Origin of the sequence: Acinetobacter sp. F9 (assembly GCF_019195275.1) — a bacterium.
Taxonomy (GTDB): Bacteria; Pseudomonadota; Gammaproteobacteria; order Pseudomonadales; family Moraxellaceae; genus Acinetobacter; species Acinetobacter pseudolwoffii.
In genome coordinates, this window is the sequence record NZ_CP078068.1 from 1,916,015 (window position 1) to 1,973,685 (window position 57,671).

47 protein-coding genes and 1 pseudogene (1 of these 48 cut by a window edge) are annotated in these 57,671 nt (G+C 42.8%); 34 read left to right on the forward strand and 14 right to left on the reverse strand.

Annotation, left to right across the window (positions count from 1 at the left end):
- Positions 1–84 (reverse strand): annotated as a pseudogene (locus KT990_RS13665) (electron transfer flavoprotein-ubiquinone oxidoreductase); the annotation flags it as partial.
- Between the two features lie 220 nt (positions 85–304).
- Entirely contained in the window at positions 305–1,141 is an 837-nt protein-coding gene (locus KT990_RS09120) for an IclR family transcriptional regulator (RefSeq protein WP_005170895.1), read from the reverse strand.
- A 480-nt stretch (positions 1,142–1,621) separates the two neighbouring features.
- On the opposite strand from KT990_RS09120, the gene KT990_RS09125 reads away from it, so the two are divergent.
- The 5 genes from KT990_RS09125 to KT990_RS09145 all read left to right on the forward strand — a co-directional run bounded on the left by KT990_RS09125 (position 1,622) and on the right by KT990_RS09145 (position 6,905).
- Positions 1,622–2,776, forward strand: coding sequence for an acyl-CoA dehydrogenase family protein (locus KT990_RS09125; protein WP_074383164.1), 1,155 nt, complete (start codon positions 1,622–1,624; stop codon positions 2,774–2,776).
- 32 nt (positions 2,777–2,808) lie between these two features.
- Positions 2,809–4,008: an acyl-CoA dehydrogenase gene (locus KT990_RS09130; protein WP_100354827.1), complete on the forward strand. Its 1,200-nt coding sequence runs from the start codon at positions 2,809–2,811 to the stop codon at positions 4,006–4,008.
- 250 nt (positions 4,009–4,258) lie between these two features.
- Positions 4,259–5,539, forward strand: coding sequence for an MFS transporter (locus KT990_RS09135; protein WP_005170902.1), 1,281 nt, complete (start codon positions 4,259–4,261; stop codon positions 5,537–5,539).
- A 41-nt stretch (positions 5,540–5,580) separates the two neighbouring features.
- Positions 5,581–6,252, forward strand: a complete 672-nt coding sequence (locus KT990_RS09140) for a 3-oxoacid CoA-transferase subunit A (RefSeq protein ID WP_005170906.1) — start codon at positions 5,581–5,583, stop codon at positions 6,250–6,252.
- Positions 6,252–6,905: a 3-oxoacid CoA-transferase subunit B gene (locus KT990_RS09145; RefSeq protein ID WP_005170908.1), complete on the forward strand. Its 654-nt coding sequence runs from the start codon at positions 6,252–6,254 to the stop codon at positions 6,903–6,905. Before KT990_RS09140 ends, KT990_RS09145 begins: the two co-directional genes overlap by 1 nt.
- A 181-nt stretch (positions 6,906–7,086) precedes the next feature.
- Here the strand turns inward: KT990_RS09145 and KT990_RS09150 are convergent.
- Positions 7,087–7,834 (reverse strand): IS5 family transposase gene (locus KT990_RS09150; protein WP_374952360.1). Its coding sequence is split into 2 segments (ribosomal slippage): positions 7,087–7,504 and positions 7,503–7,834, totalling 750 coding nucleotides; the frame shifts between segments, so codons are not numbered across the junction.
- Between the two features lie 112 nt (positions 7,835–7,946).
- On the opposite strand from KT990_RS09150, the gene KT990_RS09155 reads away from it, so the two are divergent.
- Positions 7,947–10,532 carry an EAL domain-containing protein gene (locus KT990_RS09155; RefSeq protein WP_218208680.1) on the forward strand — a complete coding sequence of 862 codons (2,586 nt, stop codon included), beginning with the start codon at positions 7,947–7,949 and terminating at the stop codon, positions 10,530–10,532.
- 24 nt (positions 10,533–10,556) lie between these two features.
- Here the strand turns inward: KT990_RS09155 and KT990_RS09160 are convergent, their stop codons facing one another.
- From KT990_RS09160 to KT990_RS09170, 3 genes are all read right to left on the reverse strand, one after another.
- Positions 10,557–11,756, reverse strand: coding sequence for an MFS transporter (locus tag KT990_RS09160; RefSeq protein ID WP_005170915.1), 1,200 nt, complete (start codon positions 11,754–11,756; stop codon positions 10,557–10,559).
- Between the two features lie 17 nt (positions 11,757–11,773).
- Positions 11,774–13,039 (reverse strand): DcaP family trimeric outer membrane transporter, encoded by a 1,266-nt coding sequence (locus KT990_RS09165; RefSeq protein ID WP_218208681.1) that lies wholly within the window; start codon positions 13,037–13,039, stop codon positions 11,774–11,776.
- A 227-nt stretch (positions 13,040–13,266) separates the two neighbouring features.
- Positions 13,267–14,565 (reverse strand): MFS transporter, encoded by a 1,299-nt coding sequence (locus KT990_RS09170; RefSeq protein ID WP_005170921.1) that lies wholly within the window; start codon positions 14,563–14,565, stop codon positions 13,267–13,269.
- A gap of 447 nt (positions 14,566–15,012) precedes the next feature.
- Between KT990_RS09170 and KT990_RS09175 the strand changes: the two genes are divergently transcribed.
- The 3 genes from KT990_RS09175 to KT990_RS09185 are packed head-to-tail and all read left to right on the forward strand — an operon-like array spanning position 15,013 to position 18,546.
- Complete coding sequence (locus KT990_RS09175) at positions 15,013–15,786, forward strand: enoyl-CoA hydratase (RefSeq protein WP_005170924.1); 774 nt, start codon at positions 15,013–15,015, stop codon at positions 15,784–15,786.
- Between the two features lie 2 nt (positions 15,787–15,788).
- Complete coding sequence (locus tag KT990_RS09180) at positions 15,789–17,309, forward strand: 3-hydroxyacyl-CoA dehydrogenase (protein WP_218208682.1); 1,521 nt, start codon at positions 15,789–15,791, stop codon at positions 17,307–17,309.
- Between the two features lie 25 nt (positions 17,310–17,334).
- Positions 17,335–18,546 (forward strand): 3-oxoadipyl-CoA thiolase, encoded by a 1,212-nt coding sequence (locus KT990_RS09185; RefSeq protein WP_005170929.1) that lies wholly within the window; start codon positions 17,335–17,337, stop codon positions 18,544–18,546.
- 126 nt (positions 18,547–18,672) lie between these two features.
- Here the strand turns inward: KT990_RS09185 and KT990_RS09190 are convergent, their stop codons facing one another.
- Positions 18,673–19,110: a PaaI family thioesterase gene (locus KT990_RS09190; protein WP_005170934.1), complete on the reverse strand. Its 438-nt coding sequence runs from the start codon at positions 19,108–19,110 to the stop codon at positions 18,673–18,675.
- Between the two features lie 110 nt (positions 19,111–19,220).
- On the opposite strand from KT990_RS09190, the gene KT990_RS09195 reads away from it, so the two are divergent.
- The 8 genes from KT990_RS09195 to KT990_RS09230 all read left to right on the forward strand — a co-directional run bounded on the left by KT990_RS09195 (position 19,221) and on the right by KT990_RS09230 (position 28,972).
- Positions 19,221–19,976, forward strand: a complete 756-nt coding sequence (locus tag KT990_RS09195; RefSeq protein ID WP_100328625.1) for a class II aldolase/adducin family protein — start codon at positions 19,221–19,223, stop codon at positions 19,974–19,976.
- On the forward strand, positions 19,973–20,896 hold the full coding sequence (locus KT990_RS09200) for a 2-hydroxyacid dehydrogenase (RefSeq protein WP_100328626.1): 924 nt from the start codon (positions 19,973–19,975) through the stop codon (positions 20,894–20,896). The genes KT990_RS09195 and KT990_RS09200 overlap by 4 nt, the downstream gene beginning before the upstream one ends.
- A gap of 35 nt (positions 20,897–20,931) precedes the next feature.
- On the forward strand, positions 20,932–21,720 hold the full coding sequence (locus KT990_RS09205; protein ID WP_180000070.1) for an enoyl-CoA hydratase-related protein: 789 nt from the start codon (positions 20,932–20,934) through the stop codon (positions 21,718–21,720).
- An 11-nt stretch (positions 21,721–21,731) separates the two neighbouring features.
- Entirely contained in the window at positions 21,732–22,712 is a 981-nt protein-coding gene (locus KT990_RS09210; protein WP_100535106.1) for an NAD(P)H-dependent flavin oxidoreductase, read from the forward strand.
- A gap of 211 nt (positions 22,713–22,923) precedes the next feature.
- Positions 22,924–24,726, forward strand: a complete 1,803-nt coding sequence (locus tag KT990_RS09215) for an acyl-CoA dehydrogenase C-terminal domain-containing protein (RefSeq protein WP_218208683.1) — start codon at positions 22,924–22,926, stop codon at positions 24,724–24,726.
- 135 nt (positions 24,727–24,861) lie between these two features.
- A complete protein-coding gene (locus tag KT990_RS09220; protein WP_005170949.1) occupies positions 24,862–25,701 on the forward strand; it encodes an alpha/beta fold hydrolase in 840 nt (279 codons plus the stop codon).
- A gap of 15 nt (positions 25,702–25,716) precedes the next feature.
- On the forward strand, positions 25,717–27,213 hold the full coding sequence (locus tag KT990_RS09225; protein WP_218208684.1) for a flavin-containing monooxygenase: 1,497 nt from the start codon (positions 25,717–25,719) through the stop codon (positions 27,211–27,213).
- Positions 27,214–27,289: 76 nt separating this feature from the next.
- Positions 27,290–28,972, forward strand: coding sequence for an AMP-binding protein (locus KT990_RS09230; protein ID WP_100357182.1), 1,683 nt, complete (start codon positions 27,290–27,292; stop codon positions 28,970–28,972).
- A 78-nt stretch (positions 28,973–29,050) separates the two neighbouring features.
- On the opposite strand, the gene KT990_RS09235 is transcribed toward KT990_RS09230, so the two are convergent.
- Positions 29,051–30,274 carry a CaiB/BaiF CoA transferase family protein gene (locus tag KT990_RS09235; protein ID WP_005096893.1) on the reverse strand — a complete coding sequence of 408 codons (1,224 nt, stop codon included), beginning with the start codon at positions 30,272–30,274 and terminating at the stop codon, positions 29,051–29,053.
- Between the two features lie 332 nt (positions 30,275–30,606).
- Here KT990_RS09235 and KT990_RS09240 point away from each other — a divergent pair, with 332 nt between their 5' ends.
- Positions 30,607–31,878: an MFS transporter gene (locus tag KT990_RS09240; protein ID WP_005096892.1), complete on the forward strand. Its 1,272-nt coding sequence runs from the start codon at positions 30,607–30,609 to the stop codon at positions 31,876–31,878.
- A gap of 82 nt (positions 31,879–31,960) precedes the next feature.
- On the opposite strand, the gene KT990_RS09245 is transcribed toward KT990_RS09240, so the two are convergent.
- A complete protein-coding gene (locus KT990_RS09245; protein WP_005170960.1) occupies positions 31,961–32,452 on the reverse strand; it encodes a MarR family winged helix-turn-helix transcriptional regulator in 492 nt (163 codons plus the stop codon).
- Between the two features lie 447 nt (positions 32,453–32,899).
- Between KT990_RS09245 and KT990_RS09250 the strand changes: the two genes are divergently transcribed.
- The 4 genes from KT990_RS09250 (at position 32,900) to aliA (ending at position 37,390) form a co-directional block, all read left to right on the forward strand.
- Positions 32,900–33,667 (forward strand): glucose 1-dehydrogenase, encoded by a 768-nt coding sequence (locus tag KT990_RS09250; RefSeq protein WP_100357180.1) that lies wholly within the window; start codon positions 32,900–32,902, stop codon positions 33,665–33,667.
- A 62-nt stretch (positions 33,668–33,729) separates the two neighbouring features.
- Entirely contained in the window at positions 33,730–34,512 is a 783-nt protein-coding gene (badI, locus tag KT990_RS09255) for a 2-ketocyclohexanecarboxyl-CoA hydrolase (RefSeq protein WP_005170964.1), read from the forward strand.
- Positions 34,513–34,524: 12 nt separating this feature from the next.
- A complete protein-coding gene (gene aliB, locus KT990_RS09260; protein ID WP_100357179.1) occupies positions 34,525–35,682 on the forward strand; it encodes a cyclohexanecarboxyl-CoA dehydrogenase in 1,158 nt (385 codons plus the stop codon).
- A gap of 52 nt (positions 35,683–35,734) precedes the next feature.
- Entirely contained in the window at positions 35,735–37,390 is a 1,656-nt protein-coding gene (gene aliA, locus KT990_RS09265) for a cyclohexanecarboxylate-CoA ligase (protein ID WP_100357178.1), read from the forward strand.
- An 86-nt stretch (positions 37,391–37,476) separates the two neighbouring features.
- On the opposite strand, the gene KT990_RS09270 is transcribed toward aliA, so the two are convergent.
- Together KT990_RS09270 and KT990_RS09275 are read right to left on the reverse strand one after the other, a co-directional pair.
- Positions 37,477–38,154 carry a type 1 glutamine amidotransferase domain-containing protein gene (locus KT990_RS09270; protein ID WP_218208685.1) on the reverse strand — a complete coding sequence of 226 codons (678 nt, stop codon included), beginning with the start codon at positions 38,152–38,154 and terminating at the stop codon, positions 37,477–37,479.
- A 168-nt stretch (positions 38,155–38,322) separates the two neighbouring features.
- On the reverse strand, positions 38,323–39,207 hold the full coding sequence (locus KT990_RS09275; RefSeq protein ID WP_005096883.1) for a LysR family transcriptional regulator: 885 nt from the start codon (positions 39,205–39,207) through the stop codon (positions 38,323–38,325).
- 177 nt (positions 39,208–39,384) lie between these two features.
- Between KT990_RS09275 and KT990_RS09280 the strand changes: the two genes are divergently transcribed.
- The 6 genes from KT990_RS09280 (at position 39,385) to KT990_RS09305 (ending at position 46,614) form a co-directional block, all read left to right on the forward strand.
- A complete protein-coding gene (locus KT990_RS09280) occupies positions 39,385–40,914 on the forward strand; it encodes a CoA-acylating methylmalonate-semialdehyde dehydrogenase (protein ID WP_218208686.1) in 1,530 nt (509 codons plus the stop codon).
- An 11-nt stretch (positions 40,915–40,925) separates the two neighbouring features.
- On the forward strand, positions 40,926–41,816 hold the full coding sequence (mmsB, locus tag KT990_RS09285; RefSeq protein ID WP_218208687.1) for a 3-hydroxyisobutyrate dehydrogenase: 891 nt from the start codon (positions 40,926–40,928) through the stop codon (positions 41,814–41,816).
- An 86-nt stretch (positions 41,817–41,902) separates the two neighbouring features.
- Positions 41,903–43,552 carry an AMP-binding protein gene (locus KT990_RS09290; protein WP_100535097.1) on the forward strand — a complete coding sequence of 550 codons (1,650 nt, stop codon included), beginning with the start codon at positions 41,903–41,905 and terminating at the stop codon, positions 43,550–43,552.
- 59 nt (positions 43,553–43,611) lie between these two features.
- Entirely contained in the window at positions 43,612–44,739 is a 1,128-nt protein-coding gene (locus KT990_RS09295; RefSeq protein ID WP_218208688.1) for an acyl-CoA dehydrogenase family protein, read from the forward strand.
- A 19-nt stretch (positions 44,740–44,758) separates the two neighbouring features.
- The gene (locus KT990_RS09300; RefSeq protein ID WP_005096874.1) at positions 44,759–45,532 is read left to right on the forward strand and encodes an enoyl-CoA hydratase; all 774 of its coding nucleotides are present in this window, start codon (positions 44,759–44,761) and stop codon (positions 45,530–45,532) included.
- Between the two features lie 20 nt (positions 45,533–45,552).
- Complete coding sequence (locus tag KT990_RS09305; RefSeq protein ID WP_218208689.1) at positions 45,553–46,614, forward strand: enoyl-CoA hydratase/isomerase family protein; 1,062 nt, start codon at positions 45,553–45,555, stop codon at positions 46,612–46,614.
- An 89-nt stretch (positions 46,615–46,703) separates the two neighbouring features.
- Here the strand turns inward: KT990_RS09305 and KT990_RS09310 are convergent, their stop codons facing one another.
- Together KT990_RS09310 and KT990_RS09315 are read right to left on the reverse strand one after the other, a co-directional pair.
- Positions 46,704–46,874 (reverse strand): hypothetical protein, encoded by a 171-nt coding sequence (locus tag KT990_RS09310; protein WP_005096870.1) that lies wholly within the window; start codon positions 46,872–46,874, stop codon positions 46,704–46,706.
- 184 nt (positions 46,875–47,058) lie between these two features.
- The gene (locus KT990_RS09315) at positions 47,059–47,928 is read right to left on the reverse strand and encodes an SDR family oxidoreductase (protein ID WP_074382801.1); all 870 of its coding nucleotides are present in this window, start codon (positions 47,926–47,928) and stop codon (positions 47,059–47,061) included.
- An 871-nt stretch (positions 47,929–48,799) separates the two neighbouring features.
- On the opposite strand from KT990_RS09315, the gene KT990_RS09320 reads away from it, so the two are divergent.
- The 3 genes from KT990_RS09320 to KT990_RS09330 all read left to right on the forward strand — a co-directional run bounded on the left by KT990_RS09320 (position 48,800) and on the right by KT990_RS09330 (position 54,598).
- Positions 48,800–50,026 carry a hypothetical protein gene (locus tag KT990_RS09320; protein WP_218208690.1) on the forward strand — a complete coding sequence of 409 codons (1,227 nt, stop codon included), beginning with the start codon at positions 48,800–48,802 and terminating at the stop codon, positions 50,024–50,026.
- A gap of 68 nt (positions 50,027–50,094) precedes the next feature.
- Positions 50,095–53,475 carry a translation initiation factor IF-2 associated domain-containing protein gene (locus KT990_RS09325; RefSeq protein ID WP_218208691.1) on the forward strand — a complete coding sequence of 1,127 codons (3,381 nt, stop codon included), beginning with the start codon at positions 50,095–50,097 and terminating at the stop codon, positions 53,473–53,475.
- 556 nt (positions 53,476–54,031) lie between these two features.
- A complete protein-coding gene (locus KT990_RS09330) occupies positions 54,032–54,598 on the forward strand; it encodes a recombinase family protein (protein ID WP_104470814.1) in 567 nt (188 codons plus the stop codon).
- A gap of 215 nt (positions 54,599–54,813) precedes the next feature.
- On the opposite strand, the gene KT990_RS09335 is transcribed toward KT990_RS09330, so the two are convergent.
- Positions 54,814–56,094: a cation transporter gene (locus KT990_RS09335; protein ID WP_104500112.1), complete on the reverse strand. Its 1,281-nt coding sequence runs from the start codon at positions 56,092–56,094 to the stop codon at positions 54,814–54,816.
- Positions 56,095–56,184: 90 nt separating this feature from the next.
- Between KT990_RS09335 and cadR the strand changes: the two genes are divergently transcribed.
- The 3 genes from cadR to KT990_RS09350 form a co-directional block, all read left to right on the forward strand.
- The gene (gene cadR, locus KT990_RS09340) at positions 56,185–56,577 is read left to right on the forward strand and encodes a Cd(II)/Pb(II)-responsive transcriptional regulator (RefSeq protein ID WP_004281856.1); all 393 of its coding nucleotides are present in this window, start codon (positions 56,185–56,187) and stop codon (positions 56,575–56,577) included.
- 142 nt (positions 56,578–56,719) lie between these two features.
- On the forward strand, positions 56,720–57,130 hold the full coding sequence (locus tag KT990_RS09345) for a hypothetical protein (protein ID WP_025465702.1): 411 nt from the start codon (positions 56,720–56,722) through the stop codon (positions 57,128–57,130).
- 48 nt (positions 57,131–57,178) lie between these two features.
- Positions 57,179–57,671 carry the 5' end (the start) of a TolC family protein gene (locus KT990_RS09350; RefSeq protein WP_004677225.1) on the forward strand. It continues 875 nt past the right edge of the window, so 493 of the gene's 1,368 nt are visible here — the first part of the coding sequence; it begins with the start codon at positions 57,179–57,181; its stop codon lies beyond the right edge, outside the window.

Genomic DNA, 57,671 nt, shown 5'->3' on the forward strand with positions numbered 1-57,671 from the left:
CTTGATCGCAGCAGATAGACCTGCAGGGCCTGCGCCGACGATGACGACGTCAAACTCCATCGATTCTCTTGTTATATCTTCCATAATATAAAATCCAGTTTCGCTATACGATATTTATAGCATTATCCAGATGGCTTATGAAGTCTAATTTTTGTTTTTTATAGGGATAGATTTTGAGAGTCTTGGATTGCTGTAGAATGAATAGAATTGAAAAGATCCGGTTCAATATTAGAAAACGGTTTAATTGTTATTGGCTGCAACAAATAAAAAGAGCGACCTAAGCCGCCCGAATGAGAGGTTTTACTTACATATTATTCAGGTTCATGGCAATACTATTCACCATGTGAATCAGACGCGGGCCAATTTCATTTTCCAGTTTTTCCTGATTTAGCAAATAACTTGGTGCACCACAGTTAAAAGTTAAAATACCATGTTTGGGATGAATCAAAGGAACGGCCACAGAGTTCACATCTTTGGCCCAGTCTCCGAGAGATAAACAATAACCATAATCCTGATAATCGCGAATGGCGCGTTCTAGATTTCGTTTAATTGTTGTCCATTGATCTTCATTTCTTTTTTTAATGGCATCAAATAAATATTCACGTTCTTTCACGTCCATCGCCGCCAGACATGCACGCCCCATGGCACTCGAATGAATTGGTAAAGTTGAACCCACTGAACGGCGCATGGTTAAAGTCGTATCTGTATGTACCACTTCCAGATAGATCATATTGAGACGGTCACGTGTTGCCATTGCCACTGGCGCCTGGGCATAACGTGACATTTCTTCCATAAATGGATAGGCCTGGGTTCGCGCAGAAATATTGCTTAAGGCAGAATAGCCCAGAGCCAGTACACCGACATCGAGTAAATATTTAGTCGTATTTGGAAGTTGTTTCAGATAGCCTAAAGATACCAGCGTACTGGTAATACGCGCCACGGTTGGCTTTGGTAAATTGGTCATTTGTGCAATTTCTTGATTGCCCAACAACTGATTGGTCGCAGAAAAGCATCTTAGAATCTCAAGGCCACGCGCAATAGACGCAATAAATTGGGGATTGTTTTCGCGATGAATATGCGAGATTGGATCTAAGCGAATTTCATCAAAATTAGGTATTTCACCTGTTTTATTTTTAGTCATGGTCTACATAAATAGAGAAGTAAATTAATGAATATCATAGCAACTTAGTTTCACGATACAAAATAAAACATTTAAATTGTAGATGAATTATATGAGTAACGACTAAATATTATTCTATCTCATGTCTAAATGCTGCTATACATAATAAATAACTGCAAAAAATAGTGGAGCTATTTTTAAAATAAAGCCTTTAAATAAACAATAAACTTTATCACTTTTTAAGCTTTCATCTCTGGTCAGCTCCTTATAGAAAGCAGCGTTAGTAAAGCGAAATTTAAAAAGCAATAATTTCGTATTGTGAAATATTATTCTATATTAAATCCATTTTAAAGCCAGATAAATTTCGTTTTTTTATAAAAAATAAATTTTTTGACGAATTTGCTTGCTGAATTTTTATTTTTATGGTTATTTATTTCGTAATACGAAACTAAAAATAAAACGGTAAAGGAATTTACCCAGACCATATACATGGAGATTCATATGATTCGCGATCCGGAAATGCTCGATCAACTTCTGTCTACGATTCGAGATTTTGTAAAAAATGAACTGGTTCCTCTCGAACATGAAGTAGAAGAGAACAATGCCATTCCTGAACATATTGTGGAACAGATGAAAGAGCTGGGTTTGTTTGGTCTGACGATTCCAGAAGAATACGGCGGTTTAGGCATTACCATGGAAGAGGAAATTCTGGTTGCGATGGAATTGGGCCGGACATCGGCTGCATTCCGTTCTCTAATCGGGACCAACAACGGTATTGGTTCAAGTGGCATCGTCATTGATGGTACAGAAGAGCAAAAACAGAAATATTTACCGCGTTATGCAACCGGCGAAATCATTGGTTCTTTCTGTTTGACTGAGCCAGATTCCGGTTCAGATGCTGCATCTTTAAAAACCAATGCGGTAAAAGATGGCGATTATTATGTTTTAAATGGCACCAAACGTTTTATTACCAATGCGCCACGTGCAACGACATTTACAGTCATGGCACGCACCAATCCAGAAATCAAAGGCGCCAGTGGCATTTCAGCATTTCTGGTAGAAGCGGGCACACCAGGCTTGAGCCTAGGCAAAATTGATAAAAAAATGGGTCAACATGGTTCTTATACCTGCGATGTTATTTTCGATAATTGCCGGGTGCATAAAGACCAGCTGATTGGTGGTGTTGAAGGCGTTGGTTTCAAGACGGCCATGCGCGTTCTGGACAAAGGCCGTTTACATATTGCCGGCTATAGCGTGGGTATGGCAGAGCGTATGCTGGAAGATGCCTTAAACTATGCGGTAGAACGCAAGCAGTTTGGTCAGGCTATTGCAAATTTTCAGCTGATTCAGGGCATGTTGGCTGACTCTAAAGCTGAAATTTATGCAGCCAAATGTATGGTACTGGATGCAGCCCGACTGCGTGATGCCGGTCAGAATGTGACGACGGAAGCCTCTTGCGCCAAAATGTTTGCCACTGAAATGTGTGGTCGTGTCGCTGACCGCTGTTTACAGATTCATGGTGGAGCAGGCTATATCAGTGAATATTCAATTGAACGTTTTTACCGTGATGTGCGTTTGTTCCGTTTATATGAAGGAACGACACAAATCCAGCAAATTATTATTGCACGTGAAATGATTAAACAGGCCACAGCCTAAACATATATTTTTTAAAATAGGGAAATATAAAAATGACGACTAAAACTAGATTTGATTGGCAAGACCCGTTCCTGATTGAACAGCAGCTCAGTTCAGAGGAACGTATGATCCGTGATGCGGCAGCAGCATATTGTCAGGACAAGCTGATGCCACGCGTATTAGAACAGTTCCGCCATGAAAAAACCGATCCGGCCATTTTTCGTGAGATGGGCGAGCTTGGTTTACTGGGTCCCACCATTCCAGAACAGTACGGTGGTGCCGGTTTAAATTATGTCAGCTATGGTCTGATTGCACGCGAAGTTGAGCGTGTTGATTCAGGTTATCGTTCAATGGCCAGCGTACAAAGCTCCTTGGTAATGGTACCGATTAACGAATTTGGTTCTGAAGAGCAAAAACAAAAGTATTTACCAAAATTAGCCACCGGTGAATATATTGGCTGTTTCGGTCTGACTGAGCCAGATCATGGTTCTGATCCAGGCAGCATGATTAGCCGTGCCAAAAAAGTCGATGGTGGTTACCGTTTAACTGGCGCAAAAATGTGGATTACCAATAGTCCAATAGCCGATGTATTTGTGGTCTGGGCTAAAGAAGTCTCTGCTGAGGGTAATGTCGGTGACATTCGCGGATTTATTCTGGAAAAAGGCTGGGAAGGGCTGTCTGCACCTGCGATCCATGGCAAAGTCGGTTTACGTGCCTCGATCACCGGTGAAATTGTGATGGATAACGTCTTTGTACCGGAAGAAAATGCATTTCCAGAAGTGCGTGGCTTGAAAGGTCCATTTACCTGCCTGAACAGTGCCCGTTACGGGATTGCCTGGGGTGCCATGGGCGCAGCAGAATTTTGCTGGCATACCGCACATCAATACACCATGGACCGTAAACAGTTTGGCCGTCCATTGGCAGCAAACCAGCTGATTCAGAAAAAACTGGCCGATATGCAAACTGAAATTGCCCTTGGTTTACAGGTAGCATTACGTTTTGGTCGCATGAAAGATGAAGGTATCGCGTCAGTTGAAGGGACTTCACTGATCAAGCGCAATAACTGTGGTAAGGCCCTGGATATTGCACGTCTAGCACGTGACATGATGGGCGGTAACGGGATTTCTGATGAATTTGGTGTAGCCCGTCATCTGGTTAATCTGGAAGTCGTGAATACCTATGAAGGTACTCATGATGTACATGCCCTGATTTTAGGACGTGCACAAACCGGCATCGCTGCATTTTGTAACTAAGTCTAGCTATAACATCTAGCCAGCACATGCTGGCTAGAGCGCCGACTATTTGTTGCCGTTTGTTTACAAATACCAGGTTTTCAATAAGATACCCAATTAAAAATCAAGTGGAAACATGCACATAAATTAAATACCCGATAGGCAGATGATAGGATTATCACCCTGTTTCACTATATCTTTCATATAAATAATTACGTGAAAGATAAAAGTTATAAAAGCACCGGAATGCTCAAAATATTTTAAGGACGCCATGAATACGATCAGTGCGCAACACCCTCATTTGGAAAATGATAACCAACCCAAGAAAAAAGTCTGGATTCTGGCCTTTGTGTTCTCATTTTTGGCATTACTGGTCGATGGAGCAGATATTGCGTTATTGGCCTACAGTCTGACCAGTCTGAAACAGGAATTTTCATTAAGCAGTATGCAGGCAGGGGCGCTGGGCAGCTGGACATTGGCAGGTATGGCGATTGGTGGATTTTTTGGTGGCTGGGCCTGTGACCGGTTCGGGCGGGTTCGAGTCATCGTGATCGCCATTGCACTGTTTTCTTCATTGACTTTCTGGCTAGGATTTGCCGAAAGCTATGATCAGTTTAAGTGGCTGCGTTTTACGTCTGCGATTGGTCTAGGCGCCTTGTATATTGCCTGTAATACCCTGATGGCGGAATATGTGCCAACCAAGTATCGCTCGACAGTATTGGCCACACTGATGACCGGTTGGACCCTGGGCTCGGTCGTCGCCACTGTTTTGGCAGGCTGGTTATTGCCCGAATTTGGCTGGCGATATCTGTATTATATTGCGATTATTCCTATTGTACTTTCTGTCGCAATGTACTTTTTAGTGCCTGAACCCAAAGCCTGGTTAGATGCACGTCAAGCGCGCCTCGATGCCAAAGCCAGCGGGATTGTTCAGGAAAAACCTAAAAACACTTTTAAAATGGTTTTTGAAGATGCACTTAGCCGTCGCATGTTCATTCTCTGGTCATTCAGTACCGCATTTTTACAGTTTGGATATTACGGCGTCAGTAACTGGTTACCTGCCTATCTAGAGTCGGATCTGGGCATCAAGTTTAAAGAAATGACCATGTATATGATTGGTACTTTCCTGATCATGATGTGTACCAAAGTCATTGCCGGTTTTATTGCCGACCGTATTGGCCGTCGTGCAGTGTTCGCATTTGGCACCATGGGCACCGCAATTTTTATTCCGGTGATTGTGTTTGGTAATACCCCGGACAATATTCTCTGGCTGATGCTGTTTTTCGGATTTCTTTACGGTATTCCCTATGGCATTAATGCCACCTACATGACGGAAAGTTTCTCGACCAAAGTACGTGGAACTGCGGTTGGTGGTGCATATAACGTGGGCCGTTTAGGTGCTGTTTTTGCCCCACTGACGATTGGTTATTTTGCTCAGGGTGGATCTATTGGAACCGGTTTATTGATCATGGGAATTGCCTATTTTCTTTGTGGCTTGATTCCGGCTTTCTTTATTAAAGACCGCTTATTTGATCCGCAAAAAGCCGATTGATCTACCAATCAAAATATATAGAAAAGATGCTAGGAAGCAATATGATGAATAAAATCACGCAGGATATCGAAACAGTTCTCAAACAGATTCCTGATGGTGCACACATTATGACCAGTGGTTTCGGTCTGGCAGGCCAACCGGTGGAACTGATCGAAGCACTGATTGATCTGGGCCCGAAAGATTTAACCATTATCAATAATAATGCAGCCTCTGGAGATCGTGGACTTACCAATTTACTGTTATCGGGACTGGTCAAAAAAATGATCTGTTCCTTTCCACGCGCCAATAACTCTACTGTATTTGAAGACCTGTACAAGGCTGGGAAAATTGAACTGGAACTGGTTCCGCAGGGCAATCTGGCCTGCCGTATTCAGGCAGCAGGTGCCGGCTTAGGGGCAGTTTTCACGCCGACTGGCTTCGGCACCAAAATTGCAGAAGGCAAAGAAACGCGCCACATTAATGGCAAGGATTATGTGCTGGAATATCCGATTCATGCCGATTATGCCTTGATCTATGCCAATCAGGCAGACCGCTGGGGCAATTTGACCTACCGCAAGGCAGCGCGTAATTTTGGTCCGATCATGGCCAAAGCGGCGACAACCACTATCGCTCAGGTACATCAGATTGTGGAGCTGGGAGATCTTGATCCAGAGATTATCGTAACGCCGGGCATTTTTGTACAGCATGTGGTTCAGGTCGGAGATATCAAATAATGACTATTCAAAAACGTACTCGTGAACAGATTGTGGCAAAAGTCGCGCAAGATATTCCAAGCGGTTCTTTTGTCAATCTGGGCATCGGTTTACCGACCCGTGTGGCAGGTCATTTAAAACCGGAACAGAACGTGATCCTGCACTCTGAAAATGGTGTTTTGGGTTTTGCGGCCTTGAATGATCCTGAACAGGCAGATGATGACCTGATTAATGCCGGCAAGGAACTGGTGAGCATGCTGGAAGGCGGCAGTTTTATGAACTCTGCAGATTCCTTCGATATCATGCGCGGTGGGCATCTGGATATTTGCGTCATGGGGGCCTTTCAAGTGGCGATTAATGGTGATCTGGCCAACTGGCATACCGGTAATGCCGCTGCTGTACCTGCCGTAGGCGGCGCCATGGATCTGGCCGTCGGTGCCCGTTGTGTTTATGTCTGTATGGAACATGTCACCAAAAACGGTGCAGCCAAAATTGTTGAAGAGCTGACTTATCCGATTACCGGCAAGCACTGTGTAAACCGTATTTATACCGATTTGTGTGTGATTGAGCTCAAAGACCAGCAGGCCCGGGTCATTGAGATGGTGGAGGGGTTAAGCTTTGAGGAACTGCAACAGCAGACCGGATGTAAATTGCTGGATCATCGGCAGCAGTAGACAGCGCAGAGCTTCACCTTGTATAAATTACAGTATGCCTGTAACTTGTAAATCGTAGCTTAGGCTGCGATTTACGCATGTTTAAATGCTGAGTATTACATATAGATTTTGAATATCTGGAATAAGGCCGATCTTTACGCAATTTGAAGATATAAATACAAATTTTTGCTAGGGCGTGTCATCAATTAAGCCAAATGATTGTTGAAGCCAGGTAGATCGCTGATAAGAAGTTTTGAGCCAATTTATCATAGCGTGTGGCAATAGCACGATACTGCTTGAGCTTGGCAAAAAAGTTCTCGATCAGATGTCTTGCCTTGTAGAGATTTCGATCATAATCACGCTGATCAATAGAATTACTTTTCGCTGGCATCACAACTTGACCCTTCGCCTCTAAAATTGGATCAATGACTCGATCCCTGGAGTTGTAGGCTTTATCCATAAGCCAGGTCTGGCTCAACGATAAGTCCAGCAACACATCTGAACCGTTTAAGTCATGGACCTGCCCATCAGTGAGATAAAATCCTGTTGGGTTGCCTAAAGCATCAGTACGGGCATGAATTTTGGTGCTTAAGCCCCCTTTACTGCGTCCAATCGCCTGATTTTTTCCCCCCAGCGCTGTGTTGATGAGCACGTACAATGGTGGAGTCTAACATGGCATATTCATTATCACTGTCATGTGACAGTACTTCAAAGACTCTCTGCCACACACCTGTTTTAGCCCAACGACTAAAACGAGTATGCACGACTCTAAAATCACCAAAGCGTTGGGGTAAGTCTCGCCACGGGATACCTGAACGATACCGATACAATACCGCTTCAACAAATAGTCGGTTATCTTTGGCCGTTACTCCAACAGTACCCATTCGTCCAGGTAACAGATCTTTAATCTGTTCCCACTGCTCATCTTTTAATGCATAGCGTTTAGTCATAAAAGTATAATGGGGACAAGGCGGTTTTCCTCAAGCTAATTGATGACACGCCCTAATGATTGTTTTAAAATAAGTCTAGAATATTAGCAAGCTAAGGAAGGTGATATTCTGCATGGATAGTAACTGTGATGAACAAGATATTTTTCATATTTTCAACCTGATTGGCCGCCATACCGAGCTTAAACCTATTCTCGATATCATCAGTCAGTGGCTTGAATCGCGTATTCCAGATGCGTTTGTCACCATCATGCTCTATAAAGAAGACACGCAAACCTTAAGCTTTATCAGTGGTAAACAGCACTTTTCAAAAGAATATTGCAGCGCAATCCAGGATTTAAAAATCGGGCCAGATCAAGGCACTTGCGGTACGGCTGCCTTTTTGCGTCAACTCGTCATTAGTCCACACTTGATGAAAGATCCCAACTGGAGGTCTTACCGTGCTTTGATCAATGCAGAAAAACTGTCGAGCTGCTGGTCAACACCGATCATTAGCGCATCGGATGTTTTATACGGCACTTTTGCAACTTACTATCGAACGCCTAAAATACCGACAGAGTCTCATATCCGGCTGTTACAGCAAGCTGCGAATTTGGTTGCACTCGCGATCGAGCTTGATCATGAACGGCAGAAAGGACAGGAAATTAATGAAAAGTACTGTTCTTTCTATACCTATCATCCCGATATCATTTTTGAACTGGATTTACAGGGCTATGTGCTTAATACCAACATTGCCTGCCAGGAAATTACAGGTTTTTCCGAGGAGCAAATTCAAAACCAGCATTATTGTGCATTTATACCTACCGAATTCCAGGAACTTGCCAATGTTTCATTTTCAGAAACGCTGCAAGGTAAAGCACAACATTATGAACTTCCGATTTATAACGTTCAGGGAGATATTATCTGGCTGGATTTAACCAATTTGCCGATTATCCAGAACCAGAAAGTTACCGGTGTGATTGGTATTGCACGAGACATTACTTTACGCCGTAAAAATAAGGAAGCTCTACGACTATTAAAGCGTGGGGTCGAGGCAAGTCCAAATGGGATTTTTATCACCGATGTTTCGGAAAAAATGTCGATGGTATATGTCAACCCGGCTTTTCTGAAACTCACCGGTTATACCGAACAGGAAGTTCTGGGACGAAGTTGCTTTTTCCTATATGGAGCGGATACGGCAGCAGATCAGATTTTGTTACTCCAGCAAGCAGTAAAACAACAACAAGAAGCGCAGGTAACCATCAAAAATTATTGTAAGGATGGCAGCTGGTTCTGGAACCGTTTGACCCTTGGCCCGATTTTTGATCAAAACGGAAACTGCACCCATTTTCTGGGGATTCAGGAAGACATTACCCAGCAGCGTATTCATGAAGAATATATCAAGCATCAGCACACCCATGACCATTTAACCGGCTTGCCGAATCAGCATGCTTTCAAGCAGATTCTAGAGCAGGTTTTTGCACAGCGGCACGATAGCGCACAGCCTTTAATCCTGCTGTATATAGATCTGGATGACTTTAAAAATATTAATGATAGTCTGGGACATCTGGTCGGTGACCAGATTCTGAAAAGTGTGGGTGAGCGCTTGCAGGGTTTCGCTCAGGAAAACAATGTGCTATGCCGCTTTGCCGAAGATGAATTTATTTTACTCATGTCAGGTGAGTATGCGCAAAGTGAAGTCGAGGCTATTGCTGAAAAAATGCTGGAGCTGCTGTCCCAGCTTTTTATCGTGGATGAATACAAGATCCACTTGAGTGCCAGTATTGGTATTGTTGCAGATGACAGTTCGATTCAGCATTCTTCTGAGCTGATTTATCAGTCTGTTCTGGCGATGCAGGAAGCCAAAAGACAAGGCCGAAATATCTGGCAATGGTATGAAAAAACCAATATGAAACCTGCACCAGAAATAGATTATGCAAATCTGCGTATGGAACTGATGCAAGCGATCAACCAGAAACAGTTTAATCTTTTCTATCAACCGATTATTAATCCTGCAAATGGTCAGGTGACTGGCGTAGAAGCTCTGATTCGCTGGCAGCACCCGCAGCAGGGTTATATTTCTCCTGCGGTTTTCATTCCGCTTGCAGAACGAACAGGGCAAATTATCGGTGTAGGCCAGTGGGTTCTGGAAAAAGCCTGCGTAGATATTGCTGCATGGAACAAGCAGCACAATCGTCAGATCACCGTATCGGTCAATATTTCTCCGCTCCAATTCCGCAGGGCAGGTTTCCTGCAAATACTTAAACATGTCCTTGCAAGCAGTCAATTGCCTCCGGAACTGCTCAAAATTGAGATTACCGAAGGGGTGATTATTAATGGCGCAGATCGCACCATTGAAATTTTGAAAACGGTACGTGCTTTAGGTGTTCAAGTCGCGATTGATGACTTTGGGACCGGCTATTCAAGCCTGAGTTATCTACGGCGCCTGCCGATCAACCAGATCAAGCTAGATCGGAGTTTTATCGAGGAACTGACACTGGATGATCAGAATGCTGCAATTGTTCAATCCATCATTCATCTGGCCCATCAGCTTGATTTAGATGTTGTGGCTGAAGGTGTGGAAACCTTGAATCAAGCCCAATTACTTTATCAACAAGGCTGTGATTTACTACAAGGCTTTTTTTATGCGAAACCTGCGCCTTTAACTGAATTAAAGCCTCTTTATTTATCCATGGAATCTGATCATCCGCAAAGAAATTAAAAATTCAAGGTGAAAGTACAGTGATTAAGGTCTGGGCTGGATATTCACCAAATTGTGTTTTTGATTCAGGTCATAATAATTAATTACAAACATCAGCAAGGCAAATAGAAAACCGAGTGCTACACAGGCCGGCCAGCCATAGATTTTCCATAAACTTAAAGACAGAAATGCACCAAGCCCGGCACCAGAAAAATAACAGGTCATGTAGATGGCATTAATACGCGAGCGGGCTTGGACTGAAAGCCGATAGACCAGATTCTGGTTGAGTACATGTAAAGATGAAATGCCAAAATAGGCAATCATCAGGCCCAGAATATATAACCATAAACTGCGCTGTGCAAAAGCCAGAGGAATCCAGGCCAAAATCAGTCCAGCTGTCGCGAGCTGTGCCAGCCACTTCTCCCGATGGCGGCCAATCATTTTCCCCGTCCATTGTGAAGACCAGATCCCGATTACCCCCACGACGCCCATCAGACCAATCTGGAAGTCATTAAAATGGTAGGGTGCTTCTGCCAGAATAAAAGTCATGGTGGTAAAAATGATGCTCAGCATTCCAAAACCCAGACCGCCGATAAGACTCCGTCGCATCAACATCGGTTCGGTCTTGGCAAAGGTAAATAAGGAATAATAGATCTGTAAAATGCTCATCTGTAACTGGCTTTTCGCTTTGGGTAACTGATACCACATCGCAATACTTAAAAGTAAAATGGCGCAACCACTTAATAAGTACACGGCATGCCAGGACCATAAGGTAGAAATCATTCCTGATACAGTTCGGGCAAACAGGATACCGACCAGAACACCACTCATCAGCAGACCCACCACTTCGGCACTTTTTTCACGCTGCGATAAATTGGCGGCAAAAGGAATCAGAATCTGGGTGCTAATAGAACAAAATGAGGCAAGCAGGGTAAAGCCATACAGCATCTGCAAATTACTGCTGGCAGACAGTCCGATCAGTGCCAGGCCGGTACAGCACATCAGGCTACAGATATATAAACGCTTTTCAAATAAATCACCCAGAGGCACAAACAAAAACAGACCGGCTGCATAGCCAATCTGAGTCAGGACCACTGTCCAGCCAGACTGCGCCACACTTATATTTAAGTCCTGGGCAATCGAATAAATTAAGGGCTGGTTAAAGTAATTACAACCTGCGCAGAGCGCGCAGGTCATGGCCATCATAAACATGAAACGGCGTGAGGGTTGCCCTTGGGCTGACATCCTTGTCTCCTCAGACTTTAGAAGCGATAGGTCGCTGATAAATTTACCCGTGAAATATCAGCTTCTTTGGCATCAAAGGTTTCGCGTTTACCATAATGATATTCCGCGCCCAGATTGATATTCGGAACTGGAGAATAAATCACATTGGCCACATAGTCGGTTAAGCGTTTATTACTTTCCGGATTTGCTCTTGCATATTCACTTGAGTCATCAAAGTCGACCAGACTGCCGGAAATGCTGCTCCGCCATTTTGGTGTGAACTTATGGGTAAAGCCGATATTCAGACTGTTAAATGAATTCAGTAAAAGTTCATCATTCGCAGTATCAACTGAATAATCACCACCCCAGGCTGCGCCATCGGCGGTCGAGCCCTGAACTAAATAGGCCGCAATCCGCTGATCCCCGACGATATGAAAATAATTGCCCTGAACCGAGTTTTTATCATCAATAAGATAGCGTCCACCAACGCCCACGCCCCAGCCGATTTTATTAATATCACCTGTATCCGTTTGAGCCTGCTTTTCATTGACAAAGCCTTGTGCCAATAAATGTAAGGGACCAGACTGATGCACATATTTGCTGGTGAATGCCGGTAAGGCAGATGAGCGGTCGCCACTTGCCATATATTCCAGGCCGACATTCCAGGTATTTTCCGGATCAAGTTTGAAAGCATAACTGACTTGAGGCGTACGCAGAACCGAACCGCCGAGCAGTAAACTGTAGTCTACTGCTTCTGTACTGATTTCAGGTGTAGACATCAGTGACCAGGCCTGACCAAAAGTCCAGTTATAATATTTAAAATGGGCATGACGAATGCGTAATCCGCCATCACCTTTACCATTATTGGTCCAGAAGTCAGCTTCTACACGTGCCGATACATTTGGATTACCGCCAATATCTTTGGCCAGAAAACCAATCCGGCTGGCTGCTAAAGTGAAATCTGAACGTACCGAATCCGGTTCAGTAAAAGGTACTTTATTGATCTGGTTAATGGTACGGCCACGCGTTTCGGTAGTGCTCTTAAAATCTACTGCGCCATCCAGACGGATCAAGCCATAAACATCGACATTATCAAGCATTGAACCTAAAGTCTTGGAGTCTGCAGTTTTAGTTTGTTCCTGTTGGGCTTTTAAGGACAACTGGGCTGCTTTTTGTTGTTCCAGCTCAGCCTGAATTTGCTTTAATTGCGTTTCTAAAAACTCGATACGATCAGGAGAAACCTCTGCTGAAAATGCCTGTGCTGATGCGATACTGCACAGCGTAACTAATACTATTTTTTTCATTTCTTAATCCCTAAAGAAATTTTCAGATGTAAATAAGGAAAGCGCTTTCCTTTTGATTGCCTTAATTTTTAAATTTAAATAAAGGTGATTTTGACTTTCGAAGCATGAATATCGTGCTCGTCAAATGAGCAATATTCTGTTCAGCTAACAACAGATATTGGCTTGCAAGGTCAAAAAAGATGAAGTGTGAGGAGGGTGGTTTGTTGAGCCGCCCTCCAGGTGGTCAGTTATTCTGCTTTTTGTGGATCGTATAAACGGTCTTTAATAAACAGGGCAGGAATCAGGCCACACAGGAAATAAGCTGCACCCATCACCATCAGGCCGGTTCCGATTGAACCATGCATCGCCAGATAACCGATGGTGATTGGAGCAAAAACAGCACCAATTCGGCCAATATTAAATGCACCGCCTACAGCAGTACCGCGCACCCCGGTCGGAAAGCTTTCAGTTAAATACGTTGCATTAATGGCATAAGGAATACCGTACAGGAAACCGAAGATCAGCATTAAGACACCAATATTTTCAGGGGTATGCAGATATACCACCACTGGAATAAAAATCGCGGTGCCCATGGTGCCAAAAGCAAATACGATGCGGCGGCCAATTTTATCTGCCACATAGCCGGCAATCACTTTGGCAAAGATCATGGTCAGGAAAGTACCGACCATATAAAGGGCCATTTCCTTGAACTTGATGCCTAATTCAGCTTCCAGATATGTCGGTAACCAGTTGCTTACTCCAAAATAACCGAACAGCAGGAAACCGGAACTGAAAGACCACAAGATAAACATTTTGCCATGGGTCTTGTCTTTCAGAATGGTGACATATGGATTGCCTTTTTTGGCATCATTATCCACGATCTGACCCGTACGCTTCATTTCACGGACACGTTTCCATGATTCTGGCTCAGGCACCATAAAGTGCATCAAGACACCCAGTGCCAGTGGTGCAATGGTAATCCAGTACAGCATACGCCAGCCAAACTCGGGAATAATCCAGCCAGACAGCAGGGTAATCACCAGCGAGCCCAAGGTAAAACCGGTCATGAGTGTGGCCAATACTGTGGTACGGTATTTGGTTGGCACATATTCAGACATCAAGGTGTTGCAGGCAATATATAAACAGCCTAAACCCAGACATGAAAGCGTACGCAAAATTGCAAATTCAGTATAAGACTGGGCAAAACCTGAATAGGCAGACAGTAGGGAGAAGGTGATGGTTGCCAGTACAATCACACGAACCCGTCCAAATCGATCACAGGCCCATCCACCGACAAACCCGCCAATCCCCATACCCAATAAAGACCAGCTGCCTAAAGCACCCGCCTGCATCGAGCTTAAACCCCATTCTGCTTTTAAACTAGTCAGGCTGAAAGCCAAAATACCAATATCCGCACCGTCACACAGCAAGATCAGGAAAGCAAAGATAAAAGCTGTAATCCACAGGCGTTTTGGTGCCTGTTTAATGGTGTCCTCGGAAGAGACAGGTGTTTTATTGTCTCCTGTGACGATCGTGTCGCTTGTCATTCTTATATCCTCTATTTATTAAAAACAGCATTCCTATGCTGCCACTACATCCATTTTATTCCTCACGGAAACGTATTTTCCTTGATCTAAGGAGATTGCTTCTGTTTGCCTGAGCCGTATCCACCATCCGGCTGCAGTGATTTTTTCAATTTCCAGGCTGAAAAATCAGCATTTACTGAGGATTTATGTTTCACAAATCAATATTTAGTTTTGCTCTGTGGTTATTTTTTACTTAAATAAACAACCAAATTACATTTAAAATATTTAATTCCGTATTGCGAAATCAATTAATCATAAAATTACTAGCCAAACAAGAGTTTTTACTCTATTTTTAGTAAAAAATAACTTATTAGAGTTTATGGACTAAAAAAACTTGATTTAATGACCTAAAAATCATATGTTTTATACAAAATAAAGTTTCGCTATACAAAATAAATGGAGATTATAATGGAACAGGTCGTTCAAATAGAGCAAATCTCGACGCATGTGGCGATGGTTAAAATTCATCGGCCTGAAGCAAAAAATGCCTTGAATACAGAAGTACGTCAGAAACTTGCTGCTGCTTTTCTACAGCTCAATGATGATGAAAATATCCGTGCCATTATTCTCACTGGGGGCGAAACAGACTTTGCCGCAGGGGCCGACCTGAAAGAATTAGCGACTGCTGAAACTATCCAGATGATGCAGCGCCGTACTGAACGTTACTGGCAGGCTATTGCCCAGTGTTCAAAACCGGTGATTGCCGCTGTAAACGGATATGCACTGGGGGGTGGCTGTGAACTGGCAATGCATGCTGACATTATTATTGCCGGAAAAAGTGCCCAGTTCGGTCAACCGGAAGTGAAAGTTGGCGTGATGCCGGGTGCAGGTGGCACTCAACGTTTATTCCGTGCAGTGGGTAAATTTCATGCCATGCGCATCATCATGACCGGTTGTCTGGTACCTGCGCCGGAAGCTTATCAAATTGGCCTGGTCTCTCAAGTGACCGAGGACAATGAAACCCTTGCCACTGCCATCAAGATGGCCGAAGGTCTGGCAAAATTACCGCCAATTGCCTTGGAGCAAATCAAGGAAGTGGCATTACTGGCCGAAGATGTGCCGCTCAATGCCGGACTTAGCCTGGAACGTAAGTCTTTCCAGATGCTGTTTTCTTCAGAAGACCAGAAAGAAGGCATGCAGGCCTTTATTGAAAAACGTAAACCGAATTATCAGGGACGATAAGCATGAGCATTCAAATTCAGAAAATCGGTATTATTGGTGTCGGCACCATGGGTGCAGGCATTGCCCAGATTGCCATTCAGTCTGGGCATGATGTGGTGTTATTTGATGCCAAAGCCGGTGCAGCCGAACAGGCGCAGGAAAAACTGGCTAAAACACTGAATACACTGGCCGATAAAGGCAAGTTTAGCCACGAAAAAGCAGCTGAAGATATTGCCCATTTATCAATCGCGCAGCAGCTAGAAGACTTGAAAGATTGTGATCTGATTGTTGAAGCGATTATCGAAAATCTGGAAATCAAGCAAAAGCTGATGCAGCAACTGGAAGCGCTTGTAAAACCGGAAGCCATTCTGGCATCGAATACCTCTTCATTATCGATCAGTGCCATTGCTGCCAATTGCAGTCAGCCGGAACGTGTGGCCGGCTATCATTTTTTTAATCCGGTACCACTGATGAAAGTGGTGGAAGTGATTGAAGGCTTCAATACCCGCGCTGATATTGTGCAAGCCTTGACTCAATTATCTACCAAGATGGGACATCGCCCGGTCAAAGCCAAAGATACCCCAGGATTTATCATTAACCATGCCGGTCGGGCCTTTGGCAGTGAAGCCTATGCCATTCTGAATGAAAATGTCACGCCATTTTATGAGATTGACCGGATTTACCGCGATGGGATCGGTTTTAAAATGGGACCTTTTGAGCTAGGCGATCTGACCGGTATGGATGTATCGCATCCGGTGAGTGAATCGATTTATCACCAGTATTATGAAGAAGCACGTTACCGTCCAAGTGTGATTACCCGTCAACGCTTTATTGCCAAACAGCTCGGTCGTAAAACCGGTAAAGGCTTCTATGATTACACTTCAGGTAGCAAAGTAGGTGATGTGGCTCCAACACTGGTTGAAAAGCTCGATCACTATCCAGCAGTCTGGCTAGGCACAGAATATAGTGAAGATCATCAGGCGCTTGAGCAGTATCTGCAACAGTTCAATATTCAGATCGAACAAACTGAAACACCTTCGGCAGATGCCTTAATCTTAATTGCCACTTATGGTGAAGATGCAACTTCAGCCGCTGTCCGTTATCAGGTGACACCTCAGCAAGTGGTCTGCATCGACCTGCTCTATGGTCTGAATAAACATCGCACTTTAATGCCAACTCTTGTGACCAAGCCTGAACTGACTCATGCCGCACAATCGATTTTTAATCTGGATGGCGTGACTGCGAGCACAATTCAGGAAAGTGTCGGCTTTGTGGCGCAGCGTGCTTTGGCGATGATTGTGAACCTTGGTTGTGATATTGCCCAGCAAGGCGTAGCTACGGTAGAAGACATTAACATTGCCGTGAAATTAGGCCTCGGTTATCCGCATGGCCCAATTGAATGGGGTGATGTATTGGGTGCTGAAAAAATCCTGAAAATTCTGGATCGCATGACCGCGATTACCCGTGACCAGCGCTACCGTCCAAGTCCTTGGCTGCGTCGCCGTGTTCAGCTCGGTTTAGCACTTGTCCATAGCACACATTAATTAAAAAGTTAAAGGAATAACATTCATGTTAAATGCATATATCTATGATGGGTTACGTTCACCAATTGGTCGCCATGCAGGAAGTCTGGCAAGTGTCCGTCCAGATGATCTGGCAGCAACCGTAATTAGAAATCTGCTGGAAAAAACCGGTATTCCGGCAGCAGATGTAGAAGATGTCATCTTTGGCAGCACCAATCAGGCCGGTGAAGATAGCCGTAATGTGGCACGTTTTGCAGCATTGTTAGCCGGTATGCCGGTCACTGTGCCCGGACAGACCATCAACCGTCTATGTGCTTCGGGTCTAGGGGCAGTGATTGATTCGGCGCGCGCGATTACCGCAGGCGAAGGTGAGCTGTATATTGCCGGTGGTGTAGAAAGCATGTCACGTGCGCCTTTTGTGATGGGTAAAGCAGAAAGCGCGTATTCACGTGAGGCCAAAATTTATGATACGACCATTGGTACCCGTTTTCCGAACCGTAAATTCACTGAACAGTTTGGCGCACACAGCATGCCGGAAACTGGTGATAATGTGGCTGAAGAATTTGGTATTTCACGTGAACAGGCAGATACTTTCGCCGCTGCATCACAGGCAAAATATCAGGCAGCAAAAGAAGCAGGTTTCTTTGCAGGTGAAATTACTCCAATTGAAGTTTCTCAAGGACGAAAATTGCCGCCTAAACAGGTCACTGAAGATGAGCATCCACGTGCTTCTTCAACATTTGAAGCATTATCCAAGTTAAAACCGCTATTTGAAGGTGGGGTGGTGACTGCGGGGAATGCATCAGGTATCAATGACGGCGCTGCAGCACTGATGATCGGCAGTGAAAAAGTTCAGGAACAGTACGGCTTAAAACCTCTGGCGCGGATCCTGTCTTCAGCCGCGGCTGGGATTGAGCCACGCATCATGGGTGCAGGTCCAATTGAAGCAATCAAAAAAGCCGTAAAACGTGCAGGCTTAACGCTGGACGATATGGACATTATCGAGATCAATGAAGCATTTGCCAGTCAGGTATTGTCTTGCCTGAAAGGTCTGGATGTTGCTTTTGATGATCCGCGTGTCAACCCAAATGGTGGCGGAATTGCGATTGGCCATCCACTGGGCTGTTCGGGTGCGCGTTTGGCTTTAACCGTTGCGCGTCAGTTACAGCGTACCGGTAAAAAATATGCCGTGATCAGCCTGTGTATTGGTCTGGGTCAAGGCTTGGCAATGGTGATTGAAAACCCTGAAGCAGCTTAACCGCTTGAGTTATCACCTTCATGCCATGTATAGATGATATGCATGGCATTTTTTATTGCGCTATTTATATAGATAGAGAAATAAAAATCCCTGCACATGCAGGGAATGTTTAAATCAGTTCAAAGACTATTTGCGTCCAGTCACCAATAAAGTCGCTGAACCAAAGGCATAAACTTTACCTTCTTTATCGACAATCCGGCCTTCTGAAGTGAGTACATTACGTCCGATCCGGATGACTTCACCAATGGCAGTATAGGTTTCACCACTTTTCATGGCTTTCAGCATTTTCACATTCAGATCGATGGTCGAAAAACTTACCCCGGCATCAACCGTCGTATGCACGGCAGCACCGGTCGCACTGTCTAAAACCGTTGCACAAAAACCGCCATGAATCCCACCTTGTAAATTGTAATGGCGCTGATCGGGGCGTACTTCATATTCCACATAGTTCTCACGCACCAACGTTAGACGCATGGGAATAATTTCACTCATGGCTGAACTGGAAATTTCCCCATTCTTGATGGCAGTGAGATATTCAAGTCCGTTTAATTGTGATGTTGGCATAGCAACTCCTTGTAATGATTTATTTCGCCTTATGAAATAATATTCTGTTTTTCTAAAATTATGATATAACAGATAGTGATCAAAATGCTATATTTTTCCAGGATGGAATCATGACAATAAAAACTCTGGTTACAGATGCTGAATGGCAGGCACGTTGTGAGCTTGCAGCGCTTTATCGCATTATTGCGCATTACCGGATGACCGACCTGATTGATACCCATATCAGTTTAAGAGTGCCCGATCAGCCAGACTGCTTTCTGATTAATCAGTATGGCGTCGCTTTTGAAAAAATGCGTGCCTCAACGCTGGTCAAGATCAATCATGCAGGACAGGTCGTAGAAAGCTATGAACAGGACAAGCCGGTGAATATGGCTGGCTTCGTGATCCACTCCGCAATTCACGAAGCACATCCTCATCTGAATTGCGTCATTCATACACATACCGCAGATGGGATAGCCGTTTCTGCCCAGAAACATGGACTTCTGCCAATTTCCCAGCATGCGCTGAAATTTTATCAGCAGTTGGCCTATCACGAGTATGAAGGCGTGGCACTGTCAACAGATGAGCAGGAACGCCTGATTGAGGATTTAGCTGGTCATCGTGCCATGATTTTACGTAATCATGGCCTATTAACGGCTGGCGAAACCATTGCACGGGCTTTTCATGAAATTTATTTTCTGGAGCGCGCCTGTCAGGCACAGGTCAAGGCTTTAAGTGGCGGTGCTGAATTACATTATCCAAGTGAAGACGTGCGGATTAAAACCGCCAAACAGTTCGCCAGTCCGTTGGTAGAACCGATTTTACAGCGTGCCTGGCAGGCTGCTTTATCCCTGATTGAGCATCAATATACGGAGTATGCATCATGATTGTGATTTCCAGTACTGTGCCGAACATTGAAGCCATTCTGGTCAAGTCTTTTCAGAAATATGCCCCTGAGGACAGTTTTTGTACAGTGGACAGCCCGGAAGCAGAGCAGGCGACCACGGCCGCCTGCTGGTTTCCAGATCTGGAGAAATTGCAGCAACTTCCAAAACTTGGCCTGATCCATTCGATTGCGGCCGGGGTCGAGCATTTAAACTTGAATGAGATACGACCGGATCAAGCCGTGTGCCGGGTACTCGATCCGCATCATCAAAAAGGCATGTTTGATTATCTGCTTTGGGGTGTGCTGTATTTTCAGCGTTATTTTGACCGCATGATTCAGCAACAAAAGCAGCAGCTATGGAAGCAGTATCGTCAGAGTTATAGCCAGCATATCCAGATCGGAATTATGGGCCTTGGGCATATGGGGGCTTATGTAGCAGAACGTTTTGCCGACATGGGCTATCAGGTCTCGGGCTGGGCCAATTCCCCGAAAGAGATTAAACAGGTTAAAAGCTATGTCGGTTCAGAACAGTTGTCCGATTTCCTGGCTCAAAGCCAGATCCTGATTAACCTGTTGCCACTTACAGAAGAGAATACCGGCATTCTATCTACTGAATTATTCCAGCAACTCCCTGAACAGGCAGCTCTCATTCAGGTCGGGAGAGGCCAGCATTTAATCGAACAGGATTTATTGAAGGTGCTGGATTCAGGTCATCTACGAGGTGCAATTGTCGATGTGTTTGAACAGGAGCCACTGCCTGCCGAGCATCCATTCTGGCAGCATGAAAAAATTATCGTAACCCCACATGTGGCCTCACATGCGCCGATGTCGGTAGTGGTGGAACAGATTCTGGAGAATGACCGCCGTTTCAAGCAGGGTCTGGAGTTGTGTCATCAGGTAGATGTCAACAAAGGTTATTAATTGTAGGGATACAGATAAAAATAAGGAGATTGCGAATGTGGGATACGATTCAAACTCAGGTTCAGCAAGGCATCGCGACTTTAAGCTTTAACCGCCCGGAGTCACTTAACAGTTTTAACCGGAAAATGCATGAGGAAGTGCAGCAGGTGCTGAAAAGCTGGAATACAGATCCGGATATACGGGTGATTGTGATTCGTGGCAATGGTCGGGCCTTTTCAGCGGGACAGAACTTAAAAGAACGTGCCGGACAGCTCGGCAAGGTGCCTTTGCCACCACAAGGTTCGCTGGCCAAATATTATAATCCCTTGATTAAGCTGATCCGTGAGAGTCCCAAACCGGTGATTGCAGCAGTAAATGGAGTTGCTGCCGGTGCAGGTGCCAATATCGCGCTGGCCTGTGATCTGGTCATTGCCAAGGAAAGTGCCCGATTTATTCAGGCCTTTTCCAAAATCGGCTTGATTCCCGATGCTGGTGGCACCTGGATGTTGCCACATTTAATCGGTTATGCACGTGCCATGGCACTGACTTTACTCGGTGAACCCTTACATGCCAAAGAGGCTGCCGAAATGGGCATGATCTGGAAAATGCTTCCAGATACAGAATTTGATGTTTATATCGACGACATTACACAGCGACTGGCACAACAGCCGACTTATGCACTGGCTTTAACCAAACAGGCCTTGCAACGCAGTGCTGAAAATACCATCGACCAGCAACTGGAGCTGGAACAAAACCTGCAATATCTGGCGCTAAACAGTCAGGATTATAAAGAAGGCGTCCAGGCTTTTTTCGAAAAACGCCCTGCACAATTTACCGGATGCTAAGGAGAGCTTGCATGAACATTCAGACCCGTATAACCGAGCTTTTAGGGATTCGCTATCCGATTATTCAGGGTGGCATGATGTGGGTCGGTACAGCGGAAATGGCCAGTGCTGTATCTAATGCTGGCGGCTTGGGAACATTAACGGCACTAACGCAACCAACGCCAGAAGCACTGGTCAAGGAAATTGCACGTTGCCGTGACATGACTGATCAGCCTTTTGCGGTGAATCTGACTTTATTACCCGCTGTGAATCCGCCGCCGTATGCCGAATATCGACAGGCCATTATTGAAAGCGGTATCAAGATCGTAGAAACAGCAGGCAATAAGCCACACGAACATATTGAGGCATTTAAACAGCATGGCATCATTGTGATTCATAAATGTACCTCGGTTCGTCATGCACTTTCAGCGCAAAGAATCGGTGCGGACGTGATCTCGATTGACGGTTTTGAATGTGCCGGGCATCCGGGTGAAGATGATATTCCTGGCCTGATCCTGATTCCTGCGGCAGCAGATCAGCTTACTGTACCGATTGTGGCCAGTGGCGGTTTTGCTGATGGTCGTGGTCTGGTCGCAGCTTTGGCTTTAGGTGCTGAAGGCATCAATATGGGTACACGCTTTTGTGCCACTCAGGAAGCGCCAATCCATCCGAACATCAAACAGTTTTATGTCGACAATGATGAAAGGGCGACACATCTACTGTATCGGCAGTTTAGAAATACTGCGCGTGTTGCCAAAAATGCAGTATCTGAGCTGGTGGTGAAAATGAGTGAAGATCCAGGTCTGGAGTTTGAACAGATTCGTCCCTATGTCAGTGGTTTAAAAGGCAAGCTTGCGCTGGAAAATGGCGATGTAGATGCGGGCGTACTGACCGCTGGACAGGTGATGGGATTGATTCATGATATTCCGACCTGTCAGGCGCTGATTGACAATATCATGCAGGATGCCGAGCAGATTATTTATCAACGTTTGGCTCAATTTTTCCCGCGCTAGATCATCTAAGCGTTATCACTCAATAAAAAGCCATTCAAGCATGAATGGCTTTTTTTCATGTTGAATATTTTTATTTTTTAAATAGGAAATTTCACAGAATGACTAGATTTTATACTGGGACTTATATTATATTGGATTTAAAACATAATTTCGTATTATGAAATTTTAAGTCATAAATATACAAATTAAAAACTCATGCAAGGGAATTACGATGAGAAATTATATTGCGCCATTAAAAGACATGACGTTTGTGCTGAAAGACCTGCTCAATGTGGAACAGAAATATCAGGGCTATACCAGGTTCGCAGACAAAGTATCGATGGATATTATGGAGCAATATCTGGAAGTCGCTGCCGATTTTTGCCAAAACGAACTGCTACCGATTAATGCCACAGGCGATCAGCAGGGTTGCCGTTTACAAGATGGCGTGGTAACCACACCAGATGGTTTTAAAGCGGCTTATGATAAATATGTGGAACTTGGCTTTACCTCATTAACCGGTGATGAAAAATATGGCGGCCAAGGCTTCCCGACTTTATACCGTATCGCGATTTCAGAAATTATTACCGCGACCAACTGGTCTTGGGGCATGTATCCGGGCCTATCACACGGTGCTATGCGCACTCTGGAACACCACGGAAGCGATGAGCAAAAACAGAAATTTCTGGTGCCTTTAATTGCCGGCCGCTGGACTGGAACCATGTGTTTAACCGAATCGCATGCTGGTTCAGATCTGGGATTAATCCGTACCAAAGCAGTGCCAAATGAAGATGGCAGTTATAGCATCAGCGGTGAGAAAATCTTTATATCTGCCGGTGAACATGACCTGGCTGAAAATATTGTGCATATCGTACTGGCACGTTTACCCGATGCGCCTGCCGGTACCAAAGGTATTTCGCTGTTTATCGTGCCGAAATACAATTTGGATGAAGCGGGCAATGTGGCTTCGCGTAATGGCGTGGTCTGCAGCGCGCTTGAACACAAAATGGGGATTCACGGGAATGCGACTTGTGTACTGAATTTTGACAATGCCAAAGGTTTTCTGATCGGGCCTGAAAACCGCGGCCTGAACTGCATGTTTACCTTTATGAACTCGGCGCGTATTGGTACAGCGATTCAGGGTCTGGCAGCAGCAGAATCTTCTTATCAGGGCGCATTGGCTTATGCCAAAGACCGTCTGGCCATGCGTTCTTTGGAAGGTGCCAAGGCGCCCAACCAGCCAGCAGATCCAATTATTGTGCATCCGGCTGTACGTAACATGCTGCTGACTCAAAAGGTATTTGCAGAAGGTTCACGTGCGCTGGCCTATTATCTGGCGACCTATGCCGATATTGCTGAAGCAACCGATAATCCCGATGAGAAAAAAGCAGCTGAAGACCGTCTGGCATTACTCACCCCAATTGCCAAAGCACTCATGACTGAAACAGGCGTGGAAGCGGCGAAGCATGGTATGCAGGTCTTCGGTGGTCACGGTTATATTACCGAGCATGGCATGGAGCAGATTGCCCGTGATGCACGTATTGCCAGCCTTTATGAAGGCACCACTGAAATTCAGTCGATTGATTTATTGGCGCGTAAAGTTCTGGGTTCAAAGCTTGGCTTGCTGACTGCATTGACCGATGAGATTCAGGCTTATGTGAAAGATCATCAGCAACATGCCCAATTAAGCCAGCAAGTTGCACAAGTCAGCCAGCTAACCGAACAGTGGCTGGAGCTCACCAAAACCATTCAGACTCAGGCACAACAGTCTGTCAATGAAATTGGTGCGGCCTCAGTCGATTATTTATATTTCTCCGGTTATGTGGTGTCGGCTTATTTATGGCTAAAAATGGCGATTACGGCACAGCAGAAAATTGAACAAGGTCATACCGATGCGTTCTATGCAGCAAAAATCAAAACTGCACAATTCTTCTTTGCACGGATTTTACCAAGAACTGCAACGCATACTGCCAATATTCTAGCGGGTGGTGAAAGCCTGTTCCTGCTTGAAGCTGAAGAGTTCAAATTCGATTAAACCTTTTGACCCACGATCGCCTCTCTTGATCGTGGGTCTTTTTTTAATAACCCGTTTTGCATCTCAACTGTATTCAATATCAGTTTTTTTCTCTGCGGTTGAACAGACTATAAAACAACAAGATCAGGAGTCTATATGGATTTAGACGTGATTACTCGACAGTTTCCTTATGCTGATTTGCAACTTAACTATCACGAAGTCGGACAGCGTTCTGCATTTCCCAGCATTATTCTGATTCATGGCACAGGTGGAAATACCGACAAGCATTTTAGTTATATTTTTCCGATGCTGGGCATGCATCAGCGGGTGTTATCAATTGATTTGCACACACCTGATAAAGCTGATCTGGCGATTAGCGATTTCAGCCAGCAGGTCGAAGCACTGATTCAGCATGCAGTTGCAGAAGATGAAACTATTACAGTCGTAGGTTATTCACTCGGTGCCGTGATTGCTGCACAAGTCGCCGCGAGTCTCAAACAGCGCGTAGCGCGCTTGATTCTGTTAGCCGGTTGGGCAAAGACCAGCTCGGTGCAGCAACTGCGGACAAGCATCTGGCAACAGTTATTTAATGAACAATCCGCTGCCTTGCCGCATTTTGTCAATTATTGCCTGTATAGCGATGATTATCTATGTGCCCGTAGCGAACAACAGGTGCTTGATCTGGCACGCTTTGTTAAACCTTCCCAAGATGCAGCCAAACAACGTGAACTGAATTATCGCATTGATATTACCTCGATCTTGCCGGACATTTGTGCGGAGACCTTAATCGTCGCTTGCCATGAAGACCGCATGATACCTCTGGCTCAAGCAAAGCTGCTGTTTGCCTCAATACAGGACAGTCGTTATATCGAAATTGCGTCGGGACACGCACTGTATATCGAAGCGCCTGCAGAAGTGCTGCAACTGGTGAACCAGTTTAGCCAGCATCCACAGCAGTATCCGGCAAATCAAAAAATCCAGCCGTCGATGCCTTAAAACAGGAGAAAAATAATGCAAGCTCCAGTACAGCGCAGCAAGATTTTAATCGTAGGCAGCGGTTTCGGTGGTTTGGGCATGGCAATCCGTCTGAAACAGCAGGGCATTCACGACTTTAAAATCATTGAACGTGCCGCAGAAGTCGGTGGAACATGGCGTGATAATACCTATCCCGGTGTCGCCTGTGATGTGCCATCTCATTTATATTCTTTTTCTTTTATTAAAAATCCGGACTGGTCGCGTGTCTTTCCGCAAGGGGCAGAAATTCAGCGTTATTTAATCCAGTGCTGTGATCAGGAAAATATCCGGCCACATATCGACTTTCAAACTCAACTGGAAAAAGCTAGCTGGAATGCCAAAGCACGTATCTGGGAAATTCAGACTTCTCAAGGTCTGTATCAGGCAGAAATTTTAATCACAGCAACCGGACATCTTGCGGATGAACATCTCCCGCAAATTCCGGGTCTGGCAGAATTTCAGGGCCAGGTCATACATTCCGCGCGCTGGAATCATCAGCTGAATCTGGATAATCAGCGCGTGGTTGTGGTCGGTTCTGGAGCTTCAGCAGTTCAGCTTGTGCCGGAAATTGCCAAAATGGCCAAAAGCCTGACCGTCTTGCAACGTAGTGCGCCATATATATTACCGCGGCCAGACCGGGCTTATTCTGAGTCAGAAAAACAGCTTTTCCGCAAAGATCCGGACAGTATGTCAGCACTCAGACACTCGTTGTTCTGGGGCAATGAATACAATTTTGCCCAGCGTCGTAATCTGAAAAGCCAGATCGAGCGGGTCAAGAAAAATTGTCTGCAATTTTTAAAACATCAGATTTCAGACCCTGAGTTACAGCATAAACTCACTCCGCATTATGAGCCGGGTTGCAAGCGCTTATTGCTCTCTAATGATTATTATCCAACCTTTTTAAAAGCGCATGTCACGCTTGAAGACTCGGCCTTGGCAGAAGTAAGCCAAGATGGCGTAATAAGCAAATCCGGCCATGAATTTCCTGCAGATATCATTGTATTTGCCACTGGGTTTGAAGCAGCACGTCCACCTTATGCGGCAAAGGTCGTCGGTAAACATGGCCTAAGTCTGGAACAACAATGGTCTAGCGGCATGCAGGGCTATCAGTCAACGACCGTACATAATTTTCCAAACCTGTTCATCCTGAATGGACCCAATACCGGCAGTGGTCATAATTCAGCGCTTTATTTTCTGGAAACCCAATTTGATCTGGTGCTGGATGCCTTGCAATTTTTTGAGCTGAATCAGATTCAGGTTTTCGAGGCTGATCAGCATGCTGAAAATAGTTATATGCAGGAGCTGCAGCAACTGTCTCAAGGCAGTGTCTGGCTATCGGAAAGCTGTAAAAGCTGGTATCTGGATCCGGTCAGCCGCAAGTTGACTCTGGTCTGGCCAGATTATGCGCATTCATTCAGAAATAAAAATCAGCATTTTATTCGTAGCGGTTATCACTACCAGTATCTGGAGCAAATGCAGCAAAAACTGGTGTAAAAGCCTGCTAGGAAAATTGAAACCTTAGAGTTTTAACAATACGAAATAAATTTAAAGCAAAGATAGGAGTGCTGTAATGAAAAATCAGCCATGGATGGAAGAATATAAAAAGTGGAATATCAATCCGGAATTTACCCGGCCAGATCCCGAGAAAACCCTGAGCATGACGATTGCTGATAATTTAGTTAAATTTCAGGATAAAACTGCATTTATCTATCGGAATCGCAAGTTCAGCTATAAAGACATCGACGTATATAGCCAGAAATTCGCCACCTATTTGCAGGAGTTGGGGCTGGCAGCTGGTGGCCGTATTGCAGTAATGTTGCCGAATATTATTCAGTACCCGATTGCGACCTTTGCCATTATTCGTGCCGGTTATGTGCTGGTCAATGTCAATCCGATGTACACTCAGCGCGAGCTGTATCATCAGCTACAGGATTCAGGGGCAGAAGCCTTGATTATTCTGGGACAGACTTTGGAGCAATTAACAGCACTAGATGAATGTCCTGCACTCAAATATGTGATTTCAACGCATCCGATGGATTTTATTCAGGATCAGCCCGTGACAGTTTCTCGTCAGGCTGCAGAATATCCAGATAAACGGTTTTTTGACTTTAAACAGGCGATTGATCAAGTCGAAACGATCGATTTTAAGACGCCTGTACAGCATCAGAAAGATACGGTCATTCTGCAATATACTGGTGGAACAACGGGTGTATCCAAAGGTGCTGAACTGAGCCATCGCAATATTCTTTTTAATATCGCGCAGAACAGTACGGTCTTTATCAGTCATTTCGGAGATCGCTATGCTACCGAAGATGAATATGTGTTCTGTGCCTTACCGCTGTATCACATTTATGGTTTTACTATCTGCCTGTTCAGTTATGGTTTGAGTCGCGGTTTCGCCAATGTCCTGATTCCGAACCCGAGAGATCTGGATGCTTTGCTGGATCAATATCAGAAACACCCACCGACTGTTTTTCCGGGCGTGAATACCATGTTTAACGCGCTGGGACATCATCCTCGATTTCGTGAGCTGGATCATTCACGTCTTAAAACCACCACAGGTGGTGGATCGTCTATTTTAAAAAGCACTGCCGAGTTATGGCATGAAATCACAGGCTGCCAGATTTATGAAGGTTATGGACTTTCTGAAACATCACCTACTGCGACCTTTAATCCACCGCTGAGCCGACGCTTTAGTGGCACCATTGGTTTGCCACTGGCAGGAACTGAAATCCTGATTTTAAACGATGAGGCCAAGCCGGTTGAGTTTCAGCAGGCTGGAGAAATCGCCATTCGAGGACCTCAGGTGATGAAAGGTTACTGGCAGCAACCGGAAGCAACGGCTCAGGCATTTACGAAAGACGGCTTCTTTCTGACAGGCGATATCGGCTGTATGGATGAGCAGGGTTATATCACCATTCTAGACCGTAAAAAGGACATGATTCTGGTTTCCGGTTTTAATGTCTATCCGAATGAGCTGGAAGGCGTACTGTCCAAACATCCCAAAATACTGGAATGTGCCGTGATCGGGATTGAGGATGAAAAATCCGGACAGGTACCCAAGGCATTTATTGTGAAACAGGACGCCAACCTGACTCAGGACGAGGTCATGGCTTTCCTGAAACAGCAACTGACCAGTTATAAAATGCCAAAATATATAGAATTCGTATCTGAATTGCCAAAGTCTGCGGTCGGCAAAATTTTGCGTCGTGAACTGCCTCGAACTGTTCAGCCCAATACCAAAGCCTGTTAAAAAAGAATAGAAAATCTGGCTAATTACGGTGAAAATAAAAAAGGAATCATAAAGATTCCTTTTTTATTGCTTGCTAGCTTATCGCTGCTGGATGACTTTTTTGCTTTTCAGCTCATCTATTTCATCCGGGCTTAAAAACTGGCTTAAGACTACATCGGTATCTTCACCTAAACAGGGTGGCGCTTTTTTATACTCTACCGGGGTCTTGGAAAGTTTAATCGGTGAGCCAATCGAGGTGTAATCTTCACGTAAAGTGTGTGGCATCTGGATGACCATCTCACGTGCCAATACCTGTTCTTCTTTCAGAGTCTGCTTCAGGTTATTAATCATACCAACCGGAACTTTGACTGCATGAATCAGATCCACCCAGGTTTGTGCGGGTTGCTTATAGAAATGTGCCTGTAGCACTGTGGTCAGCTCTTCACGATGCATCACCCGTCCTGAATTTTTTAGGAAACGAGGATCTTCGGCGACCTCAGCCAAGCCCACTGCCTGACACAAGGCCTTGAATTGCAGGTCATTGCCACAGGCGATAATAAACTCACCTTGCTGTGCCTTAAACACCTGATAAGGCACAATATTGGCATGCGCATTTCCAAAGCGGCCCGGCACTTTGTCTGAAGTCAGATAATTCATTGCCAGAACGGAGAGGGAAGCCACCTGGGTATCCAGCAGTGCCATATCGATATGCTGGCCTTCACCGGTTTTTTCCCGCGACAATAATGCCGCCTGAATGGCAATTGCAGAATATAAACCGGTGGTCAGGTCAGCAAAAGCCAGACCGGCTTTTTGCGGGCCGCCTCCCGGCAAGTCATCGCGTTCACCGGTGACGCTCATCATGCCACCCATGCCCTGAATAATAAAATCATAACCTGGTTCGTGTGCACGTGGGCCGTTCTGGCCAAAGCCGGTAATTGAACAGTACACCAGACGCGGATTTAACTGACTCAGACTTTCATAATCCAAACCATATTTTTTTAGAGAACCCGCTTTATAATTCTCGATGACCACATCACTTTGCTGGGCAATTTTTTTAATGATCTCTTGACCTTCAGGCGTAGACAGATCCACGGCAACTGAATGTTTACCGCGGTTGGCAGAAAGATAATATGCCGATTCATGCGTATCTTCCTGCTTGTCATTTTTTAGCCAGGGCGGGCCCCAGATTCGCGTGTCATCCCCGTGATTAGGTTTTTCAATTTTAATCACTTCGGCGCCTAAATCGGCCAAAATTTGACTGCACCACGGGCCGGCTAAAATACGGCTTAAATCCAGTACGCGAAAGCCTGTTAAAGCACCCATCCTTACACTCCCTGTTTTATTGTATTCAATATCATCTAATTTCTAATCCTCATATCAAAATATCTTAAAATGATTTAATAATCAAATTAGCGATAACTAATTTCGTATAACAAAACTTAATATCAAATATTGTTGAAAATTCAACTTATCTTAATTACCTTGATTGGGCTCGACAGGAACAGCAAAAATAAAAGGAGATCTGAAAATCTCTCAGAGAAACCAAGAAAAACAGGAGCTAAAAATTGTCAGGATTGCATTTGTAGCAACCCGTCTATGTGCAAGATGGCAATTAAAACATCAATACGAAATAAGCAATAACAAGGATATTTACAATGACGGATCTCGCAACAGAATTAGGAAAAATCAAGCCCACGACCAAAAGAACCCAGCAAATTGCCTTTATATTTGCTTTTCTGGCCTTACTGGTCGATGGCGCAGACATGTTATTGCTGTCATTTAGCTTGAACAGTCTCAAAGCTGAGTTTGGCTTAAGCAATTTACAGGCAGGAGCACTGGGAAGTTTCACTTTGGCCGGGATGGCCATTGGCGGATTTATGGGCGGTTGGGCCTGTGACCATTTAGGCCGGGTACGCACCGTGGTCATTTCCATCCTGATTTTTTCTACATTGACTGCGGCACTGGGTTTTACCCAGAATTTTGAACAGTTCGCGCTATTACGCTTTCTGTCTGCATTCGGAATTGGCGCTTTATATATTGCAGCCAATACATTGATGGCAGAATATGTACCTACTGAATATCGGACAACAGTCTTGGGAACCTTACAGGCAGGCTGGACAGTCGGTTATATTGTGGCGACCTTGCTTGCTGGCTGGATTATTCCAGACTACGGCTGGCGGATGCTGTTCTTTGTCGCGATTATTCCAGCCGCCATGGCATTTTTTATCCAGAAACTGGTGCCAGAACCAGAGTCTTGGCAGCGGGCCAGACTGCAACGTTTATATGCGCCTGCAGATGTAACGGCAAATCGACCTGTTAAAAAAAGTACCACCAAGGAAATTTTTGCCGATCCTAGAAACCGCAGAATGTTTATCCTGTGGATTTTAACCGCTGGCTTTTTACAGTTTGGTTATTACGGCGTCAACAACTGGATGCCGGCCTATCTAGAATCTGAATTACATATGGATTTTAAATCGATGGCAGGTTATATGATTGGGACTTATGTCGCCATGATTTTCGGCAAGGTTCTGGCTGGCTTTACAGCAGACCGTTTAGGACGCCGTTTTGTCTTTGCCTTTGGTGCTATTGGCACAGCGATCTTCCTGCCGGTGATTGTACTGTTTAATAGCCCTGACAATATTGCCTATCTGCTGATTTTCTTTGGTTTCCTGTACGGTATTCCTTATGCGATTAATGCCACCTACATGACCGAAAGCTTTGCAACCTCGATTCGTGGTACTGCGGTTGGTGGTGCTTATAATGCCGGGCGTATTGGCGCCATGTTTGCACCTGCAATTATCGGGGCGGCTGCAAGTGGTGGCTCTATCGGTTTGGGCTTCCTGATTATGGGCGGTGCATATTTCTTATGTGGTGCTGTATCCGGGATCTTTATCAAGGACCGTCAATATGATCCGCAAAAAGCATAACTATTCATAAAGTCTGTAAAAATGAGCCTGCTCGGGCTCATTTTTATATGAATCAAAGTGAAGCATCGTGCTTCTCATTTTTTTATTCTGCATTCATTTCTTTTGGCAAATGAATATTTTTCAGGCCGTCATTGACTTTATTAAGAAGGTGAATCAGAGTAATGGCATCATCAAAAGTCAGCTTGTTCAAAGCCTGTCCATAAAAATCAAAAAAATCATTCTGCAAACTATCCCAGGTTTTAAAGCCTTCGCTGGTCAGCGCGACATTTTTAGCACGTCTGTCTTGCTCACTGATAATCCGTTCAACCAGACCATCACGTTCCAGACGTTTTAAAACTGCGTCCAGATTTTGCCGGCTTACACCGAGGTATTCGGTCAAATCAGAAAATGACATCCCTGATTTTACCCGCGGCCGAGACAAGGCTCCCAGTACAGCCCAATGCACTGGAGAAATTCCCAGTTCATTCGAGCATTTGCGATCCAGCGTATTCCCCACCTGAAACAGCCTGAAAAAAAGTCTATTGTGGGCAGAGTATAAGGATTGATCATATTTTTTTGACACAGTATCACTCATTTGATAAGCCACCCAGCTCAACACGTTTAAATAAAAAAGAGTATAGCTTAGAGCTCACTCGCATAAATCGAATTCCAGATTGCAGCGCGCATGTAGAACCCAAGTACACTGGCACCATATTAACTTGAGAAATCATGATTTTTTTCTCTTTATTCAGTCAGCTTGATTGAATGAAGCAACATAAAAAGTTTTTTCGATTCAGGTTGCATTATTCTGAAAATGAGCCTGTGATTGATAGTGCAAATCTAAGAGTAAAGCTGATATGTGTCAATGTCTTTAATTTGTTAAAATTACAAGTTATTGATAATAAGTTATAAAATAAATATATAAACTTATTTTATGTAAATATATTGACATAAAAATATTCTAATTCTATTTTAGTGATAACAGGCGATATATGAACAATAGTTAATCAGAATCAGATAAAAATATACCAGGGAGAGTTAAATGAAAGGGTTGAAGGATAAAGTCGTAATTGTGACCGGTGGCGCAGGTGGCATCGGTTCAGCAACCTGCCGCCGTCTGGCGGAAGAAGGTGCGAAAGTTGCGATCTTTGACATGAATATTGCAGCAGCAGAAAAACTGGCCGCAGAAATTAACCAGCAGAATGGCCAGGCCCTGGCTGTGCAGTGTGACATTACTCAAAATACTGTTGTGGAGCAGGCTGTACAGCAAGTAGAAGCCGAGCTTGGGCCGATTGATGGACTGGTCAATAATGCCGGTTGGGATATTTTCAAACCTTTTATCAAAACGAATCCGCAAGAATGGGAAAAACTGATTCAGATCAATCTGGTCGGTATGCTGAATATGCACTTTGCCGTTCTGAAAGGTATGGTCGAGCGCAATTCTGGCAGTATTGTCAACATTGCCTCTGATGCTGCCCGAGTCGGTTCTTCAGGTGAAGCGGTTTATGCTGCATGTAAGGGCGGACTGCTTTCATTCTCAAAAACACTGGCCCGTGAACATTCTCGTCATAACATCAAAATTAATGTGATTTGTCCCGGACCAACCGATACAGCCTTACTGGCAGGTGTCACCGAGGGTGCATCGAATCCAGAAAAATTACGTGAGGCTTTCACTCGTGCTATTCCACTTGGTCGTTTAGGCCAGCCGGAAGATTTAGCTTCTTCGATTGCATTCTTTTTAAGTGAAGATGCCAGCTTTATTACCGGGCAAGTACTCAGTGTTTCTGGTGGTTTAACCATGAGTGGTTAAGCAAAAATTGCTAGAAAATACGAAAAATAAGGTCAGATAGATAAATACAGGAAGTTATAACAATGAATTTTGAAGATATTTTATATGAAGTGAAAAACGGTGTGGCCTGGATCACCATCAATCGCCCAGAAAAAATGAATGCCTTTCGTGGCACCACCTGTGATGAATTAATCAAGGCCCTAAACAAGGCCGGCTATGACCGTGAAGTGGGTGCGATTGTACTGACTGGCGCCGGTGATCGTGCTTTCTGTACTGGCGGCGACCAGTCTGCTCACGATGGTAATTATGATGGCCGCGGTACCATTGGTCTACCGATGGAAGAGTTGCATACCGCGATTCGTGATGTACCAAAACCGGTGATCGCTCGTGTACAAGGTTATGCCATTGGTGGCGGTAACGTTCTGGCCACCATTTGTGACCTGACCATTTGTTCGGAAAAAGCCATTTTTGGTCAGGTGGGCCCGAAAATGGGCTCAGTAGATCCAGGTTATGGCACAGCTTATCTGGCTCGTGTTGTGGGTGAGAAAAAAGCCCGTGAAATCTGGTATATGTGCCGCCGTTATAGTGGACAGGAAGCAGTTGAAATGGGGCTGGCAAATAAATGTGTTCCTGCCGATCAACTCGATGCCGAAGTACAGGCCTGGGCCGAAGAAATCTGTCAGCGCAGTCCGACCGCAATCGCGATTGCCAAACGTAGCTTCAATATGGATACGGCACATCAGGCAGGAATTGCCGGCATGGGGATGTATGCATTAAAACTTTATTATGATACGGAAGAATCGCGCGAAGGCGTCAATGCCCTGAAGGAAAAACGTCAGCCTGAATTTCGTAAATTTTATAAATAAGGAAAATGACTGATGACTAAAAATCCTTATATCACGGAAGAGCTCGAATTTTTAGCAGAAACCGTTGAAAAATTTGCACAAAAATATATTGCCCCCGGCTTTTTAGAACGTGATCAGAGCCGAATCTTTGATCGTGATCTGGTCAAGAAAATGGGTGAAATGGGTTTTATTGCGCCGGAACTGCCTGAACAGTATGGCGGTCAAGGCATGGGACGTCTGGCTGCAGGGGTCATTCATGAAGCGGTGGCCAAGGCAGATCTAAGTTTTTCTTATATCAATCTGCTCGCTTCGCTAAATGGCCAGATTCTGGCTGAACATGGACAACCGGAAGTGGTAGAGCCCTGGCTGAAAAAACTCACTGCGGGTGAAGCGATTTTTTCAATTGCATTGACCGAACCGCGTGGGGGTTCAGATGCCGCCAACCTACGTTTAAAAATTGAACGTGACGGCGATGAATATATCATTAACGGCGAAAAAACCTCGATTTCGGCTGCCGATCAGGCCGATGCATCGGTGGTATTTGGCCGTACTGGTGCCAATGAAGACGGCGCACATGGCGTGACAGCACTTCTAGTTCCGATGGATTTACCGGGCATTAGCACCACGCGTTTTGACTGTCATGGGCAACGTGCCATTGGTCGCGGTTCAATCTTCTTTGATAATGTCCGTGTACCGGTCAATCATCGTCTCGGTGATGAAAACAAAGGCTTTGTGCAGGTCATGCAAGGCTTTGACTTTTCACGTGCCTTGATTGGTTTACAGGTTTTGGCCGTGGCTCGTGTCAGTCTGGATGAAGCCTGGGAATATGCAGCGCAACGTGAAGCCTTTGGCCAGCCCTTAAGCGCTTTTCAAGGGGTGTCACATCCATTGGCCGAGTATGAAACTCAGGTAGAAGCCGCACGTTTACTCTGTCTGCAAACCTTATGGCTGAAAGACAATCATCTGCCACACACCTCCGAGGCTGGAATGTGTAAATGGTGGGGACCGAAGCTGGCCTATGATGTAATTCATCAATGTTTGCTGACCTTTGGTCATGCCGGATATGATCGTGGTGTCATGGAACAGCGCATGCGCGATGTACTGGGTTTCCAGATTGGCGATGGTACTGCACAAATTATGAAAACTATTATTGCGCGTAAAAAAGCAGGTCGAAAGGCTGTTCCGGCTTAGTGCATTATTCAGTAAAGACTCAGCCCATATAATTAAAATTAGGAGTGAACGAATGGAATTCGATGCGGTTCTTATAGCTTCCAGAAAAGAGAAGATGCTGAAAGATGGCTACTGGTTAAATAAAACCATTATTGATTCTCTGCGTCAGGCCATCGACAAGAATCCAGATAAAACTGCGCTGGTCAGTTTTAAGATGGAACACAAAACCGAGCAGGTGTTTAGCTACAAGGATCTCTGGGAGATAACCAATAAAATTGCTTTAGGCTTAAAGCAATTGGGTGTTACTCAAAATGACGTAGTCTCGTGCCAGTTGCCGAACTGGTGGGAATTTACCTTGCTGTATCTGGCCTGTAGCCGCATCGGTGCTGTACTAAATCCTTTGATGCCGATTTTTCGGGAGCGTGAACTGGAATTCATGCTGAAACATGGCGAAGCCAAAGTATTTATCGTACCGAAAAACTTCCGTAATTTTGATCATGAACAGCTGGCAAATCACTTAAAGACTAAAATTGAGACTTTGCAACATGTGGTGGTGGTCAATGGTCTTGAAGAGAATAATTTTGACCGGGTCCTGGTCAATCATGGGCTTGAGCAGGATTCCGCAGCAATTGCAGGCCTGGATCAGCTTGAAGCTCAACCCGATGATATTACCCAGCTGATTTTTACTTCTGGCACCACAGGTGAGCCGAAAGGGGTAATGCATACTGCCAATACCTTATTTTCAAATATCGTTCCCTATGCCGAACGTCTGCATTTAAATGAAAATGATGTAGTACTCATGGCTTCACCCATGGCGCATCAAACCGGCTTTATGTATGGCCTGATGATGCCGATTGAACTGAATGCCAAAGTGGTGTTGCAAGATGTCTGGGATGTGTCACAGGCAGTGGATTTAATTCACCAGCATCAGGTCAGTTTTACCATGGCATCTACACCATTCCTGAATGACCTGTCTACCACCGTTGCGGAGCAGCAGAATCAGGTCAGCAGCCTGAAAACCTTCTTGTGTGCAGGTGCACCGATTCCAGGCTCATTGGTACAAAAAGCACGGGAAACCTTAGGTGTCAAAGTGATTTCTGCTTGGGGCATGACCGAGTGCGGCGCAATTACCACCACACGACCTGAAGATGAGGATGAACGTTCCTTTAATACGGATGGGATTGCTTTGCCCGGTGTAGAGATCAAAATCGTCAATAAAGCGGGAGAAATTAAACCGCTGAATGAGCCGGGACGCTTAATGATTCGTGCCTGTTCAAGTTTTGGCGGTTATTTAAAACGTGCACATTTAAATGATACCGATGCAGATGACTGGTTTGATACCGGAGATATTGCCTATCAGGATGAGCAAGGCTATATCCGGATATGGGGACGTAAAAAAGATGTAATCATTCGCGGTGGAGAAAATATTCCGGTCGCAGAAATTGAATCTCTGCTGTATAAGCATCCGAATATCGCCGTCGTGGCGCTGGTCGCCTATGCCGATGAACGACTCGGTGAAAGAGCCTGTGCGATTATCAAGCTTAAAGATCTAAGTCAGCCATTAGAACTGAATGATATCGTCAACTTTTTAAAAACCCATAATCTCGCGATGCAATATATTCCAGAACGCCTGGAGATTTGGGAAGATATTCCAATGACGCCGTCTGGAAAAATCCAGAAGTTTAAACTTCGTGAACTGCTGGCCAGTCATCTTGCCTCAGCCAATTGATCTTTAAAGATAAACTCCTGAAATATATTCAGGAGTTTTTGCTATAGATTGAAATGGGAAGCCAAACCTTAAATTGATTTATCGCGTTATTTTAATAACTTCAATAAAGCTTCAGCTGTCGCAGCCGAAGAGGCAGGATTTTGTCCGGTAATGAGCAGACCATCTTCTTGGACATAAGCCTGCCAATCATCAGCTTTGGAATATTGGCCAGCTTTTTCTTTGAGCATGTCTTCAACTAAAAATGGCACAATAGCGGTCAGGCCCACGCCGTCTTCTTCGCTATTACTAAAGCCAGTAACTGTCTTGCCTTCTATAATCGAACGACCTTCAGCATCTTTAACATCACGAAGTACGCCCGGCGCATGACAAACCAATGCCACAGGTTTATTGGCCTGCAAAGTCTGCTCAATCAAGGAAATAGAGTTCTGGTCTTCGGCTAGATCCCATAATGGACCATGACCACCGGGATAGAACACAGCATCAAAATCCTGATTTAAGACTTCACTTAATTTATGTGTATTGGCAAGCTGCTTCATGGCCACTTCATCTGCTTCAAAACGTTTGGTGGTTTCAGTCTGTGCATCCGGTTCATTACTTTTTGGGTCTAAGGGAGGCTGGCCACCCGCAGGAGAAGCCAGAATTAGCTCTGCACCTGCATCAACAAAGCTATAGTAAGGTGCAGCCAGTTCTTCCAGCCAAAATCCGGTTTTCTTGCCGGTATCGCCAAGCGTGTCATGTGAAGTCAGAACGATCAGAATTTTCATGTTATTTTCCTGTATCTCATTAAATATTGCGAATGGCTGCTTGTTAATTTAACAAGTCGCGGGCATCAGGAATGTTGTGATACGTTCATTTGCTGTATCGATACGTTTGTGTTTGAGTTGAATTAACTTAAGGCTGTATTTATGAAGCGAACAGTTTTTTAAGCGCAATTATCTGCCCATTAACAGGTCTTGCTGAAGGTCCGCCTGTTTACGCAGAAAATCCCAGACCAGTTTAATTTTCGGTTCGTGTTGCAGATCAACCAGCGTCAGCATCCAGAAAGTGTGGGTAAAACTGACCTGATCGCCCAGAACCTGTTGCAGTTCACTTTTATCATGGGCCAAAAATTTCGGTAAAATAGCTAGCCCGGCACCGGCACTGACCGCAATTTGCTGGGCCAGAATACTGTTACTGCGAAAACAGGCAGTCAATTGCAGCGGTAAACGTTCCAGCGAATACAGGGCCGAGCTATAGACCAGATCATCAATATAATCGACAAAACGGTGCTGCTTGAGGTCTTCCAGTTTTTTAATTTGCGGATTTTTCTGTAAATAATGCTGACTGCCATACAGTTTTAGACAGTAATTCGACAGACGGGTAATGATATAGGGGCCCGATTTGGGCCGGTCAATCGCAATTACAATATCAGCTTCACGATGTGAAAGTTTGATCGCTTTCGGCACCGGAATCAGGTCAATGGTCAGTAAAGGGTAGTGCTGGGAGAACTCGGCCAGTAAGCGCGCTAAAAATGCCGTACCAAAACCTTCTGGTGCACCAATCCGCACCCGGCCTTGCAAGGGATCGTTGCGTTTGTCAATCTGGATAAAGGATTGTTCCATCAGTTCCACACGCGGCACCAATGCCAGACCTTCCGAGGTCAGCTCATACCCTGTCGCTTCGCGTTTAAACAGTTGCGTGCCAAGGGTATTTTCCAGCGCCTGAATCCGCCGTGCCACGGTACTGTGTTCCACCCCAATCAAGCGTGCTGCATTGGTGAGTGTTTTAGCACGTGCCAAAACCAAAAAGAAACGTAAATGATCCCAATCTACTTTCATCTTCTATTTAACATCCTGTTAAATTCCTGTGCATATTTGCACATCTATCGTGCATCAATTTCTATTGGTGGTCAAAGTGTTCTTTGTTAGTCTGCTGAAACAGCGTAAAAAATAATACGTTTAAAACAGCCAGTAAAGGCAGACACAACGACAATAACAAACCAGCACGGAGCGACCATGAACGCCATTCATCATCCACAGCAAAGTACCGGATTCACCACTGCAAAACTCCTGATTAACGGTGAATTTGTCGAATCAAAAACCAGTCATTGGCAAGATATTATCAACCCTGCCACTCAAGAAGTTTTGGGTCAGGTACCATTTTCAACTGCAGAAGAAGTCAATGCCGCGATTGCTGCCGCACAAAATGCCTTTGCCAGCTGGCGCCAAACCCCGATTCAGGCACGTATGCGGATTATGTTGAAGCTGCAGGATCTGATTCGTACTAACTTAAAAAGTATTGCCCAAGTATTAACGGCGGAACAGGGCAAAACCCTGGCTGATGCCGAAGGTGACATTCAGCGTGGCTTAGAAGTGGTGGAGCATGCCTGTTCGATTGGTTCACTACAAATGGGTGAATATGTTGAAGGTGTGGCACGCGGTGTCGATACCTATACCTTGCAGCAACCACTCGGTGTCTGTGCGGGAATTACGCCGTTTAACTTTCCGGCAATGATTCCACTGTGGATGTTCCCGATGGCGATTGTCTGCGGTAATACCTTTGTGTTAAAGCCTTCGGAACAGGATCCGCTATCGACCATGATGCTGGTGGAACTGGCAATTGAGGCAGGCGTACCTGCTGGTGTGCTGAATGTAGTGCATGGCGGTAAAGAAGTGGTGGATCTGCTGTGTACCCATCGTGACATCAAAGCCATTTCCTTTGTCGGCTCGACCGCGGTCGGTACGCATGTCTACAATCTGGCCGGCCAGCACGGTAAACGTGTACAGTCGATGATGGGCGCGAAAAACCATGTCGTGGTGATGCCGGATGCCAATAAAGAACAAACCCTGAATGCGTTGGTCGGTGCAGCATTTGGTGCAGCCGGTCAGCGTTGTATGGCGCTTTCGGTGGCCGTGATGGTCGGGGACACCAAGCACTGGGTCGATGAACTGGTGGCTAAAACCAAAACCTTAAAGGTGAATGCCGGGCATGAACCGAATACTGATGTTGGGCCAGTGATTTCGACCCGTGCCAAAGCCCGTGTCATAGACTTAATTAACAGTGGCGTTGAACAGGACGCTGAACTGCTGCTGGATGGTCGTGATGTAAATGTTCCGGGTTATGAAAAAGGCAATTTTGTCGGGCCAACGATTTTTAATCAGGTCACGACCGATATGCGCATTTATCAAGAAGAAGTCTTCGGTCCGGTACTGGCGATCATACATGTTGATACTTTAGAACAAGCGATTAAGCTGATTAATGCCAATCCATTCGGTAACGGCGTTGGACTCTTTACCCAAAATGGCAATACTGCACGCACATTCCAGCACCAGATTGATATCGGTCAGGTCGGTATTAACATTCCAATTCCTGTACCTGTGCCGTTCTTCAGCTTTACCGGTTCGCGTGGTTCAAAACTGGGGGATTTAGGTCCTTATGGCAAGCAGGCAGTGCAGTTCTATACCCAGACCAAAACCATTACCAGCCGCTGGTTTGAAGATGACCAGGAAACCACCGGTGTCAATACCACGATTAGCCTGCGTTAAGGAGCATCAGCATGAAGATTGCATTTATTGGTTTGGGCAACATGGGCGGCTCGATGGCGCAGAACCTGCTCAAGGCAGGGCATCAGGTTTTTGGTTATGACTTGAGTAAAGTCGCTTTACAGCATTTTGCCGAAGCGGGCGGTATCGTTTGTGACAGTCCACAAGCTGCCGCAAAACAGGCAGATATTGTGGTCAGCATGTTGCCTGCAGCCAAGCATGTACGTGAAGTTTATCTTGGTGAGCACGGTATTCTGAACGTGCTTCAAGCGGGCAGTTTATGTATCGACAGCAGTACCATTGACCCGCAAACCATTCAGGAGGTTGCCGCAGCAGCGCAGGCCAAACAGATTCGCGTCTGTGATGCGCCAGTCTCTGGCGGGACTTTGGGCGCCAAAGACGGAACTTTGACCTTTATGGTGGGTGCAGACGATGCCACCTTTGAGGCCGTAAAACCGGTCCTCAGCTGTATGGGTAAAAATCTGGTGCATTGTGGCGCTGTAGGAACAGGACAGGTTGCAAAAATCTGCAATAACCTGATTCTGGGGATTTCCATGACCGCCGTTGCAGAAGGCATGGCACTTGGAGCCAAACTGGGAATTGATCCGCAAGCACTAGCCGGGGTAATCAATAGTTCCACCGGACGTTGCTGGAGTTCTGAAATCTATAATCCCTGGCCGGATATCTGTGCCAATGCACCGTCATCACGGGGTTATACCGATGGTTTTGCAGCACAGCTGATGCTTAAAGATTTGGGCCTGGCTGTCGATGCAGCGCAACAGGTGGACCAACCGGTGGTTCTGGGCAGCATGGTGCAGAAGCTCTATCAACAACTGTGTCAGGAAGGGGATGCGCATCTGGATTTTTCCAGCATCATGCATCAATACACCACGCGACCTGCTTAAAACTTAAAATATCCAGATGGAGCAAGGATTCGCTTCATCAACAATACCTTGTCAGTAATAACGATAAATTCAGGCTGAGGTTTAACATGTTAGATTATCAAAAAACGATTGAAAATTTTGATTTAGATGCAGTGGCAAAGCAGTATCTGTCCGGTTCGATGCAGGCGCTGAACGCCTGTTATGAATGCTGCGACCGCCATGCAGATTCCGATGCAATTGCTTTACACTGGTACGGTAAAGATGGCCGTAAAGAACAGTATAGCTTTCGCGAACTCAAGAAATATTCCAGCCAGTTTGCAAATTTCTTAAAATCTCAAGGCATTGGCAAAGGCGACCGCGTTTCCGGATTATTACCGCGGACTCCGGAGCTGATCATTACCATTTTAGCGACCTGGCGGATTGGTGCAGTGTATCAACCTTTATTTACGGCCTTTGGTCCCAAAGCTATTGAACATCGCATTCAGCTGGCGCAAAGCAAGCTGGTAGTGACTGATCTGGCGAATCGGGAGAAACTATCCAATCTTAGTGCTTGTCCCACGATCGTCACCGTACATGTTGAAACCGAGGCAGAGCGTTATCCACAGGACCTCAGTTTTTGGACTGTGTTAAATCGCCAGGCTGAAGGTTGTGAACTGGAAATGCTCAGTATCGATGAGCCATTTTTATTGATGTTTACCTCTGGAACCACTGGACCGGCCAAGCCCTTAAAAGTTCCACTTAAAGCCCTGATTGCTTTTGCTGGCTATATGCACAATGCCATCGGTCTAACCGAAGATGATGCTTTCTGGAATATTGCTGATCCGGGCTGGGCTTATGGTTTGTACTATGGGATTACCGGCCCGTTATTGCTCGGACACTCGACCCTGTTTTATGAGGGTGGTTTCAATGCCGAAAGTGTCTGCGACATTGTCAAGCAATATGGCATTACCAATCTGGCCGGTGCGCCGACCGCTTACCGCATGATGATGGCAGCAGATGCTGAACAGATGGCACAGCTACGGGGCAAGTTGCGCGTGGTCAGCAGTGCTGGAGAACCTTTAAACCCGGAAGTGATCCGCTGGTTTAAAGAGGTGCTGGATGTGCCAATTTATGACCATTATGGCCAGACTGAAGTCGGGATGGTGGTGTGTAATCATCATGCGCTACAACATCCGGTCCGTTCAGGTTCGGCAGGCTTTGCCAGCCCGGGTTACCGGATTGCAGTCGTCGATGAACAAGGTCATGAATTAACGGCTGACGTTCCGGGCGTCCTGGCAGTGGATATCAGTCAATCACCCATGATGTGGTTCTCGGGTTATGAAGAAAGCCGTAAATCGCCCTTTGTTGGACATTACTATTTAACCGGTGATACCGCGGAAATTCATGCTGATGGCAGTATGAGCTTTGTTGGACGTAGTGATGATGTCATTACCACCTCAGGCTATCGGGTTGGCCCATTTGATGTGGAAAGTGCCTTACTAGAACATGATGCGGTGATCGAAGCCGCCGTCATTGGCGTGCCTGATCCTGAACGTACCGAAGTGATTAAAGCCTTTGTGATTCTGGCGAATAATTTTACAGCTTCATCTCATCTGGAAGAAGAACTAGGCCAGTTTGTGAAAAAGCGTTTATCTGCGCATGCCTATCCGCGCTTAATTGAATTCGTCACAGAATTGCCAAAAACCCCGAGTGGCAAGATTCAGCGTTTCTTACTGCGTAATCAGGAAATCAACAAGCAGCAGGTAAAGACCGCATAACCAGCCAAAGCCAGCAGATTGAATAAAAATATTGAATAAAGAGATTGAAGGAAGCATCCATGCAATTTACGGAAGAGCAACAACTGATTCAGGATATGGCCAAAAGCTTCGCTCAGGAACAGATTAAACCTTTTGCCGGCGAGTGGGATCAAAAGGGCATATTTCCTAAACAGACCTTGTCTCAAATGGGTGAGCTAGGTTTTTTAGGCATGCTGATTCCAGAAGAGTGGGGCGGTTCAGGTACAGGCACGCTGGCTTATGTACTGGCCCTCGAAGAAGTGGCAGCGGCAGATGGTGCAACGTCCGCCATCATGAGCGTACACAACTCGGTGGGTTGTGTGCCGATTCTCAAGTTTGGAACTGAACAGCAAAAGCAGCAGTTTTTAAAACCTTTGGCTCAAGGGCAAATGATTGGTGCTTTTGCCTTAACCGAACCGCATACCGGATCGGATGCTGCAGCGATTAAAACCCGTGCAGTCAAAGATGGCGATCACTACATTATCAATGGCGCCAAACAGTTTATTACCTCGGGTCATAATGCCGGGATGATTATTGTCTTTGCCGTGACCGATCCAAGTGCGGGAAAAAAAGGCATGAGTGCATTTTTAATCCCACGCGATACTCCCGGTTATGAAGTGATTCGGGTCGAAGAAAAACTCGGTCTGCATGCTTCGGATACCTGTCAGATTGCTTTAACCGATGTCCGCATTCATGAGAGTTTAAGACTCGGTGCAGAAGGAGAAGGCTTAAAAATTGCCTTGGCCAATCTGGAAGGTGGACGGATTGGTATTGCCGCACAAGCAGTGGGTCTGGCCCGCGCTGCATTGGAAGAAGCGACTGTTTATGCACATGATCGCGTGGCCTTTGGCAAACCGATTTTTGAACAGCAGGCGATTTCGTTCAGGCTGGCCAGCATGGCCACCGAAATTGAAGCGGCGCGACAACTGGTCCATTTTGCTGCACGTAAAAAGGAAGCAGGTGAAAACTGTTTAACCGAAGCCTCTATGGCCAAACTCTTTGCTTCGGAAATGGCAGAACGTGTCTGTTCCAAAGCGCTGCAGATTTTTGGCGGTTACGGTTATCTGAAAGACTTTCCGATTGAACGCATTTATCGCGATGCGCGTATTTGTCAGATTTATGAAGGCACCAGCGATATTCAGCGTCTGGTAATTGCACGTAGTTTATAATTTTAAAGGGATTTTTATCATGCAATGGCAAACTATTTTACTCGAACAGCGTAACGGGGTCGGGCTGATTACTTTAAATCGTCCACAAGCCTTAAATGCCTTGAATAATCAATTGATCGTTGAAGTGAATCAGGCGCTGGATCAGCTGGAAAAAGACCCGCAGATTGGCTGTATTGTCATCACTGGTTCGGAAAAAGCCTTTGCTGCAGGTGCAGATATCAAAGAAATGGCAGATTTAAACTTTCCGCAAATTTATCTGGATGATTTTTTCAGTCTGGCCGACCGGATTGCCCAGCGCCGTAAGCCCTTAATTGCTGCGGTGAGTGGCTATGCCTTGGGCGGTGGTTGTGAATTGGCCTTAATGTGCGATTTTATTTACTGCGCTGATAATGCAAAATTTGGTTTGCCTGAAGTCACTTTAGGGGTATTGCCCGGCATTGGCGGAACGCAACGTTTAACCTTGGCGATTGGTAAAGCCAAAGCCATGGAAATGTGTCTGACTGCACGTCACATGGGCGCGCAAGAAGCCGAGCAAAGTGGGTTAGTGGCACGTGTCTTTGCCAAAGAAGAGTTACTAGAACAAACTCTGCAAGCTGCCGAAAAAATTGCTGAAAAGTCGCTTACGGCCGTGATGATGATTAAAGAATCAATTAATCGGGCTTTTGAAGTCAGTCTGGCCGAAGGTCTACGCTTTGAACGACGGATATTCCATTCCATTTTTGCCGGTGCTGATCAAAAGGAAGGCATGCAGGCTTTTGTCGAAAAACGCCCAGCCAAATTCACCCATCAATAAAACAAAAATAGGAAAATAAAATGAGTGATGAAAATAATTTAGCGATTCGGGTACAAGGACGTTTAGGCATTATCAGCCTGGACCGCACCAGTCATTTAAATGCCTTAACCCTGCGGATGATTCAAGGGATTCAGTCACAACTAGATCAGTGGCGCCATGATCCAGCGGTGCAAGCGATCCTGATCAATTCTAACAGTCCCAAGGCATTCTGTGCCGGAGGAGACATCCGTTATCTGTATGACAGCTATCAGGCAGGCAATACCCAATATCAGGATTTTTTTGCCACTGAATATAGCATGCTGAGCACACTGCGCAATTTTCCAAAGGCTGTCATCGTGATGATGGATGGTTATGTTCTGGGCGGTGGCTTTGGTCTGGCTCAAGCCTGTCATATTAAAGTGAGCAGTGAAAAATCACGCTTTGCCATGCCAGAAACCGCGATTGGATTTTTCCCGGATGTGGGAGCCACCCACTTTCTCTCCCGACTGGATGATGTAGGCATTTATATGGCGTTGACAGGGGAGCAGATCAGCAGCAGTGATGCGCTATATCTGGATCTGGTCGATTATCATGTACCGAGTGAAAATTTTGCTGAACTGGAAACCGCATTGATTGCTGCACCGGTATTAAATCAGATTGAAATCCAAAAAATCATCAGTGCGTACATTATCCATCCGGTAGAAAGCGAGTTGCAAAAACGTGCAGATCTGATTAGTCAGCATTTTGGCCATCCAAACCTCGATGAGATCGAACAGAGTTTGGCACATGCAAGTAGCGCCACCGATCAGGAGTGGGCCAATAAAATGCTGGTCATCTTGCAGCAACGTCCAGTCATGGCCAAGCAAACGAGTCTGAAGTTACAGCAGGCCGGACAAAACTTATCGCTGGAAAAATGTATGCAACTGGAGCGAGATCTGCAGGATGTCTGGTTAGAGCAAGGCGACTTTATTGAAGGTGTACGTGCACTGATTATTGATAAAGATAAAAATCCACAATGGCAAACCGATAATTCGAAATTTGAAAAAACGCTGGAAAAACTCTGGCCGGTTTGGACTCAACAGCGCGTAGAAAATACATATTAAAGATTCAGATTAAAAACCCTCTCATACGCAGTAATGAGAGGGTTTTTCGCCGAGCTTTCAACATAGGATTTTACCCTAAATTTCTATTCTTAATGGGATTTTTTCCTTTTCTTGCCACCGCCATCTTGCTTGTTGACAGTAGACCAGGCAATACGTTCGGCTTCCTCCTCAGAATGACCGCGTTCTTTTTCGCTTTCTTCAATATGTTCGGCCTGCCGTTTTTGTTTATCGGTATAGGCTGATTTGTCACCTCTAGGCATATTGCTGTCCTCATCAAGGTTGGCTGAAATTACTATAACAATGACCTGTTTCTATGGCGGTAAATATCTGTCATGTATTTGTTGAAATTATTTTATAAAACCAGCATCTTTTAAGTGATAGGAAACCTGAAGAATAAATGAATGAAGATAACGGTTCTCACTGACTGTTATCTTCAAATTCTAATTAACCGTTAATGATACTGCCTCCATTAACATGAATGACTTGACCGGAAATATAACTGGCTTCTTCACTCGCTAGAAATAAATACGCTGGTGCGACTTCACTAGGCTGGCCCATCCGACCCATGGGTGTCTGTTTACCGAACTCTTTGAGCTGTTCTTCATCAAAACTGCTTGGAATGAGGGGAGTCCAGATGGGGCCGGGTGCTACGCCATTGACCCGGATCCCGGTTTTATTTTTTAACAAACTGGTGGAAAGACTGCGGGTAAATGTGGTGATGGCACCTTTGGTACTTGAGTAATCAATCAGTTCATCATGTCCATGATAACTGGTAATACTGGTGGTATTAATAATACTGTCACCTTCTTGCATGTGCGGAATCACAGCCTGAGTCAAGTGAAACATCGACAGAATATTTACATTAAAGGTCTTAAAAAGTTGCTCAGGAGAAATATCGCTAATACTTTTCTGCGGATATTGAACCCCGGCATTATTGACCAGAATATTAATGGTTTTAAATTCCTGAAGCGTCTGCTCAACCATTTTCTTGATTTCATCTTGATCTTGTAAATCACACTTGATCAGTAAACAACGCCGTCCTGCATCCTCTACCATCTTTCTGGTATCTTGAGCATCCTGATCTTCATCCAGATAACAAATCACAATATCAGCACCTTCACGGGCAAACAAGACCGAGACTGACCGACCTATACCGCTATCGCCACCTGTGATCAGGGCGATTTTACTTTTAAGTTTATCGCTACCTTTATAATTCGGTTTGATGACTTCCGGTGCAGGATCCATTTTGGTTTGCACACCAGGTTGATGATCTTGAGTTTCAGTTGAAGCAGGGGTTTCAGGATAGTTATTCATGTTTTCCCTTTTTCTGTACAAAGTTTAGAAATATCTTAGAGGCTTTCTAGCTTTATGCATTCGGTCTCAACATTTAATAACAGAATGCATTCGAGATTTATCAATTATTCATAGAGCTGTGATTGACATGATTTTAAGTAAAACTAGATACCGCCATTGTCTAAATCTTAATAGAACAGAATACCGCCTATGGTTTACAGCATTCTATCTCTCACATTTTGAGCAACCATTTCTATCAGAGTTTTTATGTCCTTTTAGGATATGGCTCTAGATTTAATTAAGCATCTAAAATTATTGAATAAATTAATAATTATGATATTCATCAAAATTTATCTGATTAATAAATAGCAGAAAAATGCTTTAGATAAGGATAGGCCTTTACCAAGTTTGGCAGGGTCAATAAATATATTAGCAAGAAGATACACCAGTAAAATTACATGAAGGTGTTGAAGCAGCCAAACTAACATGATCACACTAAATGTAATAGCTAACGTAATAGCGTATGAGAAATTTCATTTGAAAAAAAGGAAATATGAGATTTACCTCATTAAGATTTTGAGGCATATCTCTATAAAGAAATGAGCTGTTGACATTAAAAAGTAATGAAGCTGAAAATTTCAAAATTAACTTTTATGAACAGTAGAAGATAGATGAACTTAAAGTATCATGTACTCAATTTAACTTATGTTCACCTAAAGTCCACTTCATAATAAAAATATGAGATTTAATTAATTAAATTAATAATTTATTGAAAATAATATTAAATTTATGAATAATTACTTCATGAACTAGTTCCAATCAACAATTTTGTTCAATGTTTTGATGTATCTATTTCATACCCTATGTCGAATTCATGTTGATGGAACAATAAATGGCACACATAGTTAGAAAATGTTTTCACGCTGTAGGCAATGGAACCTTATTTAGTGGACAAATACTAAGTGCACGAAACAGTGAAGTTTTTAATTGGATATATGATTGCGGTTCTACGAGTAAAAAGATCATTCTAGATACGGTAAATAGTTTACCAGTTTGGTTTCAATCCTCTAAAACGATTGATATGTTGGTAATTTCACATTTTGATAATGATCATGTGAATGGTCTTGAGATCTTACTGAAAAATTTTTATGTGAAAAGGTTAGTACTTCCTTATACTGAATGGCCACAAACTATACGAGAAATATCAATACTCGGAAAAAAAGGTATTACGCCTTCAGTAGCACTATTTCAATTGAACCCAGCTAAGTGGTTGCAAGTTAATGGTCTTGATAATCGGATAAGTGAAATTGTATTAGTAGAAGGAAGAAATGCCCAAGATTACGATACATTACCGCTAAATAAAGATTCATTAGACAGCCCAGATGTACCCCAAGATTATCCACCAGATGCAGCAGTCTCGGTATTTTTTGACTTTGATATACCGTTTCAGCATTCCGGTATTAAAGTAATGAAGATAAATCACCTTCAACCAATTAATGATTTGAGTAAATCATTTGAATTCATGTTCTATAATGCAGAAAAGAATTTTTCTGAACTTGGTCTTATTTATAAGTCAGGAGGACAAAGCTTTGCCAAAAAGTCAGGTAAAGCTCTGTCTATAGTGAAGGCTGATATTGAACAAATTATTATCTCATTAGGTTTAAATCAACATATAAATAAACTGCCGGCAAACTGGCGCAAAATATTAAAGAACTGCTATGAACAGCATTTTGGCCATACTGGGAAAGCTAAAAATAATATTTCTTTATGCATGTATGCTGCTCCATTAAAAACGAATTCAAATTTATATAACTCTCGTCATGCAACATTACTTACGGGCGATATAAATTTGTCATGTAACGTTGTAGATGATATGGAAATACATTTCGGGAGAAATCGTTGGCAATCACTCAAAATAGTTCAAGTACCTCATCATGGATCCAAATATAGTTGGACAGCAGGGAATACAGCTAAATTTATTCCAGCAAGATTTGTTCAATGTGTCACTCCCACAAAAAATCATCCTCATTTAAATGTAACAGCGGATCTAGTAAATTTTGGCGGAATAGTATATGAAGCTGACCGTAAATCAGCAGTAAATTATTCTTATACATATTAACGAGTTTGCACATCGAGAAATTTCGAGATTTCAATAGTAATTTTTTTAAATTTAATTCAGAGTAAAACATGACTGATAAGACTGTAAAAGAACTAGCTCTAAGCGTAGGGAGTCCAGCAAATAGAATTTTAGAGCTAATACAAGAAGCAGGATTACCACAACGTAAGGCTGAAAGCATCATTTCAACCCAAGAACAGGATGCCTTAGTATCTTATATAAAAGAGAAGCGTTCAGTCGATGAAAATCAAGGTCGTATTACACTTAAGCGCAGGACCACAAGTACTACAAGATTACCTAGTTCAGCTAAAAAAGAAAAAACTATTAATGTAGAAGTAAGAAAAAAGCATACTTTTATAAAACCTGATCCAAAAGAAATTAAACTCCAAGCACTACAAAAAATAAAAGAAGAACATTTGAATAAAGTCATTAATTATGTAGTAGATCATGTATCTAATATAAATATTATAGAAATAGAAAGCAGAGTAATTTTTGACGATAAGTCGAATATAATTAAGCTTGATTTATCAAATTTAGGAATTAATTCATTAGAATATTTTGATTTTATTGATTTAAGTGAAGTATTGGAGTTAAATTTTAATAATAATAACATTAAAGAATTTAATATAATAAACAAAATGCCTAATGTGCAACATATATATTTATCTAATAACCCATTAGAGAAAATTAATATTCAATCGGAAATTAGTAGATTTGATATTTTAGAGGGTATTGATCCCAAGAATATATTATCAATAGAATTAGAAAAAAATAAATTTACAAATTTCATTCTTAAAAAAAATTATGATAAACTCAAAAAAATATCATTGAAATATAATTTAGAAACAATAGATGAAGTTATAATTGATTGTAAATTTAAAGAAATAGAAGAAATAGATTTTAGCAACTCTAATATTAAAAAATTTAGTATAATTAAAGATTTACCTAAAAGTTTTTCTGCTTTAAATGTAGGGAATAATCTTATTAACTTTTTGAAACTACCATATAAAATATTTGAAATAAAACCTGATAATACTTATATCAAAGTAAATTTAGAAAAAAATAACTTACCAGACCTTATACTATCAGCATTAAAAAAAGATAAATTAAATGATCAATACAAGGAGTTGAGAGATATATTTTTTGATGTCATAACTGTAAATAGAGTTAAACTGATATTCTTAGGAAACACAGGGGTAGGTAAAACTACTCTTTATAAAATTTTGAAATCTGAAGATAATGATTATAACGAATATAATGGAAATAGTACTGAAGGAGTTAATATTTTTACTTTTGATTTTATAAGTGGAAAAAATAAAATTGAAGTAAAGGGATTTGACTTTGGAGGTCAAGACTACTATCACAATACTCATTACAGTTTTTTTTCATCAAATGCATTATATATATTATTATGGGGCAATAAACAATATATTTATCAGCGATCTTATTATAATAGATGTAATTCTGAAAATGAGAGTAAGCTAGAAATTACATATCCATTAAATTATTGGTTAGGTAGTGTATCTTATTTTGTAAATAAGGAAAAAATTGTATTCGATACAGAATTTGAAAATGAAAAAATAATAAAAAAAGAAAATTTAAAATTATATTTAGTCCAGAACCCTAACTTCATATCTAATGAGAAAAGTCTTACAAATTATGAACTGAATAGATTAAGTTTAAAAAATAGATATCCGTTTATTTCTGGATTCCATGATTTTCATCCTTTAACCTCTGAACATTTTGATAATTATAAGCAGGAGATTAAAGAAAACTTAAAATCAATAATTACAAGTTATTCAACTCAAGAAAGTTATCCTAAAATTTTAGCTCAAATAGAAAGATCTTTAAATAAGAAATTTAAAAAGAGTCAAGAAATCATTGTTTCAATAGATGATATACAAGAAATATTTTTGGAGGAAAACAAATACATTGCTTGGGAAGGTAATTTTATTCAAATACTAGAATGGCTTGATATTACTATGAGTATTTATTGGATTTCTCCAGATAAATTAAATAAATCCAATAAAAACAATACTTTATATCCAGATGAAATTGATATATTATCTAGATATGCTGTTTTAAATTTATCAAAGCTCAATGAAATTATTCATGATATTTTGAGTTCAAATTTATATAGGGAAAATCATAACGGTTATTATAAGAGAAGCGAAATAATTGAGATCTTAAGTAACTTTAATAACCATGATTTAGCCGATTATGTTTCAGCATTTATGCTATATAATAAAATTTATTTTGAAGCACCAAATTTAATAGATAATGATAAATTTTATATTGCTCCTAATTATCTTAATGAAAAAACAACATTATCTGAGGAACTTTTTTTAGAATCATTTGACATCCCTTTTATTGAATATAGATTTGAAGATTTTTATCATGTGAATATTTTTACTGAGGTTTTAGTTAGATATAAATATAATTTAAGTAGAGTGTCTTCATCAAAAAATGTTGACTATTTATTATGGAAAAATAAAGCAGTATTATTTGAAAATCTATCTATGAGTGCCACTAATCAAAGCAATAAAAAACAACCTTTAGTTTTTCTTGAGTTTGATTTAGGGGAAATACTAGATCATAACTCTAACAATCCTTTAGATGATAATTCTGACTTAAGAAAGCCTTCAATTCGTATTAGTAGTTATTCTAGAAGCAGACAACCTATTAATGATGTTTTTCTTAAAGATATAATTTCTTTTATTGATAATCATTTAATTGGTTATGAGTATAAAAAATTTGCTTTATCACCTAATCAAATTGATTATGTTGATGTTGAAAGTATAAATAATTGCCTAGATAATTTTGATGGAAACCCTACAGGTTTATTTACTTATAAAAATAAAATTTATCGTTCAGCAGATTTTAGTTTATTTACTAATAAAAAATCAGCTATGAAAAAAATATTTATATCTCACTCTACTGAGGATTATAAAGAGGTTCAAGAATTTATTACTCATCTTCAACCATTAAAAAGAGAGGGATTAATCGATCATTGGCACTGTAGCCAACTAATTCCTAACGATGTATGGGATGCAGAAATTCAAAAACACTTATGGGATAGTGATATTATTTGTATGTTAATTAGCCCGAATTGGCTGTCAAATGAGTATATTTTTAATAAAGAACTAATGGTTGCGATTGAGAGAAAAGAACTTTTTAAAAGTTCTTATCAAGGCCGAGACATTGTTATTTTCCCAATAATACTCAAACCGTGTATGTGGGAACGCATTAGAATTCTTTCACAATATCAAGCTGCACCACAGAAAGCTATGCCTATTTATAATTTTGCAGATAGAGATGAAGCTTGGTATGACGTTTTAAGAAAGTTACTTGATGTATTAAATAGAATGGATGATCCTGATTATGTACCAGATATTGGCGGTAGATTAGGAAAGTTTTATGTTAAAAAATATGAAGATAGGGCAACTAAATAAAATTAAATTTCAATATAACTCAAATTTAAAATTCTAATAATTTATATTGATTTATTAGTTAAATTTGAGTCTATGTATCTTAATTTTTCTTTATGTTTTTTTATTTTTAATGGGGAAATGAACTTATTATGATTGAAATTAATGAAAATCACTTTAAAAAAATAATTAATATTATTCCTGTATTAGCAATATTACCCCTAATAATTGGTATTTTTTTTAAGCTAGGTTATCTTATTCCTTTTGACTTAAAATTTCTTATTACCTCATTTTCATATAGTGAATTAGCATTAAGTTCATATTCTTCAGTTTTATTTGCTTTGGTTAGTCTATTCGGCACCTGCACATCAAAAAAATCTCCCCCCTGAGTACGGCTGTTTCTATCGGGGGCAGAATATTCATTCTGTTACTTTAGACTACACCCTAAAGTAACAGCCTAAAAGTTCGTAAAATTATGTACCATTTAAATGATTTTTAATCATATATAACATGTAACTTTGGTATTAAAAATTTATAATTTACGAAATTGTTCATTTTTCTTCAATTGGGGCGTGAAAAAGTGAAAGGCCAAAAAGTAGGGTATGTCCGGGTCAGTTCTGTCGAGCAAAACACTGGACGTCAACTTGAGGGAATTGAAGTCGACCGGATTTTTGTTGATCGTGCGTCAGGTAAAAATACCGACCGACCGAAATTTCAAGAAATGTTGAATTATGTCCGGGAAGGAGACCAGGTGATAGTACATTCCATGGATCGTTTTGCGCGAAGCTTAAAAGATTTGGTGACTGAAGTAGATAAACTGGTCAAACGAGGGATCTCCATCCAGTTTGTAAAAGAAAATATTACTTTTACGGCCCAATCCACTCCGATGGATAATTTGATGCTGCAACTGATGGGTGCTTTTGCACAGTTCGAACGTGAGATTATTCTGGAGCGGCAAAAGGAAGGAATTAAACTGGCATCAGCTCAAGGGAAGTACAAAGGTCGGGTACATAAATTGAAACCTGAGCAGGCTGAAGCTTTACGACAAGCATGGAAGGAAGGGAAATATCCTTCAAAAATGGCATTAGGTCAGGCATTCGGTATTAGTCGTCAAGCGGTATACCGCTATTTAAAAGCCGGGGAATAACTCAATTGAATTTTCGACTATATTTAGTTTAGCTTATGAAAATGAGGGAATGTGATAAATCTATGAAAAAGCCTATTCGAGGGGGGAGATTGAACTATCATACTGATTTTAGATGACCATTTAATCAATCACCCCAGATGTTTAGAAAAGAAAAAACCCCGGCATCCTGCTGGGGTTTTTAGTATTGGTTCGCTCGGTATAACTCTTGTTGTACCTTACTTCAAAGCCAAAATCTTTCGAGCACCATTAAGTACGAATAAAGAAACCAGTATACCAATGATTAAGTCTGGATAAGCTGATCCCGTCCATGCCACGAGTACACCGGCAAATATGACGCCCATATTTACCACAACGTCATTCGCTGAGAAAATCCAACTGGCTTTCATATGTGCGCCATCTTCTCGATGACCAGAAATAAGATATAAGCATGTCACGTTAGCTATAAGTGCGAGCAGGCCAATAACAATCATGAGCGTTGATTCTGGCTCGCTTCCAAACATGAATCGTCTAATGACGTCAACAATCACGATGACAGCGAGTAATAACTGAATCCAGCCTGCAAAATGAGCTGCTTTTACTTGATATTTCGCAGCTTTCCCGACGGCATATAGCGCAATACCATAAACGGCTGCATCGGCAAACATATCTAGAGAATCAGCAATCAATCCTGTAGAAGCAGCAATAATACCGCTGATGAATTCTATAAAGAACAGTAGAGCATTAATGCCTAATAACAGTTTAAGTACTTTAGCTTGTCTTACAGGATCAGGTTCATTGGGTAGGTCACCTGAAGAAAGCTGTGTTTCATCAAGTTTCGCCCCAAAACCCAGTCCTTCAAGTTTGGCCGTAATTTGCTGAATCCCTTCATTATGGAAGACTTTCAGTTTTCGATTGGGAAGATCAAAAGTAAGACCTTTAACTGCTTCAAGATCTGCAAGAGTCATACGGACCATTTGCTCTTCAGCAGAGCAATCCATTTTAGGAATGGTGTAGGTACTTGTTTGCTTGGCCTGTTGATTGCTTATATAAGTTTCAGTCTTCACAAGCTTTGCCCCAAAACCCAGTCCTTCAAGTTTGGTGGTTATATTTTCATCTTTTTGATTATGTAGAACCTTTAAAGAACGGTTAGGTAAATCAAAGATGAGTTTTTGAACACCATCAATTGAAGATAGCGCCATACGAACCATCTGTTCTTCCGCAGAACAATCCATTTTGGGAACTAAGTATTCACTCATGTAGTGCGAATCTTTTAAAACGTTTTCAGTGCTTAAATTTTCTTTGGGATCAGAACCACAACAGGATTGAGCGGTATCTTCACAACTGTTTGAAGTGTTACAGCAAGGAGATGAAGATTTTTCTTCTTCCTCTTCACCACAACAGCTAGGCGTATTATCACAATTCTTTGAATTGCTTGCTTCTGCAATTGATGGATGATTTTCTTGTTGAGATTTCTTATCTTCGCATGGTGTTTCTTTACTACATCCACAACCACTCATAGTTATACCCATTAAAAAAATTTATAAACTTTGAATATTAGAATCCCTATAGTTACTATAGAGTCAAGATTTTTTGGAAATACCAACTCAATGCATTTAAAAATTGGTGAACTCTCTAAAAAAACCTCATGTTCAGTATTAACAATTAGGTTTTATGAAAAGGAAGGTTTAATTCCGGAACCCGAAAGAACAGAAGGAAATTACCGCCTTTACGATATAGGCTATGTTGAGCGAATTAAGTTTATTTTGAATTGCCGAACTTTAAATATGAGTTTGAATGAAATTCGTCAATTACTCACCTATAAAGATAATCCCAAGAAAAATTGTTCAGATGTGAATGAATTAATTGACTTACATGTCAGTGCTATCAGAGAAAATATAATCAAGCAACAAAAGCTTATTGAACAATTATCTGATTTAAGAGGTACTTGTGATGGCTTATGTACAATTGACCAATGTGGAGTTCTAAAAAATCTAGCTTGATTATCTAGACCTATGCTTTTTTCAAAAATTCTGTATATCTTTACTTAAGGCTGCAAAAAGTTTAAGGTTACTCAAATTCTGTGATCAGATCTTTGATAGATCTGGACAGCTTCTTATTGGTGTTTTAAATACAGATTTGTGTATGAAGAGAAAAACATTTCTAATCCAGATATTGGTACTCTTATTCACATTCCAGAATATTTGGAGTGTGGCAGAGGCTGCGTGTCTGCATGAAATGCCAAACATACCCAATTCAATACTCTCTAATCCAATCGATTTAGACGAAAAGAGTGATAGTCCTAGTCAAGCACTTTATTCCTTAGAAAACTATAAAGAAATTTATGACTATTGTCAGAAGGTTTGTTTTAACGAAAAGTGCAGTCATTTCTCAAATACAATCGTGATTCAGATTGACCCACCCGATGATTTGAAGCTTAAAACTCATTTTGAGACAGTCCTTACACCATCTTATTTGGGAAGAACTTTTTATAAATCCCCTTATCTGAATCAATTAACACCCCCTCCTGATTTGCCCCTACTATTGGTGGGGTAGTCTTATAAAAGCCCACCACTCCTAATCTCATTATGTGTGGTGCATTTCATGTCAAAAAACAAATTATATCAGGATACTTCTATCCTGAATTTATCCTGGTCAGCATTCCGTACAGGTGTCTTGCTATCAGCAATGATCAGCTTGAGTACTTCTGTAGTCGCCAGTCCTCAAGATTTAACGCTGCGACAAGCCATTGATCAGGTCAACCAGTATCAAGCGTCCCAAAATTTCTGGGAAACGCAAAACAGCATTAATGCCACGAATCTTCAGCAAAGTAAGCTGTTTAAAAATCCTGAACTGTCAGTTGAACAAACGGGATTTGGTTCAAATAATGAAAAAGAGCTTACCATTGGCATATCACAACCCTTGGATATTTTTGGTGAGCGAAAAGCAAACCAAAAATTAGCCAGTCTCTCTACAGATAAAACAGCACTGAAGCAGAAGATTTATCAAGCGCAAATTGAGCTTGCAGTGAAATATGTATGGTCACAACTGGCCATTGCCGAACTTGAAAGAAACATTGTCAATGAACAACTTCGGG

What these genes read in the sequence shown, in the direction of transcription:
- KT990_RS09180 (WP_218208682.1), top strand. Translation starts at nt 15,789, where the DNA reads ATGAGCATTCAAATTCAGAAAATCGGTATTATTGGTGTCGGCACCATG.
- KT990_RS09325 (WP_218208691.1), top strand. Translation starts at nt 50,095, where the DNA reads ATGACTGATAAGACTGTAAAAGAACTAGCTCTAAGCGTAGGGAGTCCA.
- KT990_RS09200 (WP_100328626.1), top strand. Translation starts at nt 19,973, where the DNA reads ATGATTGTGATTTCCAGTACTGTGCCGAACATTGAAGCCATTCTGGTC.
- KT990_RS09210 (WP_100535106.1), top strand. Translation starts at nt 21,732, where the DNA reads ATGAACATTCAGACCCGTATAACCGAGCTTTTAGGGATTCGCTATCCG.
- cadR (WP_004281856.1), top strand. Translation starts at nt 56,185, where the DNA reads ATGCATTTAAAAATTGGTGAACTCTCTAAAAAAACCTCATGTTCAGTA.
- KT990_RS09280 (WP_218208686.1), top strand. Translation starts at nt 39,385, where the DNA reads ATGAACGCCATTCATCATCCACAGCAAAGTACCGGATTCACCACTGCA.
- KT990_RS09125 (WP_074383164.1), top strand. Translation starts at nt 1,622, where the DNA reads ATGATTCGCGATCCGGAAATGCTCGATCAACTTCTGTCTACGATTCGA.
- KT990_RS09120 (WP_005170895.1), bottom strand. Translation starts at nt 1,141, where the DNA reads ATGACTAAAAATAAAACAGGTGAAATACCTAATTTTGATGAAATTCGC.
- KT990_RS09145 (WP_005170908.1), top strand. Translation starts at nt 6,252, where the DNA reads ATGACTATTCAAAAACGTACTCGTGAACAGATTGTGGCAAAAGTCGCG.
- KT990_RS09345 (WP_025465702.1), top strand. Translation starts at nt 56,720, where the DNA reads ATGAAGAGAAAAACATTTCTAATCCAGATATTGGTACTCTTATTCACA.
- KT990_RS09175 (WP_005170924.1), top strand. Translation starts at nt 15,013, where the DNA reads ATGGAACAGGTCGTTCAAATAGAGCAAATCTCGACGCATGTGGCGATG.
- KT990_RS09250 (WP_100357180.1), top strand. Translation starts at nt 32,900, where the DNA reads ATGAAAGGGTTGAAGGATAAAGTCGTAATTGTGACCGGTGGCGCAGGT.
- KT990_RS09305 (WP_218208689.1), top strand. Translation starts at nt 45,553, where the DNA reads ATGAGTGATGAAAATAATTTAGCGATTCGGGTACAAGGACGTTTAGGC.
- KT990_RS09225 (WP_218208684.1), top strand. Translation starts at nt 25,717, where the DNA reads ATGCAAGCTCCAGTACAGCGCAGCAAGATTTTAATCGTAGGCAGCGGT.
- KT990_RS09270 (WP_218208685.1), bottom strand. Translation starts at nt 38,154, where the DNA reads ATGAAAATTCTGATCGTTCTGACTTCACATGACACGCTTGGCGATACC.
- mmsB (WP_218208687.1), top strand. Translation starts at nt 40,926, where the DNA reads ATGAAGATTGCATTTATTGGTTTGGGCAACATGGGCGGCTCGATGGCG.
- KT990_RS09215 (WP_218208683.1), top strand. Translation starts at nt 22,924, where the DNA reads ATGAGAAATTATATTGCGCCATTAAAAGACATGACGTTTGTGCTGAAA.
- KT990_RS09310 (WP_005096870.1), bottom strand. Translation starts at nt 46,874, where the DNA reads ATGCCTAGAGGTGACAAATCAGCCTATACCGATAAACAAAAACGGCAG.
- KT990_RS09240 (WP_005096892.1), top strand. Translation starts at nt 30,607, where the DNA reads ATGACGGATCTCGCAACAGAATTAGGAAAAATCAAGCCCACGACCAAA.
- KT990_RS09155 (WP_218208680.1), top strand. Translation starts at nt 7,947, where the DNA reads ATGGATAGTAACTGTGATGAACAAGATATTTTTCATATTTTCAACCTG.
- KT990_RS09160 (WP_005170915.1), bottom strand. Translation starts at nt 11,756, where the DNA reads ATGTCAGCCCAAGGGCAACCCTCACGCCGTTTCATGTTTATGATGGCC.
- KT990_RS09220 (WP_005170949.1), top strand. Translation starts at nt 24,862, where the DNA reads ATGGATTTAGACGTGATTACTCGACAGTTTCCTTATGCTGATTTGCAA.
- KT990_RS09185 (WP_005170929.1), top strand. Translation starts at nt 17,335, where the DNA reads ATGTTAAATGCATATATCTATGATGGGTTACGTTCACCAATTGGTCGC.
- KT990_RS09135 (WP_005170902.1), top strand. Translation starts at nt 4,259, where the DNA reads ATGAATACGATCAGTGCGCAACACCCTCATTTGGAAAATGATAACCAA.
- KT990_RS09335 (WP_104500112.1), bottom strand. Translation starts at nt 56,094, where the DNA reads ATGAGTGGTTGTGGATGTAGTAAAGAAACACCATGCGAAGATAAGAAA.
- KT990_RS09300 (WP_005096874.1), top strand. Translation starts at nt 44,759, where the DNA reads ATGCAATGGCAAACTATTTTACTCGAACAGCGTAACGGGGTCGGGCTG.
- aliA (WP_100357178.1), top strand. Translation starts at nt 35,735, where the DNA reads ATGGAATTCGATGCGGTTCTTATAGCTTCCAGAAAAGAGAAGATGCTG.
- KT990_RS09195 (WP_100328625.1), top strand. Translation starts at nt 19,221, where the DNA reads ATGACAATAAAAACTCTGGTTACAGATGCTGAATGGCAGGCACGTTGT.
- KT990_RS09140 (WP_005170906.1), top strand. Translation starts at nt 5,581, where the DNA reads ATGATGAATAAAATCACGCAGGATATCGAAACAGTTCTCAAACAGATT.
- KT990_RS09190 (WP_005170934.1), bottom strand. Translation starts at nt 19,110, where the DNA reads ATGCCAACATCACAATTAAACGGACTTGAATATCTCACTGCCATCAAG.
- KT990_RS09290 (WP_100535097.1), top strand. Translation starts at nt 41,903, where the DNA reads ATGTTAGATTATCAAAAAACGATTGAAAATTTTGATTTAGATGCAGTG.
- KT990_RS09165 (WP_218208681.1), bottom strand. Translation starts at nt 13,039, where the DNA reads ATGAAAAAAATAGTATTAGTTACGCTGTGCAGTATCGCATCAGCACAG.
- KT990_RS09230 (WP_100357182.1), top strand. Translation starts at nt 27,290, where the DNA reads ATGAAAAATCAGCCATGGATGGAAGAATATAAAAAGTGGAATATCAAT.
- KT990_RS09205 (WP_180000070.1), top strand. Translation starts at nt 20,932, where the DNA reads ATGTGGGATACGATTCAAACTCAGGTTCAGCAAGGCATCGCGACTTTA.
- KT990_RS09320 (WP_218208690.1), top strand. Translation starts at nt 48,800, where the DNA reads ATGGCACACATAGTTAGAAAATGTTTTCACGCTGTAGGCAATGGAACC.
- KT990_RS09130 (WP_100354827.1), top strand. Translation starts at nt 2,809, where the DNA reads ATGACGACTAAAACTAGATTTGATTGGCAAGACCCGTTCCTGATTGAA.
- KT990_RS09275 (WP_005096883.1), bottom strand. Translation starts at nt 39,207, where the DNA reads ATGAAAGTAGATTGGGATCATTTACGTTTCTTTTTGGTTTTGGCACGT.
- KT990_RS09245 (WP_005170960.1), bottom strand. Translation starts at nt 32,452, where the DNA reads ATGAGTGATACTGTGTCAAAAAAATATGATCAATCCTTATACTCTGCC.
- KT990_RS09235 (WP_005096893.1), bottom strand. Translation starts at nt 30,274, where the DNA reads ATGGGTGCTTTAACAGGCTTTCGCGTACTGGATTTAAGCCGTATTTTA.
- KT990_RS09315 (WP_074382801.1), bottom strand. Translation starts at nt 47,928, where the DNA reads ATGAATAACTATCCTGAAACCCCTGCTTCAACTGAAACTCAAGATCAT.
- aliB (WP_100357179.1), top strand. Translation starts at nt 34,525, where the DNA reads ATGACTAAAAATCCTTATATCACGGAAGAGCTCGAATTTTTAGCAGAA.
- KT990_RS09170 (WP_005170921.1), bottom strand. Translation starts at nt 14,565, where the DNA reads ATGACAAGCGACACGATCGTCACAGGAGACAATAAAACACCTGTCTCT.
- badI (WP_005170964.1), top strand. Translation starts at nt 33,730, where the DNA reads ATGAATTTTGAAGATATTTTATATGAAGTGAAAAACGGTGTGGCCTGG.
- KT990_RS09295 (WP_218208688.1), top strand. Translation starts at nt 43,612, where the DNA reads ATGCAATTTACGGAAGAGCAACAACTGATTCAGGATATGGCCAAAAGC.